The organism is Rhodopseudomonas sp. NSM (assembly GCF_052445935.1).
Lineage (GTDB): Bacteria > Pseudomonadota > Alphaproteobacteria > Rhizobiales > Xanthobacteraceae > Rhodopseudomonas.
In genome coordinates this window covers 1-56,328 of sequence record NZ_JBQTCH010000002.1, presented here as the reverse complement: position 1 = coordinate 56,328, position 56,328 = coordinate 1, and the positions used below count along the sequence as shown (strand labels likewise).

Genomic DNA, 56,328 nt, shown 5'->3' with positions numbered 1-56,328 from the left:
CTGCGCGCCGACGCGGGTGAACTGCTGCAGCACGGTCATGCCGCCGATGAAGGTATAATCGCCGATCTCGCAATGCCCGCCGAGCGTCGCCGCATTGGCGAAGATGACGTCGTTGCCGACGATGCAGTCGTGGCCGACATGGCTCGCGGCCATGAAGAAGCCGCGGTCGCCGACACGGGTGACGCCGCCGCCGCCGACCGTGCCGGTGTTCATCGTCACGTTCTCGCGGATGGTGCAGCCGCTGCCGATCAGGAGCTGCGTCGGCTCACCCTTGTAGCCGGTCGATTGCGGTGCGCCGCCGAGCGAGGCGAACGGGTGGATCGTGCAGCTCTCGCCGATCGCGGTGTGGCCGGTGAGGTTGACGTGGCCGATCAGCCGGGTGCCGGCGCCGATGCTGACATGCGGGCCGACGGTGCAGAACGGCCCGATCGTCACGTCGTCGCCGATCACGGCGCCGTCTTCAATTCGCGCGGTTGGGTCGATGCTGCTCATGAAATCCGGTTCAATCCGTCAGCATCGCGCCGACGTCGGCTTCCGCGACGGTCTGGCCGTCGACGATCGCATCGCCGTGGAACCACCACATCGTCTTGCGGCGGCCGATGCTCTTCATGTGATACTCGATCGTATCGCCCGGCAATACCGGCTTGCGGAACTTGCACTTGTCGATGGTGAGGAAATACACCGCGCGCGGCTTCTCGGTGCCGGTCACCGACATGATCCCGATGACGCCGGCGGTCTGCGCCATGCCCTCGATCATCAGCACGCCGGGAAACACCGGCCGCTCAGGGAAATGCCCCTGAAACGCCGGCTCGTTGAAGGTCACGTTCTTGACGCCGATGCCGCTGTGGTCCTCGCGGATGTTCTTGACGCGATCGATCAGCAGGAAGGGAAAGCGGTGCGGCAGGGTCTTGAGGATGGTGTTGATGTCCACATTCTCGAAACGTATCGGCGATTCCATCAGCCCCGGTCCTCATCTTTTCCATCGTCGGACTTCGGCGCCGCGCCCGCTCCGCCCCGCATCAGTCGCTCGACCGCGATGATCTCCCGGAACCAGTGCTTGGTCGGCTTCGCGAAGAACCCGCCCCAGCGCTCGCCGGCGGGGACACTGTCCTTGACCGCGCTCATCGCGGTGATCTGCGCACCGTCGCCGATCGTGACGTGATTGTTGACGCCGACCTTGGCGCCCAGCGCGACGTTGTCGCCCAGCGTCAGGCTGCCGGCAAGGCCGCATTGCGCCGCGATCACACAATGTCGACCAATTGTTACGTTGTGGCCGACCTGCACCTGATTGTCGATCTTGGTGCCTTCGCCGATCACCGTATCGCGCAGGCCGCCCCGATCGACGGTGGTGCCGGAGCCGATCTCGACGTCGTTCTGGATGATCACCCGCCCGACCTGCGGCACCTTCTGATGGGTTTGGGCGAAGATGAAGCGGAAGCCGTCCTGCCCGATGTGACAACCGGGGTGGATCAGAACGTTGTTGCCGATCAGCGCGAACTGGATGGTGGTGTTGGCGCCGACATTGCAGTCGCGCCCGATCTTGACGCCGCTCGCGATCACGGACCCCGCCCCGATCACGCTGCCCGCGCCGATCTCGACATCAGGCCCGATGACAGCCAGCGGATCGACGATCACGCCGTCCTCGAGCCGGGCGGTGGGATGGATGACGGCCGATGGAGCGATGCCTGTGCTGCCGAAACCCGACAGCGGCCGCATCGCGTCTTCATGGATGTGCCGCGCATAGGTCACGAACGCCCGGATCGGGCTCTTCACCCGCAGCACGGCCACGTGTGACGGCACCCGGCTCTCATAACGCTCCATCACCAGGCAGGCCCCGGCGTGGGTCTGCTCCAGTTCGGCGACGTATTTGAGGTTCTCGAAAAAGCCGAGATGCATCGGACCCGCCTCGTCGAGCGAGGCGATGCCGGTGATGACGCGGTCGCCCTGGGAGGGGTCGACCAGCTCAGCCTTCGTCAACGCGGCAATTTCAGCCAACGTCGACGAAGGACGCGGTTTGAAGAACAAAGTCGAGGTCATCCTGCGGTCGCAGTCCCGACCGCGGGACTTAGAACGAAGTCCCGCCGCCGAATTTGAATTCCTGGACGCGGTCGTACTTGCCCTTGGTGATCGGGATTGCGTAGTCGAACCGCAGCGGACCGAACGGCGAGGCCCAGATCAGGCCGACACCGACGGAGGTGCGGACCAGATTGGTGTCGTCGTAGTTGAGGCCGGCGCAGGTGCCGATCGAGGTCTGGCTCGCCGGCGTACAGCCGGGCGTGTTGACTTCGTTGGTGAGCGTCCACGACGTCGGGCCCTTGTAGTCGAACAGCGAACCGGCGTCGGCATAGACGGCGCCCTTGAGCCCGACTTCCTTCGGCAGGAACCAGAACGGCATCTGCAACTCGACCGATGCGCCCCAGTAGTTGGTGCCGCCGAGCGCGTCGCCGCCGTAGCCGTAGAAGGCATACTGGCCGATGTCGCGCGGACCGATACCGTTCGGCGCGAAGCCGCGGACCAGGTTCGGACCCATCTGGAAGTGGTCGAGCATGCGCAGCTGGTTGCCACCATACGTGCTGAGATTGCCGGCCTGGAGGTGGACGATGCCGACCAGATCCGAAACCAGCGGCGTGTAGTACTTGGCATCGAACGCCGACTTCAGGAACTTCACGTCGCCACCGACGCCGGCGAAGTCCTGGCGGAAGTCGACCAGCAGACCGTTGGTCGGGTTCCGGGTGTTGTCCAGCGTGTTGTAGGTCAGGGTGTAGCCGACCGAAGAGGTCCAGTAGGCGCCGTTGGACAGGCCGATGCGGACCGGCAGCGAGGCTTCGCCGTCGCCGTAGCAGCCGAGCGCGCCGTAGCCGGTGTTGTTCGGGTTGCCGGCAGCGATGAACTGCGGAGTCGGGAAGTAATTCGCGTTACCAATATTGTTGTTACAGTTGTTCAGGTACGACGGCAGCGTGATTTCCTGCCGGTACAGCGAATAGCGCAGCTGCAGGGTCAGGTCTTCACGCAGGGCGAAGCCGAGCCGCGGGCTGATGCCGAGCGTCTTGGTGCCGTACGAGATGTAGCTGTTGGCGAGCTGTTCGCGCTGATACAGGTCGAGGCCGAGCGCGACGCGGTAGTCGAGCAGATAGGGCTCGACCAGCGACAGCGAATAGCCGCGGGCGTACTGGCCGTATTGCACGGTCGCCTTGGCGAACAGGCCGCGACCGAGGAAGTTGCGCTCCGAGACGCTGACTTCGCCCATCGCACCGTTGCTGGTGGAATAGCCGCCCGAGACCGAGAAGTCGCCGGTCGATTTCTCTTCGAGATTGACCACCAGGATGACGCGGTCACTCGACGAGCCGGGCTCGGTCGAGATCTTCACGGACTTGAAGAAATCGAGGTTCTTCAGCCGGCGCTCGGCACGATCGACCAGCGCGCGGTTGTAGGCATCGCCTTCGGCGATATCGAACTCACGCCGGATGACGTAATCGCGGGTCCGGGTGTTGCCGACCACATTGATCCGCTCGATGTAGACGCGGGCGCCCTCCTCGATCGAAAACACGATCGAGACGGTATGGGAGTCGAAATTACGGTCGCCACGCGGTCGCACGACGGCAAACGCATAGCCGCGACGCGACATCTCGATCTGCATTTCCTCGACGGACTTCTCGAGCGCCTCGGCGTTATACAGCGAACCGACATTCACCCGCGAAAAGCTGCTCAGCGAATTGGCATCGAAATTCGGAATGGTGGATTCGAAATTCACCGACCCGACGCGATATTGCTGACCTTCCTCGATCTTGAAGGAGACCAGGAAGCCCTTCCGCTCCGGATCGTATTCGGTCAGCGCGGCCACCACCTGCACGTCGGCATAACCGTTCTTCAGATAGAAGCGCCGGATCAGATCGCGGTCGGCCTCGACCCGATCCGGATCGTAGACGTCGCCCGAGCCGAGGAAGCTCAGCAGGTTGGACTCGCGGGTCTTGATGACGTCCTTCAGGCGGTAGGAGGAGAACGCCTGGTTTCCGATGAACTCGATCGATTTGACGCCGGTCTTGGCGCCTTCGTTGACGACGAACACCAGATCGACGCGATTGTTCGGCTGTTCGATGATCTGAGGATCGACGCGAACGTCGTAACGGCCGGACCGGCGATAGATTTCCGCGATCCGCAGCGCGTCGGACTGAACCATCGGGCGCGACAGCGTACCACGCGGCTTCGACTGGATTTCAGCCGAGAGTTGCTCGTCCTTGATCTTCTTGTTGCCCTCGAAAGCGAGCCGGCCGATTACCGGGTTTTCCACGACGCTGACGACGAGGCGTCCGCCGCCGCCCTGATTGATCCGGACGTCCTGGAACAGCCCCGTTTCGATCAGCGCCTTGAGGCCGTCGTCGATGCTGCCCTGGTCGAGCCGGCCGCCTGGGCCCGGCTTGAAGTAGGAGCGAATGGTATCGGCTTCGACCCGGCGGTTGCCCTCGACCTGGATCGAGGAGGCAGACTGCGCGGCCGCAGGCGACGCCGTCAATACAGCGGTCGCCGTCGTGGCGACCGGTACGGCGAAAAACACCAGGGTGGCAGCAAGAAGTCCCCCCCGCAACAATCGCATTCCAGCATTCATGCGCAACGCGCCCTTGTCATTCCAGTGCCGACGCGCAGCCCCCGCGGCGGCAGAATCCCCAACTTGCCTTGCTTGTAGACAATTTTGCCGAGCCGGCAAACGTCCATTCGCAGTGCGATTTCAATTTCGTTCCAATACGTTGCCCATCGGCCACGTTCAGGTTCCGCGCTACGATGAGGCCAGGTGCAGGATATCGTTGTAGGTCGCGAAAACCATCAACATCAGCACCAGTCCCAGCCCTATCCGGAAGCCCACTTCCTGCGCCCGCTCCGACAACGGACGGCCGCGGACGGCTTCGATGGCATAGAACATCAGGTGGCCGCCATCGAGCAGAGGGACCGGAAACAGGTTGAGCAACCCGATCGAAATCGACAGCACCGCCGCCAGATGGAGCAGCGGGGTGAAGCCGATGGTCGCGACCTGTCCAGAGATCTGCGCGATTCGCAACGGACCGCCGAGTTGGTCGGCCGCCTCGCGGCCGGCAAACAGGCCGCCGATATAGGAGAAGGTCCGGTCGACGACGAACCAGGTCTCCTTGATCCCCATCCAGAAGGCCGCCGGCGGATTCAACCGCTCGGTGGTGACCTCATTGGCAGCGGTCGAGCGGCTGATGCCCAGAATGCCGAGGCGCTGGGCATTGCCGAACCGGTCCTTGATCTCGCGAAGCTCAGGCGTCGCCTTCAGCTCGACGATTTCGGAACCACGCTTGACCGTGAAATTCAACTCGCGCCCGGCCTCGATACTGACGGTGCGCTGCATCTCCTGAAAGTTCTGAATCGCGCTTCCGTCGATGGCCACCACGACGTCGCCCGGCTTGAACCCGGCCGCCTCGGCCGCGCTACCCGGCTGGATGTTGTCGACCCGGGCCGACGTGCTCGGGACGCCGAACACCGAAAACAGGAAGGTGAACAGCACCACCGCCAGGATGAAATTGGCCAGGGGCCCGGCGACGACGATCGCCGCGCGCGGCCCCACCTTCTTATGGTGGAAGCTGACCGAGCGCTCCGCCTCGCTCATCTTCGACAGCGATTCACTGGAAGGCGTGCTGGCCTCGCTCTCATCGCCGAAGAACTTCACATAGCCGCCGAGCGGGATCGCAGACAGTTTCCAGCGGGTTCCGTGACGGTCATTGAATCCGGCGATCTCCGGACCGAAACCCAGCGAGAAAGTCAGTACCCTGACACCATTCCAGCGTGCGACCAAAAAATGGCCGAGCTCGTGGAAGAACACAACGATCGTCAACACAAACAGAAAGGGTACCACGTAACCCACGATTCCGTGGCTCAACGTGTTGAACCCATTCATAAAAAGATCGGCCATCCCATTCCTCTCAAGCAGAACCGACGGCCCTGTTCCCCAATGCTCTAGGATGCCTTTGCGGCAATTTGAGGCAATAGGGTGGCAGCCATTTTTCGCGCGTTATGGTCAACGGCGATGGCATCGTCGGCGCTGCTGAGCGGCGCCAGATTGCCGGCGCGGATCCACCCGTTGAGGGTGTCCTCGACCAGCCGGGCGATCGCCCCGAACCTGATCTTCTGGGCGATGAAGGCGGCGACCGCGATCTCGTTGGCCGCGTTGTACACGGTGGTCGCGCCGTTGCCGGCGCGCAGCGCATCATAGGCCAGCCGCAGGCCCGGGAACCGCTCGAAATCCGGGGCCTCGAACGTCAACTGGCCGATCTTGGCGAGGTCCAGCCGCGCGGCGCGACCGACGATCCGGTCCGGCCAGCCAAGGCAATGCGCAATCGGGATCCGCATGTCGGGAGCGCCGAGCTGCGCCACCACCGAATGGTCGGCGAATTCGACCATGCCGTGAACGATCGACTGCGGATGCACCAGCACGTCGATCTCATCCGGAGACAGCGCGAACAGGTAGGACGCCTCAATCACCTCGAGGCCCTTGTTCATCATCGAGGCCGAATCGATGGTGATCTTCTGGCCCATGCTCCAGTTCGGATGCTTCAGCGCCTGTGCCAGCGTCGCCTGCTCGATGTCGGCGGCGGACCAGGTCCGGAACGGCCCGCCCGAGGCGGTGATGATCACGCGGGTCAGCTCATGGCGGTTGCCCGAGGCCAGGGCCTGGAACAGCGCATTGTGCTCGGAATCGGCCGGCAGAATACACGCTCCCGAGGCGACCGCCCGGCTCATGAAGAAATCCCCGGCGCAGACCAGGCACTCCTTGTTGGCCAGCGCCACCGTGGCGCCGCGATCGACCGCCGCCAAAGCAGGCTTCAACCCGGCCGCACCGCTGATCGCGGCCATCACCCAGTCGGCGGGCCGCGATGCGGCCTCGATTACCGCGCTCTCGCCTGCCCCATAGGCAATGTCGGTTCCGGCCAGCGCGGCGCGCAATTCCCCGAGCCGGGCCGGATCGGCCACCGCGACGAATCTGGCGTTGAACTCCTTCGCCAGCTTGGCGAGACCCGCCACGTTGGCGTTGCCGGTTAGAGCCTCGACCCGATATTTCTCCGGGGCGGCGCGCAGCAGGTCCATCGTGCTGTCGCCGATTGAACCGGTCGCGCCGAGGACGGTGATGCCGCGCACGCCATCATGGGCGGCGTCGGTATTTTTCAAAGGGACTGCACTCATCGGATCACCACACCATAAGACCGCGGCCAATACCATCCAGCGATCCACGCGACAGCCCGATGACAGCGGCCAGCGCCACCGCCGCGACATAGCCGTCGAGCCGGTCGAGCAGCCCGCCATGGCCAGGGATGATGTGGCTGGAATCCTTGACGCCGAACCGTCGCTTGACCGCGGATTCGAACAGGTCGCCGAGTTGAGAAACTGCTGAAAGAACCGCCGCCATGATCAGCAACGGAAAGATCTTTCCAAACCCTGACAGCGCGAAACCAAGCCCGACCAGGAGACTCAGGACCATGCCGCCGATGGCACCCGCCCAGGTCTTTTTCGGGCTGACGCGCGGCCACAGCTTCGGGCCTCCGATGCTGCGGCCAGCAAAATAGCCGCCGATGTCGGTGCCCCAGACGATCAGGAAAATCAGGATCAGCGCAGGAAACCCGTAGTCCGGGTCGAGTCGCACCAGGATCGATGCGATTAGCGCGATTGCCGCGTAGCCGAGCCCGGTGGTGGTCCAGCGCCGAGGCTGATCGCCCAGCACTGCCAAACCGCCGACGCCGAGCACGGCCGCCAGTATCGCCGGCCCCGGTTTGCCGAACATCAGCCCGATTCCGCAAACCAGCAGCGTCAGACAGCCGATCACCAGCACCCGAAAATCACGCGCGGCGCCCACGATCGACAGCCATTCGAGGAAAAGGCCGATGGCGACGGCGGTGGCGAGCACAACCCATGCCCAGCCGCCGAAATAAGCGATTGCGATCGCGGCCGGCGCCAGCACGAGGGCCGCGGCGACGCGCAACAGGAAATTCCGGGAGCCCTGCTCGGCTGCCGGTGCCGCGTTGTCCTGGCTCACGCGCGTCACGATCCTGTTTTCGCGGCCAAGCCGCCAAAGCGGCGCTCGCGCCGGGCAAATTCGGCGATCGCGCCTTCCAGCGCGGCCTTGTCGAAGTCCGGCCAGTGGATCGGCACGAACACAAGTTCACTGTAAGCCGCCTGCCACATCAGGAAATTCGACAATCGTTGCTCTCCGCTGGTGCGGATGATCAGGTCGGGATCGGGAATGTCGGGGGCGTCGAGATAGCGGCCGAGCGTCTCGATATCGATCGTCGCCGGATCGCGCTTGCCCTCGGCGACCTCGCGCGCCAGCCGCTGGGCGGCGTTGGCGATCTCCTGCCGGGAGCCGTAATTGAAGGCGACCACCAGATTGAGCTTGGTATTGTCGCGCGTGAGTTCCTGGGCCTCGTCGAGCATCGCGCACAGATCGCGATCGAGCCGGTCGCGTTCGCCGATCACCCGGACGCGCACGCCGTCGCGGTGCAGGGACGCCAGATCGTTCCGGATGAAGCGCCGCAGCAGGCCGAACAGATCGCCGATCTCGCTCTTCGGCCGGGCCCAGTTTTCCGAACTGAACGAGAAGATGGTCAGGTACCGGATGCCGATCTCGTTCGCCGCCCGGACGACGCGGCGGAGCGCCTCGACGCCGCGGCGATGTCCCTCGGCCCGCGGCAGGCCGCGCGCGGCGGCCCAGCGGCCGTTGCCGTCCATGATGATGGCGACATGGGCCGGGATGACGGGAGGATCCGACCGGTCAGTCGCGGTGGCGGCAGCTTTCGACATAGGCCAATTCCCGAAGCGTCATCCCGCGAAGACGTACCCGTTCGCTGCCAGAAATATTTCCAGATCAATAAGTTATGATAGCTTCGATCACAAGTCTGGATACCGCCATCGTCGTACTAGGCCTGATTCTCTCACCGCCGCGAATGCATTTTGCCCGACTGTGATCCGGCTGAAGCCGCCCCCGGCGCGCTAGGCGGCGCCGAAGCGGGAAATCTAGACGGTCAGGATTTCCTTTTCCTTGCTCGCGAGCAACTGATCGATTTCGGAAATCGCGCTGTCGGTCGCCTTCTGCACTTCCTGATCCAGCCGTTTCTGATCGTCCTCAGAGATCTCGTGAGCCTTTTCCAGCTTCTTGATCGTATCGAGGCCGTCGCGGCGGACGTGGCGGACCGCGACGCGCGCCGCTTCGGCGTATTTGTGCGCGACCTTCACGAGTTCCTTGCGGCGGTCCTGATTGAGCTCGGGAATCCGCAGCCGCAACACCTGGCCCTCGGTGGCCGGGCTGAGCCCCAGATTGGAGTCGACGATCGCTTTTTCGACCGCTCTGACCATCGACTTGTCCCACACCTGCACCGACAGCAGTCGCGGCTCCGGCACCGTGACGGTGGCGAGCTGATTGAGCGGCATGTGGGTGCCATAGGCGTCGACCTGGACCGGCTCCAGCATCGAGGCCGCAGCGCGGCCAGTGCGCAGGCCGCCGAGCTCGTGCTGCAAAGCTTGCGACGCGCCCTGCATCCGGCGCTTCAAATCATTGATGTCGAACTTCTCGGACTGCATGCCAGTCACTCCTTCTAGAACTCTGAATGCTCATTGCCGAGCGCATCGCGGCGCCCAAATATCAACCGGCCACGACGGTGGCCCTGCCCGCTCCGCCCAACACGGCGCCGATCGATCCCGGCTCGGCGATGGAGAACACGATGATAGGTAGCGAAGTCTCGCGAGCAAGCGCGAAAGCCGTCGCGTCCATGACCTTGTAACCGCCGGCGAGCGCTTCAGAGTGCGTCAGCCGCTCGAACCGCTTCGCGTTCGGATCGCGCTTCGGGTCCGCGGTGTAAACGCCATCGACATTCGTCGCCTTCAGCACCGCTCCCGCGCCGATCTCGGCAGCGCGCAGAACGGCGGTGGTGTCGGTGGTGAAAAACGGGTTGCCGGTGCCGCCGGCGAGCAGCGCGATGCCGCCATCGTCAAGCGTCTGCTGCGCCGCCGAGCGGGTATAGAGGTCACAGACTTCGGGCATCAGCAGCGCGGAGAATGTTCGGGCGGCCTGGCCGTGGCGACGCAGCGCTTCGGCGAGCGCAAGACAGTTCATCACCGTCGCCAGCATACCCATGGTGTCGCCGGTCGGGCGCGACACGCCGCGCGCAGAGACTTCGACGCCGCGGAAGATGTTGCCGCCGCCGACCACGACGGCGATCTCGACGCCGAGACCGCGAGCCGCGATCAGGTCGCCGGCGACGCGATCGATGGTGGGCTGATCGATGCCGTAATGCTGAGGGCCGGCGAAATACTCGCCCGATAGCTTGACCACCACACGACGATAGATCGGCTCACCCATGATGCGGTCGCGTCCCCGGTGGGTTCGCTCCCGGCCGGAACGGCCGGGAGTCCGTCTCGTGAAAAGCGATTACTTCTGGCCCAATTACTTCTGACCGGAGACCGCGGCGACTTCGGCCGCGAAGTCCGAGGTCTGCTTCTCGATGCCTTCGCCGAGCGCGTAGCGGACGAAGCCCGTGATCTTGATCGGCGCGCCGACCTTGCCCTCGGCTTCCTTGACCGCCTGACCGACGGCCTTGCCCTTCTCGTCGTGGATGTAGGCCTGCTCGAGCAGGCAGACTTCCTTGTAGTAGGTCTTCAGGCCGTTCTCGACGATCTTCTCGATCATGTTCTCCGGCTTGCCCTGCTGGCGATACTTGTCGGCCATCACCTCGCGCTCGCGGCGGACGACGTCCGGGTCGAGCCCGGCCGGATCCAGCGCCTGCGGATTGGCGGCGGCGACATGCATCGCGAGCTGGCGGCCGAGCGCGGCCAGTTCATCAGCCTTGCCGGCGGATTCCAGCGCGACGATCACACCCATCTTGCCGGCGCCGTCGATCACCGCGCCGTGGACGTAGCTCGCGACCACGCCCTGCGACACTTCCAGCGCGGCGGCGCGACGCAGCGTCATGTTCTCGCCGATGGTGGCGATCGCGTCGGAGATCGCGCCCGCAACGGTCGAGGAGCCGACCGGCGCGGCGTTGATCGCGTCGACGTCGGCGCCGACCTTGAGCGCGACCTGGGCGATCATCTTGACCAGGCCCTGGAACTGCTCGTTGCGCGCGACGAAATCGGTCTCGGAATTGACTTCGATGACGACGCCCTTGACGCCGTCGGTCAGGGCGCCGATCAGGCCCTCGGCGGCGACGCGGCCGGCCTTCTTGGCGGCCTTCGACAGGCCCTTCTTGCGCAGCCAGTCGACCGCGGCGTCCATGTTGCCGTCGTTCTCGGCGAGCGCCTGCTTGCAGTCCATCATGCCGACGCCGGTGGTCTCGCGCAGCTCCTTGACCATCGCTGCAGTAATCGTTGCCATGCTCGTAGTCCTTTGCCTGTCAGGGCGTGTCGCGCGGCTGGAGCCCGCGGCACGCGATCAGGAATTTCATTGCAGATTCTGACGACGGAAGAACGTTGCGGCCGGATATCCCGGCCGCAACGTCTCGCATTACTCCGCCTCGGCGATCAGCCCCTTGGCCTGGGTGACCCAGCCGTCGGCGCGGCCCGGCAGTCCGACTTCTTCGCCGATCTGGTGGGCGGTGCTCTGGTCGAGCTCGGCCAGCTGCCAGAAATGGAAGATGCCGAGGTCGTTGAACTTCTTCTCGATGTCGCCGGACACGCCGGCGAGCTTCTTGAGGTCGTCCGGCGTGCCGCGCGGACCCGAGAGCCCCTGGAAGCCGGTGGTGGCCTGCGTCACCGCCGGCAGGTCTTCGCGCAGCGGACGGGACGCCGCGCCGATGTCCATGCCGGAATCGCCCTGGGCGCGCGAGATGCCGTCGATCACCGCGCGCGCGATGAGGTCGCAATACAGCGTGATGGCGCGGCCGGCGTCGTCATTGCCGGGCACCAGGTAGGTGATGCCCTTCGGATCGCAATTGGTATCGACGATCGCTGCGACCGGGATGCCGAGCCGTTGGGCCTCCTGGATCGCGATGTCTTCCTTGTTGGTGTCGATCACGAAGATCAGGTCCGGCAGGCCGCCCATGTCCTTGATGCCGCCGAGCGAGCGGTCGAGCTTGTCGCGCTCGCGCTGCAGCGTCAGCCGCTCCTTCTTGGTGTAGGCATTGGCGTCGCCCGAGTTCAGCACGTCGTCGAGGTGACGCAGCCGCTTGATCGAACCGGAGATCGTCTTCCAGTTGGTCAGCGTGCCGCCGAGCCAGCGCGAATTGACGAAGTACTGCGCCGAACGCTTGGCGGCGTCGGCGACGGCATCCTGCGCCTGCCGCTTGGTGCCGACGAACAGTACGCGACCGCCCTTGGCGACGGTGTCGCTGATCGCCTGCAGCGCGCGGTGCATCAACGGCACGGTCTGCGCGAGATCGATGATGTGAATGTTGTTGCGGGCGCCGAAAATGTACTCGGCCATTTTCGGGTTCCAGCGGTGCGACTGGTGACCAAAGTGCACGCCAGCTTCGAGCAGCTGACGCATCGTGAATTCAGGAATCGCCATAGGTTTATTCTCCGGTTGTTCCTCCGGAAGCGTGTGAGCAAGGGGCGTTTGGACAGGACAATCCTGCCTTGCGGCCCGGTGCCACCGGACGGCGTTTAAGCCATGCTTCCGTGTGAGATGGCGCGGGTTATAGCCGGATTCCCCGATAACGCAAGGCGTCGCGCCTCGACTGTCGCCCCTCGCACCTCCCGCACGGCCGGCGTGCTTGAACCTTTGCCCGGTGCCGACGTCTCATCTTCAATGCGTGACCTGTCTCACGCTGGGAAGCTTCGTCCGGGTGCAGACTGGCATGAGCTCCACGCGAGTCCAGGAGGAAGTCATGAAGAGGTTCATCGCGCTGATGGCGCTGATGGTGACGAGCACCGTGGCCCAGGCCGGCGACACCTATTCGTTCGACATCGGCGGCCGCACGATCCGGATCGAAAAGCCGCGGGATTGCGATGATGCGTCCTGCGTCTCCGTCTCGATCCCCGGCGTTTACGAATCCGGACCGAAGCGCGCCAAGCGTTCACGGGCCGAACGGGAGGACGCGGGCGACGACATCCACAACGACCGGAAGCCGGCGCAGGAGACCCGCAAGCCGCTCGGCCAGCCCGAACTCGCGCCGAAGGGCACCGCCGCCGCCCGGGAACCGACCGGCACGCCTTCCCAAGTCTCGGCTCCCCAAGTCTCGGCACCCCAAGTCTCGGCTCCCCAGGTCTCGCCGCCTCCCCCGCCCGTTCCCGCAACGACCGCAAGCCGCCCGGCGGAAGCCGCCCCAGAGACGAAGCCGGCTGCCGCCGCAGCCGAGCCGCAGAACGAGAGTCCAGCGACGAAGGCGCCAGCCCCGGTGGTCGCAGCCGTGCCGCCGTCAGTGCCGGCGCAGAACCAGACTGCGCCTTCGCTCGACAAGGTGTCGCCCCTTGGCGTCTGGCTGACGGAAGAAAAAGAGGGCAAGATTCGGATCGAGCCGTGCGGTGCGCATCTTTGCGGCTACTCGGTCAACGCCAAGTCGAACCAGAACGGCGAGAAGATCCTGATCAACATGAAGCCGGGCGGCGACAACAAATGGAGCGGTCGGATCTACGATCCGAAAAGCGGAAGCAGGTATGACTCCACGATCGCCCTGAGGGGGGCAGATCGACTGAAGGTACAGGGTTGCGCCTTCGGCGGCATGTTCTGCGGAGGCCAGGTCTGGAGTCGCGTCGAATGACCGACGGTCGGCGCACCATCCTGATCTGAAGGCCTAGCTGTTCTAAAGGCTTAGCCTGTCAGGACGTCACGAGCATTTGCACGTTGGTTCAGCGGTTTCCATTAAGCCGATGGCATTTCTGCATAATCCGCATCGGTCACGTGTTCCATCCAGGTCGCGAAGCTGCCATCGAGCGCTTCCTGCATCGCGATGTGGGTCATGCCGTTGGTCGGCGACGCCCCGTGCCAATGCTTCTCGCCCGGCGGTATCCAGACGACGTCGCCGGCCCGTATTTCCCGGACCGGCCCGCCCTCGGTCTGAATCCGGCCGACGCCGGTGACGACATACAGCGTCTGGCCGAGCGGATGGGTGTGCCAGGCCGTCCGCGCGCCGGGTTCGAACGCCACCCGGGTTGCCGCGAGCCGCGCCGGTGCCGGCGCGGAGACGATCGGGTCCTGCCAGACAGTCCCGGAAAAATACTCTTTCGGCGCCCGCTGGGTCGGCCGCGAACCGGCTGCGAAGATATCCATGTCTGCCCCTCTGCGGTTTGGTTATGCCTTGCCGGCCTTCTCCTTGAACGCGGCATAGCGGGCCTTGGTTTCGGCGTTCATCGGATACAGCCCCGGCAGCACCGCGCCGTTGTTGACCTCCTCGACGATCCACCCTTCCATCCGCTCCTGCTCCGGGCCTTCGGCCAGCACGTGGTCGAGCAGCGCCTGCGGGATCAGCACCACGCCGTCCTGATCGACGACGATGATGTCCTTCGGGAACACGGCGACCCCGCCGCAGGCGATCGGCTCGCCCCAGCCGACGAAGGTGAGACCGGCGACGGACGGCGGCGCCGCAGCGCCGTTGCACCACACCGGCAGCCCGGTGCCGAGCACGCCTTCGAGATCGCGCACCACGCCATCGGTCACCAGCGCCGTCATGCCGCGCTTCACCATCCGCGCGCACAGAATGTCGCCGAACACGCCGGCGTCGCTGACGCCCATCGCATCGATCACCGCGATGCAGCCTTCCGGCATCGCCTCGATCGCCGCGCGCGTCGAGATCGGCGAGGCCCAGGATTCGGGCGTGGCGAGGTCTTCGCGCGCCGGCACGAAGCGCAGCGTGAACGCCTCGCCGACCAGCCGCGGCTGACCCGGCCGCAGCGGCCGCGCGCCGCGCAGCCAGACATTGCGCAGACCCTTCTTCAGCAACACCGTGGTGATGGTCGCGGTCGACACGCGCGCGAGGGTGGCAATGGCGTCGGGGGTCAGGGACATGGACACGCAGCTCCTTGAGAGATTTGCGCCGCATCTTGCTGGCGCGACCTCCGCCGTCAAGCCGCATGCCGCGCGCGGCAGCCCTTCGCGAACGACTGATCATTACACCTTATCGCCCGTCCCGACAGATTGTTATCGCCAACACAATGAGTAGGAAGTGATTTTCACGCGCGCGCAAAACAGGCTATGGCTGAGTTCGCACTGATGAGATCTCAGGGATATGGCGCTCACCCCTCCACGCATGCTGCCGAGCGGCGACGCCGCGATCACCGTCGATTTCGGTCGCGAGATCAGCACGCAGGCCAATCAGCGCGTGCTTGCACTCGACGCCATTCTGGCACGTCACGCGATCGCCGGCGTGCGGGAGACGGTGCCGACCTATCGGTCACTACTGGTCCACTACGACCCGGAGCAGATCGGCTTTACCGCCCTCGCTGAGCAGTTATCCGCGCTGGCGCTGTCGTATGTGGAAACGGAAACCACCGCGAAGCGGCGCTGGCGAATTCCAGTTTGCTATGGCGGCGAAAACGGGATCGATCTCGAGGACGCCGCGACTGCGCTGCAGATCACACCGGACGATCTCGTCGCACGCCACGCCGGGGGCACGTACCGCGTCGCGATGATCGGCTTTACGCCGGGCTGGTCGTATCTGTCCGGCCTCGATCCGGCACTCGCCATTCCGCGGCGGCAGGCGCCCCGCCTGCTGACACCCGCGGGCACGATCTCGATCGGCGGGGTGCAGACCGGCGTGCAATGCCTGCCGGGCCCGAGCGGCTGGCATCTGCTGGGGCGCACGCCGGTACGGACTTATCAGTTGCATCGCGATCCGGTCTTCCTGCTCGAGCCTGGAGACGCGATCAGCTTCTTCAGTATCGACACCAGGGAATTCGCCGAACAAAATCGCGCCGCCGAAGACGGCGAAATCGTCGCCGAGTTGTCTGCGTCATGAGTAAGCTCGCGATCGACAGCGTCGGCCCGGCCACCTCCGTGCAGGACGCCGGACGCCACGGCGCGCAGCGCTACGGTCTCACGCCGAGCGGAGCGATGGATCGTTTGTCGCTGGCCGCCGCGAATGTGCTGGTCGGCAACGACGCGTTCGCCGCCGCGATCGAATTGGGGCCGCTCGGCGCATCATTCACCGCGCGCGACGGCGCGGTACGGCTGGCCCTGGCCGGCGCGGAACGCTCCGCCACGATCGGCGACCGCGCGATCGCACTCAACGAATCCTTCCTGCTCGCCGACAGCGAGACATTGACGGTCGGAATCGCACGCAGCCAGGTGTTCAGCTATCTGGCGATCGCAGGCGGCATCGATGGCGAACCGATGTTCGGCAGCCTCGCGGTCAACGCCCGCGCCGGCCTCGGCAGTCCCTACCCGCGGCCGCTGCAATCCGGCGACGTGATCCCGGCCAGGCCAGCAATGCCTGCGCCCGAACGCCGCCTCGATCTGCCGAAGCCGCCCGATGGCCCGATCCGCGTCGTGCTCGGGCCGCAGGACGACGAATTCGGCGACGCCGTCGCGGCGTTCCTCGACGGCGAATGGAAGGTTTCGGCGACCAGCGATCGGATGGGCTACCGTCTCGAAGGTCCCGAGATCCGCCATCTGCACGGCCACAACATCGTCTCCGACGGCACCGTCGACGGAAGCATTCAGGTTCCCGGCAATGGCCAGCCGATCGTGCTGATGCCCGATCGCGGCACCAGCGGCGGCTATCCCAAGATCGCAACCGTAATCACGGCTGATCTCGGACGGCTTGCGCAGCTTCAGCCCGGGCGGCCGTTCCACTTCATCGGGGTGGGGATGGACGAGGCCCAGGCCGCGTATCGCGCGATGGCTGGGCTGATCCGTGCCCTGCCCGACCGGATCGTGGACGCGCAGCATATGGCGCTCGACCTCGACGCGCTGCTCACTGCCAACGTGGCAGGCGCGGTCACCAACGCGCTCGACGCCTGAGATCGTTTCAAGAGGATGTGAGATGAAGATCGATCTGAACTGCGACCTCGGCGAAGGCTTCGGCGCGTGGAGCATGGGCGACGATGCGGCGATGATGCGCATCGCCACCAGCGTCAACGTCGCCTGCGGCTTTCACGCCGGCGATCCGGACATCATGCACAAGACGGTTGCGATGGCGAAGACGCATGGGGTTGCGATCGGCGCCCATCCGGGCTTTCGCGACCTGCACGGCTTCGGCCGCCGCCCGGTGCCTGGCATCACCGCGGCCGAGATCGAAAACCTCGTCGCCTATCAGATCGGCGCGCTGCAGGCGGTCGCATCGCTGGCGGGACACAAGGTCACCCATGTCAAGGCGCACGGCGCGCTGTCGAACGTCGCCTGCGAGGACGACATGACCGCGCGCGCCATCGCTGCTGCGATCAAGGCGGTCGATCCGAAACTGATTTTCGTGGTGCTGGCGAATTCGAAGCTCGTCGATGCCGGCGAAGTGGCCGGCCTGGCGATGGCGCACGAAGTGTTCGCCGATCGCGCCTATGAGGATGACGGCAATCTCGTCTCGCGTCGCAAACCCGGCGCGGTGCTGCACGATCCGGCCGTCATCGCCGAACGGGTGTTGCGGATGGCGCAGGACGGCGCCGTGGTGTCGGTGACCGGCAAGGTGATCAAAATGCGCACCGACACCGTTTGCATTCACGGAGACACCACGGGCGCCGTCGAGATCGCCCGCGGCGTCAGGACGGCGCTCGAGGACAACGGCATCACCGTCGCGCCATTCGCCCGGCAGTGAGCCGATACACGGCTAGAGCAACCGCAGATGCGGCGTACCGAAGGCGACGGCTGCGATCAGACCTATAGCCGCGCCGAGCGCGATCAGGTCGGCATCGAGCAGGAGGTTCGCCCACGTCCGGGCGTGGCTGGTGGTGATCGCCGGATTCTGCTGTCGCATCGTTTGACTCCCAAGCTCGCCCTGGAACAAGAAAGCCTGATCTCGCCGACGCGCAAGACGGCCAGCCAAATAACAACGCCGATGCCGTCCGGGTCCCGGAACCGGGAAAGATTCCCTCTTCTGGAACCGGCCGGAGCGACATCGTTCTCGGCATCTCACAGGAACCGCCTTGTCAGCGCCGCCGAAGGGGTTTAGCTCGGGGCCTCAATCAGGCAGTTTCAAACCGATGCAGCAGGCGGCCGCGCCAAAGATCAGTTTTGTCTCGCTGGGATGCCCCAAGGCGCTGGTGGATTCCGAGCGGATCATCACCCGGCTGCGCGCCGAGGGCTACGAACTCGCGCGCCAGCACGACGGCGCCGATCTCGTCATCGTCAACACCTGCGGCTTCCTCGACAGCGCCAAGCAGGAATCGCTCGCCGCGATCGGCGAGGCGATGGCGGCCAACGGCAAGGTGATCGTCACCGGCTGCATGGGCGCCGAGCCGGAGCAGATCGAGGCCGCCTACCCCGGCGTATTGTCGATCACCGGCCCGCAGCAATATGAGAGCGTGCTCGACGCGGTGCACCGCGCCAAGCCGGCGCTGCACAATCCGCATCTCGACCTGGTGCCGGAGCAAGGCATCCGGCTGACGCCGCGGCACTACGCTTACTTGAAGATTTCCGAAGGCTGCAACAACCGCTGCAGCTTCTGCATCATCCCGAAGCTGCGCGGCGATCTCGCCTCGCGCTCGGCCGCCGACGTGCTGCGCGAGGCCGAGAAGCTGGTCGCCGCCGGCGTCAAGGAGCTGCTGGTGATCTCGCAGGACACCTCGGCCTATGGCGTCGATCTGAAATACGCCGAGAGCCCGTGGAAGGACCGCAGCGTCCGCGCCAAGTTCATCGACCTCGCCCGCGAGCTCGGCGAGCTCGGCGCCTGGGTGCGGCTGCACTACGTCTACCCCTATCCGCATGTCGACGAAGTCATCGGGCTGATGACCGAGGGCAAGGTGCTGCCCTATCTCGACATCCCGTTCCAGCACGCCAGCCCCGACGTTTTGAAGCTGATGAAGCGTCCCGCCGCGCAGGACAAGACGCTCGACCGCATCAAGCGGTGGCGCGCGCAGTGCCCGGATCTCGCGCTGCGCTCGACCTTCATCGTCGGCTTCCCCGGCGAGACCGAGCGCGATTTCGAGTTCCTGCTGGACTGGCTCGATGAAGCCGAGATCGATCGCTTGGGCGCGTTCAAATACGAGCCGGTCGCCGGCGCGCCGTCGAATGCGCTCGAAGGTCAGGTGCCGGACGAGATCAAGCAGGAGCGCTGGAACCGGCTGATGGCGCGGCAGCAGGCGATCTCGGCGCGTCGGCTGAAGCGCAAGGTCGGCACCCGTCAGCAGATCATCATCGATGAAATCGGCCCGACCGTCGCCAAGGGCCGCTCCAAGGCCGACGCGCCGGAGATCGACGGCAGCGTCTATCTGACCAGCCGCCGCCCGCTCCGCGTCGGCGAAATCGTCACCGCGAAGATCGACCGCGCCGACGCGTATGATCTGCACGGGACGGTGGCGGGGTTCTGAGCGTCTCGGCCTCAACGTAATTCGCGTCATCCTGAGGCGCCGTCGCGCAGCGACGGCCTCGAAGGATGGGCCGCACGTGCTTTTACCAGCATCCTTCGAGGCTCGCCCTGCGGGCGAGCGCCTCAGGATGACGGCGCCGCGTAGCGACTACGGCTTCAGGATCGACGCCCCGGTCGTCACGCGGCCTTCCAGATCGATATGCGCCTTGGCGGCGTCCTTCAGGGCGTAGGCGCGGTTGATCGGGACGTGCAGCTTGCCCTCGATCACCGCCGAGAACAGCGTGTCGGCGCCTTCGATCAGTTCCTTGCGGGTGCCGACATAGTCGTTCAGCTTCGGCCGCGTCGCGAACAGCGAGCCGTGGTTGTTGAGTTCGGCCAGCGCGAATGGCGGCACCGGACCGGAAGCGTTGCCGAACGAGACGAACAGCCCGCGCGGCTTGATGCAGGACAGCGATCCCGGAAACGTCGTCTTGCCGACGCCGTCATAGACCACGTCGCAGAGTTCGTTGCGGCTGATCTGTTTGACCCGCGCGACGAAGTCCTCCTCGGTATAGAGAATGACGTGATCGCAACCGTTGGCCAGCGCGAGATCGGCCTTGGCCTTCGAGCCGACGGTGCCGATCACATTCGCGCCCAGCGCCCGCGCCCATTGGCAGGCGAGCAGACCGATGCCGCCGGCGGCGGCGTGGATCAGCACGCGATGGCCCGGCTCGACCTTGAAGGTCTTGTGCAGCAGGTACCACACCGTCAGCCCCTTGAGCATCAGCACCGCGCCCTGCTCGTAGGTGATGTGGTCGGGCAGCTTCACGAGCTTCGCGGCTTCGATGTTGCGCTCGGTGGCGTAACCACCCAGATTCGAGTAGTACGCGACGCGATCGCCCGGATGGAAATTGGTGACGTGCGGGCCGACCGCCACCACCTCCCCCGCCGCCTCGTTGCCGGCGATGAACGGCATCGTCGGCGCCTTGTACAGGCCGGTGCGGAAGTACACGTCGATGAAGTTGAGGCCGACGGCGTGCTGACGGATGCGGACCTCGCCGTCTCCGGGCGGTGCCAGCTCGATGGCCTCGTAGACCAACGCCTCCGGACCGCCAACCCGATGGACCCGCACAGCTTTCGTCATCATCGTCCCCTTAGGAATTTACGCAACGCGCAACCGAAGGCCATCCTCGCGGCGTTGTCAACCGACCTCGCCGCGGCGAATGCAAGCATCGACGCTACGTCACTGCGGCCGGATTCGTCGGATCAAGCGAATGGCTGCATCAGCGGCCCCGATATAGATCGCGATCGCGCAAAGGGTCACCGTGACCGGGGCCGGGACTTCGAAGTGTCGCTTGATGACGTAGATCGCCAGCACCGCCCAGATCGCGATCAGGGTCAGGTTGAATTTCCGAAACCGCGCGACCCGAACAGGATGCAGCACGTTGATCGGCACGAAGGTGAGCACGATCAGCGCGGCGATGCCGATACTGGCCACGATCGGCGGGGGGTGCAGCAGAAACAGGTAGAACGCCGCCGCATTCCACAATGCCGGGAAGCCACGGAAATGATTGTCGGCCGTCTTCATCTTGCGGTCGGCGAAGTACAGCGCCGAACTGATCACGATGCCGACGCCGAGAATGGGAGCAGCGATCGGCATCAGCAGGCCGCTCGCGGTGATCGCATAGGCCGGGACGAACACGTAAGTGACGAAATCGACCACCAGATCGAGCACGTCGCCGTCCCAATCGGGCTGCAGCCGCCGCACCTCGAATCGCCGCGCCAATGGCCCGTCGATGCCGTCGATCACCAGCGCGAGGCCGAGCCAGCCGAACATCGCCGCCCAATGCTCCCGGACGGCTTCCAGCATCGACAGCAGCGCGATGCCGACGCCGGCGGCGGTCAGAAGGTGCACCGAGAATGCGGCCATGCGCTTGGCGCGCGGCGCCGGCGGCGGTTGCGGCGGGTCCAGCGGGGTCATCAGACTTTGCATATCAGGTCTCGGCCCCATTTGCATCGGAGCAAGCGGCGCCCGTCGCGCAACTCCCAGGGTCGTTATTGTTCAATGCGGGCTTGAAATCGGCGCGGCGACTGACGATTGTCTTGCCATGACACAGAGCCTGCTCGAGCCCAACAGTTACGACGTCATCGTGGTCGGCGGCGGCCCCGCCGGCCTCGCCGCCGCGATTGCGGTCGCCGAAACCGGGGCACTCACCGCCCTGATCGCCCGCAAGGTGCCCTATGCGGACAACCGCACAACGGCGCTGCTCGGCGATTCCATCGACCTGCTGGAAAAACTCGACGTCTGGCGTCGCTGCGCCGGCAAGGCGGCTGCGCTGCGGACGATGCGGCTGGTCGACGACACCAACCGGCTGATCCGGGCGCCGGAGGTGCGGTTCGCGTCCAACGAGATCGGCATGGATGCGTTCGGCTACAATATCGAGAACCGCAATCTGATGCTCGCGCTGGAAGAGCGCGCCGCGGAGGTCGCCAATCTCGACCGGTTCGACGACGTGGCCGAATCGGTGGCCCCCGGCGATGAGGCCGCGGTGGTCCGCACCCGCCAGGGCCAGACCTTGTCGGCCGCGCTCGTGATCGGCGCCGATGGCCGTACCTCGCAATGCCGGCAGGCCGCCGGAATCACGGTCAGCAGCCGCGCGCTCAACCAGTCGGCGCTGACCTTCAACGTCGGGACGGCGCGGCCGCACCACAACGTCTCGACCGAATTCCACACCCCCGAGGGCCCCTGCGTCTTCGTGCCCCTGCCCGGCCGCCGGATGAGCGTCGTCTGGGTCGCCGCGCCGAAGGAGGCGCAGCGGCTGATGGCGCTCGGCGACGACGAACTCTCCGCGGCCGCGGAAAAGCAGTCGCACTCGATCGTCGGCCGCCTCAGCGTCGAGCCCGGCCGCAACCTGTTTCCGCTCGCCATTGAAAAGCCCAGCGCCTACGGCCGGCGGCGGATCGTGCTGGTCGGCGAAGCCGCGCACGTGGTGCCGCCGATCGGCGCTCAGGGACTCAATATGGGGCTGCGCGACGCCGGCGACATCGCCGAGATCGTCCAGGATGCGATGGCGCGCGACCAGGATCCGGGCGGCGATGCGGTGATCGCGCGGTTCGGCCGCGCCCGCGGCGCCGACGTCGCCAGCCGCACCTTCGCAATCGACATCGCCAACCGCACATTGCTGAGCAATCTGTTGCCGGCACAGGCGGCGCGTGCGGTCGGGATGCAGTTGATCAGCTCGGTCGGGCCGCTGCGGCGCCTGGCGATGCGCGAAGGCATGTCGCCGTTCTGGCGCTCGCTGTAGAGCATGATCCCGAAAAGTGGCGACCGGTTTTCGGATCAGATCATGCTCAGGAAGTATATGTTCACTATAACGGCAACTGCCCGGTCCTGATCAGCCACATCACCGTCGTCAGCGTCACCACCGAGACGAAGGTGCCGATCAGGACGGCGACCGACGCGGGCTCGACCCAGGTGTCGTACTGCCGGGCGATCACGAACACGTTCAGCGCCGGCGGCAGCGACGCCATCAGCACCGCGGTGGCGGCCCATTCCAGCGTGAAGGGCCCGAACGCCAGCATCAGGCCGAACACGATCAGCGGGTGCAGCAGCAGCTTCACCGCGACGATGCCGGGGATCTCCCACGGCACCCGTCCGAACGGACGCAGCGCCACCGTCACACCGAGCGTGAACAGCGCCACCGGCGCCGCCGCGTTCTGCAGAAACTGCAGGGTGTTATCGACCGCGACCGGCACTTGCACGTGGAACGCCGCGGCGGCGGCGCCGCAATAGGCCGCCACGATCAACGGGTGCAGCACGATCTCGCGCACCACATGGATGATCGTCGGCAGCAGCGGCCGCCGCTCGCCGGCGGTCAGCGCCATCGCCAGCGGCACGATCGAGAACAGGAAGATGCTGTCGAAGCAGAAGATCAGCGCGACGGGAACCGCGGCTTTGGTTCCCAGCACCGCAAGGGCAAGCCCCGGGCCCATATAGCCGATATTGCCGTAGCCGCCGGCGAGGCTCGCCATCGTCGCTTCGCGCAGCGACAGGCCGCCGACGGTGCGGCCGATGAAGCCGGAAATGAAGAACGCGCAGGCCGTGCCGAACGTGGTCGCCAGCACGAACGGCAGGTTGTTGAGTTCCTCGAACGGCGTCTTCGACATGATCCGGAAGAACAGCGCCGGCAAAGACACGTAGAGCAGGAAAAAATTCATCCAGGCGAGGCCGTTTTCAGGCAGCCGCTTCAGCCGGCCGCAGGCGAAGCCGACGAAGATCAGCCCGAAATACGGAAGCGCGAGGTTCAGAATGTCGATCATGCGGGACTGCTGGGGGAAACCGGCTGAGGGGATGATCGACCGGTAACAGGGTTAGGGACCCAGCGCCACGGGGAGCGGAATGCCCGGTTTCGCACTAGCATCGGCCGCAATCCTGGTCTATGCGACTCGGATGATCAAGACGAGAACCGCCAAGTTCCAGATCGGGCAGATCGTCCGCCACCGGATTTTTTCGTTCCGCGGGGTAGTGTTCGACATCGATCCGGAATTCAACAACACCGAAGAATGGTGGCTGTCGATCCCGGAAGAGGTGCGGCCGCACAAGGACCAGCCGTTCTATCATCTGCTCGCCGAGAACGCCGAGTCGGAATACGTCGCTTATGTCTCGGAACAGAACCTGCTGCCGGACGATTCCGGCGAACCGATCCGGCATTCGCAGGTCGCCGAAATCTTCGTCAAGGACAAGGCCGGCGGCTACCGGCCGCGCAATCCGTCGTTGAATTAGTCCGGCAGAATTTCTGCGCCGGCCATCCCCGAGTCGGGAGCGTCAGTACAGACGGCCGATAGACAAAGGGCGCCCACCGGGCGCCCTTTTCGTTTCGCGGAATATCAGGTGTTACTTTGCGGCCGGATTGGCGCCCGCCGGGGCCTGCGCCTCGAGCTTCTTGCGCTGTTCTTCGGCGCGCTTCTGCAGCTCTTCCTGCAGCTTCTTCTGGGTCTCTTCGAACTGCTTCGGGTCGGTCGGCGGGCCGTCATAGGCCTTGGCGAATTCCGCCAGCGGCAGCGGCAGCGTCAGCGGTGCGCCGTTCGAATTGATCGCCTGCACGACGAGATTCTGGCCCTTCTTCATGCTGGCCAGCAGTTCCGGGGTCGCTTCGTAGTCGGACATGCAGCCGTTGGCGAAGCAGATCACATACGGGCTCTGCTGCGGCGCGTTGCTGTCGACGATAATGCGGGTGCCGTGAACGAGCTGCATGCCGAGCGGCAGGGTCACGCGGAGGATCTTCTTCGGCTCGCCTTCCGGCTCGATGATCACCGCCGCGATCACCGGCTGGCCGGACTCGATGCGGCCGTCCTTGCCGGTGAAGCAGACCTGCTTGGCGTTCGCGTCCTGGCCCTTGAGGCAGAACTTGGTCCACGGCGCATAGATCAGCTGAACCTGCTGCTGCTCTTGTTGCGGCGCAGCGGCAGGCGCCTGGGCGGCGGGACCGCCCTTCGGCGCCGCCTTCGGGGGAGCCTTCGGCGCCGGGGCCGCCTTCGGAGCGGCCGGCTGCTGCGGGGCCTGCGCTTGCGCTGCGGAAGCGACGGTCAGGGCGGCAACGGCCGCCGCCGTGAGCAGAACGAATGCCCGCCCGCGCGGCCCGGCCGTCGCGACCAAGTTGCAAGACTTCATTGCGGAAAACCCTTTCTGAAACGGTCGCACACCCCACCGCGACGCGCGGAGCTGACATCTGGCCGTTTGGCCGGTCTCTCGGTGCCAATTGAGGCAGTTACGTGACGGGCCGGTCAGGCGTCGTCGAGTGATCGCCTTCAATACATCGGCGCACGAAAAGATCAATGGCGACAATCATCCGCGGCCCGTTTCCTCACTCGCTTGTGGTAAATTGCCGTGGTGGACAGCACCGAATCAGATGGCCGATTCGCGCCCTGCGCAAGCCTGCTGGCAGGGGTGATGGCGAGGGCCGCCGTCATCGGCTTTGTGGTTTCGTTCAGTCAGTCGGCTCTGGCCGGACCAGAGTCGGCGGCGAAGCCGTCCTATGCGCTCGCAATGCACGGCGACCCCGCCCTGCCCGCCGACTTCACGGCAATGCCCTATGCCAATCCCGACGCGCCGAAAGGTGGCCGGCTGGTGGAAGGTTTGCTCGGCACCTTCGACAGTCTCAATCCGTTCATCGTCAAGGGCATCGCGGTGCAGCGGATACGCGGTTATGTCGTCGAGAGCCTGATGGCGCGCGGCAACGACGAGCCGTTCACTTTGTATGGCCTGCTGGCGCAATCGGTGGAAACCGATGACGCGCGCAGCTACGTCACGTTCCGGATCGACCCGCGGGCGCGGTTCTCCGACGGCAAACCGGTGCTGGCCGAGGACGTGCTGTTTTCCTGGCAATTGCTGCGCGACAAGGGGCGCCCCAATCATCGGCTGTACTACGCCAAGGTAGTGCGCGCCGAGACGCCGGATCCCCTCACCATACGCTTCGATTTCGGCGATGTGCAGGATCGCGAACTGCCGCTGATCCTCGGCCTGATGCCGATCTTTCCCAAGCACGCCGTCAATGCCGACACCTTCGAGGAGACGTCGCTGTCGCCGCCGATCGGATCGGGGCCCTATCGCGTCAGCGCGGTGAAGGCCGGCGCCAGCGTCACCCTGACACGAAACCCGGATTATTGGGGGCGCGATCTCCCGGTCAATCGCGGGCTGTGGAACTTCGACGAGATCCGGATCGAATATTTCCGTGAGGCGAACTCACACTTTGAAGCCTTCAAGCGGGGACTGTACGACTATCGGGTCGAATCCGAACCGCTGCGCTGGCACGACGGCTACGACTTCCCCGCCGCCCGCGACGGCGCGGTCATTCGCGACGCCATCAAGACCGGCCTGCCGCAACCGACCGAAGTGCTGGTGTTCAACACGCGACGCCCGGTGTTCGCCGATATCCGCGTCCGCGAGGCGCTGCTGCAATTGTTCGATTTCGCCTGGATCAACCACAACTACTTCTTCGATCTGTACACGCGCGCGGCGGGATTCTTCGCCGGCTCCGAACTCTCTGCGTATGCGCGCCCCGCCGATTCCGGCGAGTTGAAGCTGCTGAAGCCTTATCTGTCGCGGCTGCGGCCCGATTTCATCGACGGCAGCTATCGCCTTCCCGCGAGCGACGCCTCCGGCCGCGACCGTGTCGCGATGCGCCGCGCATTGTCGCTGCTGGCGGAGGCCGGCTACGAGCTCGACGGCACGGTCATGCGCCGACGCGACGACCACCAGCCGCTCGCTTTCGAAATCCTGGTGACCACACGGGATCAGGAGCGCATCGCGCTGGCCTTCGCCCGCGACGTCAAACGGGTGGGCATTCAGGCGTCGGTCCGCGCGGTCGACGCGGTGCAGTTCGACCAGCGGCGGATCTCGTTCGATTTCGACATGATCCCGAACCGCTGGGACCAGTCGCTGTCGCCCGGCAACGAGCAGTACTTCTATTGGGGCGCGGAAGCCGCCGACACCCAGGGCACCCGCAACTACATGGGCGTGAAGGATCCGGCAGTCGACGCCATGATCGCGGCGATGGTCGCCGCGCGGGAGCATCCGGAGTTCGTCGATGCGGTGCGCGCGCTCGACCGCGTTCTCGCTTCGGGCTTCTACGTGATCCCGCTCTACAACATCCAGGAACAATGGATCGCGCGATGGAATCGGATAGAACGGCCGACAGCGAATGCCCTGACCGGCTACCTGCCCGAGACGTGGTGGGCGAGGCCATCGACACAAAGGTGATCAAGTGAGCCAGCCCAATGCATCACCGACGCTCGACGGATTGTTCCGCCGCACTCTGGCGCGACAGCCCGATGCGGTCGCGCTGATCGACCCCGCCGACAAACCGCGCATCACCGGACAGGCTCCCTCCCGCCTCACCTACGCGCAGGCCGACAAGGCGATCTCGGCGCTGGCCGCTCACTTCACCGCAGCCGGACTGCCGGCGAATTCGGTGATCGCGCTGCAACTGCCAAATACCATCGAGTTTCCGCTGACGATCCTGGCTGCGCAGCGGGCGGGTCTGGTGGTCGCGTTGCTGCCGCAACTCTGGCGGCAGGCCGACATCACCACGGCGCTGAACCGCACCGGGGCGCGCGCCATCGTCTCGACCCGCTGGATCGACGGCGTCAGCCACGCCGATTTGGCGATGAACGCCGCGGCCGAGGCGTTCTCGATCCGCTATGTCGGCGGCTTCGGCGAGGATCTGCCGGAAGGCATGGCGTCGCTCGACGTCGCGATGACCGATGACCTATCGGCAATCGCGCCCGCTGCCCAGGACGCCCGCCGCGCTGCGATCATTTCGTTCGACACCACGCCGGACGGCGTGCGGGCGATACCGCGGACACATCTCCACATGATCGCTGGCGGCCTCGCAATCTTCCTCGAAGGCCGCATCCCGCAAGGCGCGATGCTGCTGTCGGCGCAGGCGCCGTCCTCGTTCGCAGGGCTCGCCTCATCGATGGTGACATGGCTTCTGAGCGGCGGAACGCTGGCGCTGCACCATCCGTTCGACGAGGCGGTGCTGCAATCCCAGATCCGCGATCTCGGCTGCGACACCCTGGTGGCGCCGGCGCCGCTGGCATTGCGGCTGGGCGAAAGCGCCCTCGACGGGATGCCGACGCTGCGCAATGTCATCGGGCTCTGGCGCGCGCCGGAACAAGTCGCAGCGAGCCCGGCCTGGATCGCTGCACCCGCGACCTTCACCGATGTCTATCTGTTCGGCGAGGCAGGGCTGTTCGGTGCGCGGCGCATTGAGGATGGAATGCCGGCGACGATCATGCCGGGGCCTCACACCGCGCCACACAACCAGGCCGGGTCGTCGGCGGCCGGCGAAATCCTGATCACGCCGAAAGGCACGCTCGGGCTGCGCGGTCCAATGGTCACGCTCGCCGCCTACGCGCCGTTGCCACCGCTCGGCAGCCCGACAGCCGCGCCGCCTCCCGACCATGTCGACACCGGGTTCGCCGCCCGGCTCGACCGCACCAGCGGTGCCGTCTGTATCACCGCGCCTCCAACCGGGGTGATGGCGGTCGGCGGCTATCGCTTCCTTGCGCAGGATCTCCAGGAGTGGGCGAAGCGGCTCGGCCAGGGCGCCTTGCTCACCGCATTGCCCGATCGCTGGAGCGGATATCGCCTCGCGGGCCGCGCGCAGGACAATGCACGGGCTCGTGAAGCACTTTCAGAATTGGGCCTAAACCCTTTGATGGTCGAAGCCTTTCGAGATGGACCGCCGCGCGGCCAGGAATCTGCGGGTCAGCATTGACCTCGCATTAAGGGTGACGAACTAGGGTCGAACGCTGTCGACAGCGGAGAATCGGCTCTCAGAGATGTCGTATCACGCGCCCATCCTCGTCGTTTCAGGAGACGACCATTCGCCGATTCTGCCGGCCCTCTCGGCAGCTCGTTTATCTCCCGCGGTGGCGACCGGCTGGTTCGAGGCCGGTGCCTCCATCGCACGGCTGCAGCCTTCGGCGGTGATCGCGACCGGCGGGACAGACACCTCGCTCGGAATACTGGCCAAGCAGATCGAAGCGATTCAACCCTATGTGCCGCTGATCGTGCTCGACCCGCGTGGCCCTCTCCCTGAGAATGCGATCGGCTTCGAGGGCGGCGATTTTGCGCGTCTTGCTGCCCGGCTCCGCGCAGCGCTTCGCGTCCGCACCCTGCACGCGACCACGCTACGGCGGCAGATCGACGATGGCGACTTGCCTCGCACCCCCGACAGCGATCCGATCCAGGACGCGACCGTGCTGCTGATTGGTCGTGGCGCGGCCTATCCGGCCTTGTCGGTGGCGCTCGGCGAACGCGTGGGCGTGGTCGGCGCGCTGTCGATCGAAGCGGCGGCGAAACACCTCAACGCCCGCGACATCGACGGCATCATCCTCGCCGAAGGGTTCAGCCCGCGCGTGGTCGATGCATTCCTGACCGTGCTGGCCGAGGACACCCGCTTCCGCAATCTCCCAGTGGTGGTCACAGTGCCTGCGCCCGACCACCACGTCGACCTGCCCAATCTCGATTTCGCCCAGGGCGATCCGGCTCGCATCGTGGCCGACGCGCTTCCGCTGGTTCGACAGCATGCTTTCGAGGCGCGGCTCGGCCGCACGCTGCGATCGCTCGACGCCGGGGGTCTGATCGACCCGCGCAGCGGCCTGCTGACACCGACCGCGTTCGAACGCGATTTCGCCACGGCCGTATACCACGCGCAGGCGCGTGGCGACGGGCTGTCGGTGGCGAAGTTCACGTTCTGCCGGGCGGACCAGCGCGTGCTGTTCGACACCGCGCGGATCGTCAGCCGGTTGATGCGGAAGATGGATTTTGGCGTGCTGCAGGCCGACGGCAGCATCCTCGTGGTGTTCGCAGAAGCCGATCTTCGCGGCGCTCAGGCGATCGCCCGGCGCCTCACCGCGGTGATGAAACAGACCTCGCACTCGAGCCGGCGCGAGGGCCGGATCGATCCTGACGTTCAGCTCGCGACGTTGATGCCGGACGATTCCGTCCGCGCGATCCTGTCCCGCCTGACCAAGCTCGACACAAGACGCGCGGCCTCCTGACGGCTGCGCCGGCGGCGGCCATCAGGCCGCCTTCCTGGCATCGGCGAGCTCGGCGAGCTGACGCATGATCTCGGTGGTGCCGGCGAGCCGCTCCTCCGGAGTTTTCCAGACCTGGAAGAACACCACCTTCATGTCCGGGCGGACCTTGGCGGCGTCGCCGTGGCGCTTGATGAAGGTCACCAGCCGGTCCGGATGCGCGAACGCGTTGTCGCGGAAGGTGATGACGACGCCCTTCGGGCCGGCATCGACCTTCTCGACATTGGCGTGCCGGCAATACGCCTTGATCGCCGCGACCTTGAACAGATAGCGCACCTCGTCCGGCAGCGGCCCGAACCGGTCGCGCAGCTCGGCGGCGAAGTTCTCGATCTCGTCGTCACTGTCGAGATCGGCGAGTCTTCGATATAGCGACAGCCGCACCGACAGGTCGTTGACGAAATCCTCCGGGATCAGCACCGGCATGCCGATGGTGATCTGCGGCGACCAGCGATCGGCGACCGGCTCGACGACGCCGGCCTTGAGGTTGGTGATCGCCTCCTCCAGCATCTGCTGATACAGCTCGAAGCCGACCTCCTTGATGTGGCCGGACTGTTCTTCGCCCAGCAGATTGCCGGCGCCGCGGATGTCGAGGTCGTGCGAGGCGAGCTGAAAGCCGGCGCCCAGCGTCTCCAGGGATTGCAGCACCTTCAGCCGCCGCTCCGCCTGCGCCGTGATGTTGTGTTGCGGCAGCGTAAACAGCGCATAGGCGCGCAGCTTCGAGCGGCCGACGCGGCCGCGGAGCTGATACAATTGCGCCAGCCCGAACATGTCGGCGCGGTGCACGATCAGCGTATTGGCGTTCGGAATGTCGAGGCCGGATTCGACGATCGTGGTCGACAGCAGGATGTCGTATTTGCCGTCGTAGAACGCCGACATGATGTCCTCGATCACCGTCGGCGGCATCTGGCCGTGAGCGACCGCGACCTTCATTTCCGGCACGTGCTTGTCGAGGAAGTCCTTGACCTCGGCGAGGTCGTCGATCCGCGGCACGACGTAGAACGCCTGCCCGCCGCGATAGCGCTCGCGCAGCAGCGCCTCGCGGATCATCAAGGGATCGTGCGGGGCGACGAAGGTGCGCACCGCGAGGCGATCGACCGGCGGCGACGCGATGATCGACAGGTCGCGCACGCCGGTCATGGCGAGCTGCAGCGTGCGCGGGATCGGTGTCGCGCTCAGCGTCAGCACGTGTACTTCGGCGCGCAACTGCTTCAGCTTCTCCTTGTGGGTGACGCCGAAATGCTGTTCCTCGTCGACCACGACGAGGCCGAGATCCTTGAACCTGATCGCCTTGCCGAGCAGCGCGTGGGTGCCGACGACGATGTCGATCTGGCCTTCGGCCAGACCCTTCTTGACCAGCGTCAGTTCCTTCGGCGACACCAGCCGCGAGGCCTGACCGACATTCACCGGAAAGCCGCGAAACCGCTCGGTGAAGGTCTTGGCGTGCTGCCGCGCCAGCAGCGTGGTCGGCACCACCACCGCGACCTGCTTGCCGTCGAGCGCCACCGCGAAGGCCGCGCGCAGTGCCACCTCGGTCTTGCCGAAGCCGACGTCGCCGCAGACGAGGCGATCCATCGGCATGCCGCGCTCGAGATCGCCGAGCGCCGCGTTGATCGCGGCGAGCTGGTCCTCGGTCTCCTCATAGGGAAAGCGCGCGCAGAATTCGTCGTAGAGATGCGGCTCGACGTGGAGTTTCGGCGCCTCGCGCAGATGCCGCTCGGCCGCGACCTTGATCAGTTCGCCGGCGATCTGGCGGATGCGGTTCTTGAGCTTGGCCTTGCGCGCCTGCCAGCCCGAGCCGCCGAGCCTGTCGAGTTCGACTGTGGTGCCGTCGGAGCCGTAGCGCGACAGCAGTTCGATGTTCTCGACGGGAAGAAACAGCTTGGTGTCGTTGGCGTAGTGCAGTTCGACGCAGTCGTGCGGCGCGCCGCCGACCTCCAGCGTCTGCAGCCCGATGAAGCGGCCGATGCCGTGCTCGACATGGACGACGATGTCGCCGGTGGCGAGACTGGTGACCTCGGAGATGAAGTTGTCGAGCTTCTTGGCCGACTTGCGCTGCCGCACCAGGCGGTCGCCGAGCACATCCTGTTCGGTGATCACCGCGAACGCATCGGTCTCGAAGCCGGATTCGAGGCCGACCACCGCCAGCATCGCCTCGTTGCGCGGCGTCGCCTGCACCGTGCGCCACGAATTGACGCTGGTGAGGTGGACGAGCTTGTGGTCCTTCAGCATGCTCGCCATGCGGTCGCGCGAGCCTTCGCTCCACAGCGCGATCACCACCTTCTTGCGCGCCGCCTGCAGCGACTGCACATGCGCGACCAGCCGTTCGAAGACGTTGACGCTGGTGTCGGCGCGCTCCGGCGCGAAGCTGCGCCCGGCGCGCGCGCCGGCGTCGATCACCGAGCCACCGGCATCGTCCGGCACGGCGAACGGCGTCAGCCGCGCCAGCGACGCGCCTTCCAGCCGCGCGGCCCATTCCTTGTCGGTGAGATAGAGCCGATCCGGCGGCAGCGGCTTGTAGATCGCGCCGGAGCCGGGCTGCTCCATCGCCTCGCGCCGCGCCTCGTAGTAATCGGCGATCTGCTCGAAGCGCTCGCGAACGGCGTCCTCGCTCTGCGGTTCGATCGCCACCGGCGCGCCGGGAAGATAGTCGAACAGCGTGTCCATCCGCTCCTGGAACAGCGGCAACCAGTGCTCCATGCCGGGATGGCGGCGGCCTTCGCTGATCGCCGTGTAGAGCTGGTCGTCGCGATCCGGCGCGCCGAAGGCTGCAACGTAGCCCATCCGGAAGCGGCGGATGGTCTCGGTGATGAGCTGGAATTCCGACACCGGCACCAGATCGAGCGCGCGCATGCTGTGCTGGGTGCGCTGGGTCTCGGCGTCGAAAGTGCGGATCGATTCGAGCTGGTCGCCGAAGAAGTCGAACCGCACCGGCATTTCCAGCCCGGCCGGAAACAGATCGAGGATGCCGCCGCGCACCGCGTATTCGCCGGGCTCGCGCACCGTCGAGGCGCGGCTGTAGCCATTGTGCTCGAGCCAGGCGGCGACGGAGTCCATCGGCACCACATTGCCCGGCGCGACCGAGAGCGCCTGCGCGGCGATCACTTCGCGCGCCGGCACCCGCTGCACCGCGGCGTTGACGGTGGTCAGCACGATCAGCGGCTTGTCGGAGCCCGCCAACCGCGATAACCGCGCCAGCGCCGTGACGCGCTGCGCGAGAATGCCGGCATGCGGCGAGACGCGGTCATAGGGCTGGCAATCCCACGCCGGAAACTGCATCACGCCGACGTCGGGCGCGAAGAATTCCAGGCTGCGCGCCAGCGCCTGCATCCGCGGCCCGTCGCGGCAGATCACCACGAGGCTCACCGCCGGCGGCTTCGGCCTCGCCGCCACCGCGCGCGCCAAGTCCGAGATGATCAGCCCCTCGGCGCCCTCGGCGACATTGGCGAAGGTCAGCGCACGGCCGGGCGCCAGCAATTCCGCGGGCGATCGTGATGGCGCCTTCATGCCGGGTCGCCCTGATGGCCGTAGGTCTTGATCCGGTCGAACAGCCCGTTTTTGAACTCGGCGGGCAGCGTGTCCGCGCCCGCCACCGCGTTATACAGGTCGTGGTCGTTGAGCTCGATCAGCCCTTCGAGCTCGTCCAGTTCGGCGTCGGTCAGCGTCCCGATCTCGGCGTCGGCGAACTGGCCGAGAATCAGGTCCATCTCGCGGGTGCCGCGGTGCCAGCAGCGGAACAGGAGCCGCTTGCGGCGGTCGTCGAGGCCACCGCTCGATCGTGTCGTACCGGTCATCGTTGGAAACCTTGCTGAACGCGGAAAGCCCGGACGTGCCGGGCGGGGTTGATATAGCGGTCGGCGCAGCGGATGTCAGCCCGCCCTGGCGCATTGCAATCGACGCGAAATGCATTCAAGCCTGCCGCAAATGTCCGCCCAACCGAGCCGGTTCGATGCGCCCTGCTCTGCTCAATCCCCTGTTCGCCCCGGTCACCGGCCTCACCGGCGTCGGCCCGAAGCAGGACAAGCTGTTCCGCTACCTGCTCGACCGCGACGACACTCCGCGGCTGGTCGATCTGCTGCTGCATCTGCCGGTCAGCGTGATCGACCGCCGCTCCCGGCCGAAGATCCGCGACGCCCAACCCGGCACCGTGGTCACGCTGGAAGTCACCGTCGACCGCCATCGGCCGCCGCCGCCCGGCCGCTCACGCGCGCCCTATCTGGTCTATGCCAGCGACGACACCGGCGACGTGATCCTGACGTTCTTCCGCGCCAAGCCGGAATTCGTCGAGAAGCTGCTGCCGGTCGGCCAAAAGCGCTACGTCTCCGGCACCGGCCAGCTCTACGACGGCACGCTGCAGATCGTGCATCCGGACCGCGTCGTCGACGAGGAAGGCTTCGCGAAGCTGCCCAAGATCGATCCGGTGTATCCGCTGACCGAAGGGCTGGCGATCGGCTCGCTGCGCCGCGCAGTGGCGCAGGCGCTGACCAGACTGCCGGCGCTGCCGGAATGGATCAGCCCCGAGGTGTTGCGGCGCTGCAAGTTTCCCTCCTTCGCGGAGTCCCTGCAGCGCGTCCATGTTCCGAATGAGCCGACCGACATCCTCCCCGACGGCCCGTTCTGGTCGCGGCTCGCCTATGATGAACTGCTCGCCGGACAGCTGGCGTTGGCGCTGGTGCGCGCGCAGCTCCGTCGCCCGGCCGGCGCGCGCAATGCCGGCGATGGCCGGCTGCGTCACAAGATCATCGACGCGCTGCCCTATGCGCTGACGACGTCGCAGCAGGAAGCGGCGGCCGCAATCGCCGGGGATCTCACCCAGCCGGTGCGGATGCTGCGCTTTCTGCAAGGCGACGTCGGCTCCGGCAAGACCGTGGTGGCGCTGCTCGCCGCCGCCGCCGTGGCCGAGGCGGGCAAGCAGGCCGCGCTGATGGCGCCGACCGAAATCCTCGCCCGCCAGCACATCAAGACCATCGCGCCTTTGGCCGAGCGCGCCGGCATGCAGGTTGCGATCCTGACCGGCCGCGAGAAAGGCAAGGAGCGCCGCGAATTGTTGGCACGGCTCGAAAGCGGCGAGATCGATTTCCTGGTCGGCACCCACGCGCTGATCCAGGACGACGTGATCTACAAATCGCTGGCGCTGGCGGTGGTCGACGAGCAGCATCGCTTCGGCGTCCGCGAGCGGCTGGCGCTGACCTCGAAGGGCGATGCCGTCGATGTCCTGGTGCTGAGTGCCACGCCGATTCCGCGCACGCTGGTACTGACCTATTTCGGCGACATGGACGTCTCCGAACTACGCGAGAAGCCGGCCGGCCGGCAACCGATCGACACCCGCGCACTCACCGACAGTCGGCTGCCCGAAGTAATCGACGGGATCGGTCGCGCCATCGCCGCCGGCAAGCGCGTGTACTGGATCTGCCCGCTGGTCGAGGAATCCGAAAACGTCAAACTGACCGACGCCGAACAGCGCTTCGAGTCGTTGCGCCAACGCTTCGGCGACGATCAGGTCGGCCTGGTCCATGGCCGGATGAAGGGCGCCGACAAGGACCGCGTGATGGCGCAATTCGCGAGCGGCGAGATCAGCGTGCTGGTGGCGACCACCGTCGTCGAGGTCGGCGTCGATGTGCCACAAGCCAGCATCATGGTGATCGAGAACGCCGAGCGCTTTGGGCTGGCGCAGCTGCACCAATTGCGCGGCCGGATCGGCCGCGGCAGCGAGGCCTCGACCTGCCTGCTGCTGTACAAGGAGCCGCTCGGCGAGATGTCGGCGGCGCGGCTGCGGGTGATCCGCGAAACCACCGACGGCTTTCGAATCGCCGAGGAAGATCTCAAGCTGCGCGGCGAAGGCGATGTGCTCGGCACCCGCCAGAGCGGCCTACCCGGCTACCGGATCGCGCGCTCCGAGGTGCACGGCCAGTTGATCACGCAGGCCCGCGACGAAGCGCTGCGGATTCTGAAGGACAATCCGAAGTTGCAAGGTGAGTCAGGCGAGGCGCTGCGCTGTCTGCTGTATCTCTACGAGCGCGACGAGGCGATCCCGCTGCTCGGCGCCGGATGAGGCGTTCGCTCCGGCGCTGCGTAACGTTGACGCAATGTACGCCGGATAAACCGAATCCCGACGAGATCGGAAGGGTTCTGCTGTGCGTGTGTTGCTGGTGGAGGATGAACCCGAGATGGCGTCAGCGCTGGCCGCCGCGCTGCGCAACCACGACATGGTGGTCGATCGGGTCGCGACGCTGGGTCTGGCCGATGAGGCCCTGACCGGCAACCGCTACTGCGCGATCCTGCTGGACCGGCAACTGCCCGACGGCGATGGGCTCTCGCTCATCCCCACGCTGAGAGCAAAGGGCCTGATGACCCCCATCATCGTGCTGACGGCGCGCGGCGACCTCGCCGAGCGCGTTGCGGGACTGGATAGCGGAGCCGACGATTATCTGGGCAAGCCATTTGCAATCGCCGAGTTGCTGGCCCGGCTGCGCGCGGTGCTGCGCCGGCCAAGCGGCCTGTCGGAGGAGATCCTCAAGCTGGGCCGCCTTTGCTTCGACGGCGCCCATCGCCAGGCGAGCGTCGCCGGCGTCAATCTCAACCTGCCGCGACGCGAACTGCTGGTGCTCGAAGCGCTGCTGCGACGATCCGGCCGAACCGTCGCACGCGCCGCGCTGGACCACGCGGTCTATGGCTTCGACGACGAAATCCAGTCGAACGCACTGGACACCCATATCTCGCGGCTGCGCCGGAAGTTGATCGACGCCGATGCCGGCGTCGAGATCCACACCGTTCGCGGCATCGGCTATCTGATCAACCGGTCGCCATGACGACGGCTCCGCGCACCTCGTTGCGATGGCTATTGGTCCGCCGCCTAGTCGCGCTGCAGGCGATGATTCTCGCGACCCTGACGGTCGTGTGGATCGGCGCGGTGTGGGCGGGCGGCTTTGTGGTGCCGCCCGAGGCTGAAGATCAAACCATCAATGCGATCAGGGATGCGGTCGCGCGCGATGAGTCGGGCGGGCTGACCCTCCGGCAGACGCCGATGCTGGCAAGACAATTAGCTGCGCTGCCCGAGCCTTGGTTTCTGGTCAGAGACAAATCCGGGCATTCGGTCTCGCGCGGCGAGGTGCCGGCCGAATTTGCCCGGATCGGCGATGCCCTCGACGCGGTCGGACAGGCCCGCCTCGGCTGGACTGGCGGCGAGGCGCCACGCGGCACGGCACGGATGCGCTGGGTCGACGCGCCCGGCGGCAAGCTCCAGATTCTGGCCGGCGCCGGCGGCACGGTGCCCTTTCATCGGTTTGCCGGCGTTGTCGCCGCGTTGCTGGCCAGCATCGTTCTTCCGGTCACCATCGTGATGGCGCTGGCGACGCTGATCGCGACCCCGATGGTCGTGCGTCGCTCGCTGGCCGGACTCGCGACCGCCGCGGCGGAGGCCGAGGCGATCGACATCGACCGGCGGGGCACGCAGCTTTCCCTTGATCTGGTGCCTAGCGAGATCGTGCCATTGGTGCGCGCCGTCAACGATGCGTTGCGGCGCCTCGACGAAGGATTGGAGCGTCGCGAGTTGTTCCTGGCGAACGCCGCCCATGAAGTGCGAACGCCGATTGCTATCCTGCAGACCCGTATCGAGTCGCTGGAGCCCGGACCGCAAACCGACCGGTTGCTGGAGGATGTCAAACGGCTATCGACCTTGGCCGACCAACTTCTGGATGTCGAACGTATCAAGCAAACGGCGGCGCCATCGACGGCGGTCGATCTGGTCGATATCGCAAGGCGCGTGACGGCCGATCTCGCACCGCTGGCCATCGCAGCCGGCTACGAAATCGGATTCGACAACACCGTCGGCCACGTCACGATGCCGGGCGACGAAGGCGCGCTGGAGCGAGCGATCGCCAATCTGATCCAGAACGCGATCCAATATGGCGGCCGGCGCGGACGAATCCTGGTTCGTGTGAGCCCGACGGAACTATCGGTGAGCGATGAGGGCCCCGGCGTGCCCCCAGCGGATCGCGAGCGCGTGTTCGAGCCGTTCTATCGGTCAAGCTCCGGCACACGCGGCGCCGGACTCGGCCTCAACCTGGTCCGTGAGATCGCGCGATTGCACGGCGGTCGCGTTGAAATCAAGGACAGTCCGACCGGCGCAGATGTCTCGATAATGTTCGGCGCGCGCTCACGCCTGCGGCAGGCATGAGCCTCTCTCGCATCGGCTGATTTTGCCGGCTGGATTCTGCGAGCGAAAGCCTCGCAGGCAATGTTCGCATAATCTCGCCTACAAAGGAGTAGCGCATCACCGGCGATCGCGGCCGAGACGACGTCATGATCGCCGCCGGCCGACCTACGCTTCGATGAAGATGTCCGGGATTCGATTGAAGGACTGACGCGGTCAGTCGACCTTGTCCGGCGCCTTCACCCGTCGGCGCGAAAACGCCGATTCCGGCTCGCCGGCCGCTTTCTTGGCGGCGAGTGCGGTGGCGGCCAGCGCCGCGATCTTGCGCTGCGGATCGGAGCCGGGCTGCACCACGCCGGCCGACATGATCAGCGTCGCGGCCTCTTCGGCGCTCATGTCGACACTGATGACCTTGCTCTTCGGCACGTAGAAAAAGAAGCCCGTGGTCGGGTTCGGGGCGCACGGCAGAAACACCGAGATGTGCTCGTCGTGGCTTGGAATCCGCGAAGCGACCTCCGGATTCGGCGGCAACGAAATCAGCACGATCGACCACATTCCCGGCGAGGGAAATTCGACGAGGCCGACCTTTCGCAGGCTCGAGCCGTTGCCCGCGAACAGCGTCTCGAACACCTGTTTCAGGCCGCGATAGATCGCGCGCACCACCGGCATCCGGCCGAGCAACCGTTCGCCGAGATCCACCAGGGTCCGCCCGATCAGATTGGCGGTGAGGAAGCCGAGCAACGTCAGCGCCACGAAGGCAACGACCAGCCCTGAGCCCGGGATCGCGAACGGCAGATAAGTCTCGGGACGATAATCCGGCGGCACCAGCGGACGGACGAAGCCGTCGACCCAGTTCACGAACCACCAGGTCAGATAAAAGGTAATCGCAACCGGGCCTGCGACGACCAGACCGGTCAGGAAATAGTTCCGCAGGCGCCCCATGAACCCACGCGGCGGGTCCGGGACGTTCTCACCGAGATCCAGGCTTGGTTGATCGTTCATCAGGCTTCCAGGTCGAATACATCCAAATTCGCAGCAAAGCCACGATGCGCACGTCCAGCCTAGCAGACAATGACCGGCCCGTATGGACCGATCGGTGTGCTGTGCCTGAAGCAGGCCGAGCGCCCGCGCCGGATGGTTCCGATATAGGGGTTTCGTGCCGTCTCAACAACAGCCGGGGTGTGGATAGAACGGCCGCCTACGCCTATTCGACGGTCACCGACTTCGCCAGATTGCGGGGCTGGTCGACGTCGGTCCCCATCACGACGGCCGTATGGTAGGCGAGCAGTTGCACCGGGATCGCATACACCAGCGGCGTGAAAGCCGCCGGCATGTCCGGCATCACGATGGTCACCAGCGACTCCACCGTCGCCTCCTCGGCACCCTTGGCGTCGGTGATCAGGATGATCCGGCCGCCGCGGGCCGCGACCTCCTGCATGTTCGACACGGTCTTTTCGAACACGCGGTCGTAGGGCGCGATCACCACCACCGGCATTTTCTCGTCGATCAGCGCGATCGGGCCGTGCTTGAGTTCGCCGGCGGCGTAGCCTTCGGCGTGAATGTAGGAGATTTCCTTGAGCTTCAACGCACCTTCCAGCGCCAGCGGATAGCTGGTGCCGCGGCCGAGATAGAGCACGTCCTGGGACTTCGCGATGTCCCGCGCCAGCCGCTCGACCTGATGCTCGGTCGCGAGCGCCGCCGCCATCAGTCGCGGCAACTCGATCAGGCCGTGAACCAGCTTGGTTTCGTCCTGCGCAGACAATTCGCCGCGGGCCCGGCCCGCCGCTACTGCCAGCGCGGCGAGTACCGTGAGTTGGCAGGTGAACGCCTTGGTCGAGGCCACGCCGATTTCCGGGCCGGCCAGCGTCGGCATCACGGTTTCGCTGTCGCGGGCGATCGTCGAGGTCGGCACGTTGACCACCGACAGCGTGTGCAGCCCCTGCTCCTTGGCGTAGCGCAGCGCCGCCAGCGTGTCGGCGGTCTCACCGGATTGCGAGATGAAGATCGCCAGATCGCCCTTGCGCAGCGGCGCCTCGCGATAGCGGAACTCGGAGGCGATATCGATTTCGACCGGCAGCCGCGCGAACCGCTCGAACCAGTATTTGCCGATATAGCCCGCGTAATTCGCGGTGCCGCAGGCGGTGATCGAGATCCGCTGGATATCCTTGAAGTCGAACGGCAGCTTCGTCGGCAGCGACACCCGCTCGGTCGCCATGTCGAGATAACGCGCCAGCGTATGGCCGACGACTTCCGGCTGCTCGTGAATTTCCTTCGCCATGAAGTGGCGATAGTTCGCCTTGTCGACGACGAAAGACGACGCGCCGGACTTCATCACGCCGCGCTCCACGATGTCACCCTTGGCATCGTGGACTTCCGCGCCGCTCCGGGTCAGCACCACCCAGTCGTCGTCTTCGAGATAGCTGATATCGTCGGTCAGCGGCGCCAGCGCGATCGCGTCGGAGCCGAGATACATCTCGCCGTCGCCATAACCGATCGCGAGCGGCGAGCCCTTGCGCGCGCCGATCATCAGATCGTCGTGGTCCTCGAACAGGAACGCCAGCGCGAACGCGCCGCGCAGCCGCGGCAGCGCCGCCTTCACAGCATCCGCCGGGGACGCGCCGTTGCGGATGTAGGCGCTCACCAGATGCGCGACGACTTCGGTATCGGTCTCGCTCGCGAAATCTGCGCCGCCGGCCTGGAGTTCGGTACGCAGTTCGCGGAAATTCTCGATGATGCCGTTGTGAACCACGGCGACGCCGGCAGCGGCGTGCGGATGCGCATTGGTCTCGTTCGGCTTGCCGTGCGTCGCCCAACGCGTGTGGCCGATGCCGGCATGACCGCTCAGCGGCTCGCGTTTGAGCCGCGCCTCGAGGTTTTTCAGCTTGCCTTCGGCACGGCGGCGTTCGAGATGCATTCCCTCCAGCGTAGCCACGCCGGCGGAATCATAGCCGCGATATTCGAGCCGTTTCAATGAGTCGACCAGTTGCTCCGCAACCGGTCCGCGCCCCAGAATGCCGATGATGCCGCACATGCGGTTGAATACCCCCGAATGCCGGCACGGTCCGGCGTCACCTGATATGTAGCGAGTTCGCCAAAACCACAGGTAGTCAATATTTATTGCGAATTGCGACAGGGTTAAGCGACGGGGCGTTAACCAATCGCATCAGCCGGATGTCAACTCTCTTTGGGCTTCTTCACGCGCGCCTTGGCTTCACGAAACCGCTTCGCCCAGCCCTCGCGCACGCTCAGGTCGTTACGCTCGACCGCGAGCGCATCGTCCGGCACGTTTCTGGTGATGACCGATCCCGAACCGATATAAGCGCCCACACCGATCGTGATCGGCGCGACCAACGAAGAATTCGATCCGACGAAGGCGCCGGCGCCGATCTCGGTGCGATGCTTGTTGTAGCCGTCATAATTGCAGGTGATCGTGCCCGCGCCGATATTGGCGCCGGCGCCGATATGCGCGTCGCCGATATAGGTGAGATGATTGACCTTGGCGCCGGCGTCGATCTGCGCCGCCTTGGTCTCGACGAAGTTGCCGATCTTGGCGCCGTCGCCGAGCGAGGTGCCCGGACGCAGCCGCGCATAGGGACCGATCGAGGTTTTCTTGCCGAGCGACGTTTCGACGATGTGCGAGAACGAATGGACCACCGCGCCGTCGCCGATGCTGACGCCGGGGCCGATCACCACGAACGGCTCGATCGTGACGTCCTTGCCGAATGTCGTGTCAGCCGCGAGATGAATCGTCTCCGGCGATATCAACGTCACGCCGGCGGCCATCGCCGCCTGGCGCAGCCGCGTCTGCATCACCGCTTCGGCTTCGGCGAGTTGCGCCTTGGTGTTGATGCCGCGGACTTCGTCTTCGTCGGTCTCGATCACGCTCGCAGTCAGTCCGAGCTTTCGCACGATGCCGACTGCGTCGGTCAGGTAGTACTCGCCCTTCTTGTTGGCGTTGTCGATCTGCTCGAGCACCTCGAGCGCGATGCGGCCGTCGATCGCCATCACGCCGGCATTGCACAGCGTGATCGCCAGTTCGGCCGGGCCGGCGTCGGCCTGCTCGCGGATCGCGGCCAACTGGCCGGCCTCGACCACCAGCCGGCCGTAGCCGGTCGGATCGACTGCGCGGAAGCCCAGCACCACCAGCGCCGAACCGTTCCGCAGCGGCTCGCGCAAGCGGGCGAAAGTCTCCGACGAAATCAGCGGGGTGTCACCGAAGGCGATCAGCAGATCGTCGGCGCCGCGCGCAATCGCGTCCTTCGCCGCGAGCACCGCATGCGCCGTGCCGAGACGCTCCGCCTGCACATAGGTCTCCGCATCCGGGCGGAGCCGACTGGTCTCGTCGGCCACCGCCTGGTGATCGGGCCCGACCACCACGGCGAGTTTGTCGCCTTCGCCGTGCGGTGCGGCGGCCAGAACGTGGGCGAGCAGCGGCCGCCCGGCCACCGGGTGAAGCACCTTGGGTAGCGACGACCGCATCCGCGTGCCCTCTCCGGCCGCAAGCACGATCGTCAGGCTGGTTCTCGTCGTCATCTCAAATCCCGTGCCGTCGATGTGCAGCTCTCATAAAGGGTTTTCGGCCCAAGGGGAAACCGCCTCGGGGACCGAAAATGCCCGGCCGGCTGCATCAAGCCGACGTTCCCTGTTATTGTTGGTGGCATGATTCGCTGGGGCGACAGGGGCTTCGAACGTTCGGATGGCGAGGAACAGCGATGATCTGGCGGACAGTTTTGCCGCCGACGAATCGGGCGGATGGCTGACGCGCTTCCTGGCGGATGAGGAAGACCTCGACACCCGCGCCAAATGGCGGCTGGCATCATGGGCGGCCGGTTCGATCGGCGCGCTGGTGATCGCGATCCTGGCCAGCCAGACCGCGATCGACCGCAAGCGCGACCAGGTCGCCGCCGTCGATCTGGCACGGCAATCGCAGCAGATTCAGCGGCTGGCCAGGGAGAGCCAGAGCGAGGCCAGCCGGCTTGCCGCAGCCATTGAGACGCTCAACAGCGATCGCGACCGTCTTTATTCGCGGCTCGGCTCGCTCGAGCAGGGACTCGAATCGGTGACGGGTTCGATCGCGCGGGTGCAGGCCTCCACCAAGCCGACGTCGGGTCACGACAAGGCAGCCGCGGCGGCGCTCCCGGAGATTCCGGTCAAGGAGCCGTCGGGGCCGCGGATCGCAGCGGTCGATTCCAAATCAAGCGCGCAGGCACCCCCGTCAGTGCCGCCATCGGCTGCGGCCGCGCAGTCACCCCCCTCTCCATCCAAACGCGCCACCGCCGCGGCAGCCTCTGAAACGGCTTCGCCGTCTCCCAAGATCGATCAGCCTGAATCGCCGGCCCCGATCGTCGCCGCAGCGGCATCTCCCGTTACGTCGCCCTCCGTTGTTCCGGCCTCGCCACCCGCCCCGGAGGCGGAAGCCAAACGCCTCGACAAGACCGCCCTGGCCGCGATCGTGCCAGCGCCCCCCTTGATGGCGTCCCGTTCGATGCTGGCGCCGCCGGATTCCGCCGCGGGCAAGCTCCTGCAGCCCCTGGGGCCCGGCAATCCGCAGAGCGAGCCGGAGGCCGACTCACCCGATGAGACGCCGGTCGTCGTTCCCCGCACCGAGTTCGGTGCCGAACTGGGCGGAGCGAATTCGGTCGAGGGGCTGCGCAATCTTTGGCGCCGGATGTCGAAGGCTCACACGGAGCTGAAGGACATGCGGCCGATCATTATGGTCAAGGAAAACGCCAGCGGCGGTCAGCTCCGGTTGGTCGTCGGTCCGCTCAACGACGCCGCGGCGGCGGCCAGGCTTTGCGCCACGCTCGGCGCCGCCGATCGCGCCTGCGAGACATCGGTGTTCGACGGTCAGCGCCTGCCGCTGACCTCGACCGCACCGCCGCCCCGGATGCCGCGCAAGCGCCCCCCCAAAGTCACCGCCGCCCCCGAGCCGCCGCCGCCCCCACCGGAGCCGCAGCCGGCGCCGAAGCCGGCGTCGCTGTCGACGTTTCTCGGCATCCGCTGAGGTCCGACTGAGCCCGACCACCGCAGCGGGTTGTTCGCAGCCGCGAACCGCTGCATAATCTCAGAATGAAAAAACGCCCCTTCCGCCTCACCCCGTATCAGGTGCAGTGGCTCCTGATCGTCGGCTTTCTCACCGTGGGCTATGCGCTGTATCTGCGCTATCTCGCGATCGAACTCTCGACCGTGGCGCTCGCCTGCGACGCCGGTCTGCAATCGATGCTGTGCAAGACGCGGCTGCTGATGACCTACCTGTTCCGCAATTCCGTGTTCGGAATCGCCGCGGTGGTGATCGCCGTGCTGCACTTCATCCGGCCGTCGATCGTGCTGCTGACCGCGGGTCTGGTGGCCGCCGGCTTCGGCATCGTGCTCTACAACATCGCCCTGTCGGGGATCGCGATCGGCTTGCTTATCTTGGGATTTGCACGGCCCGCGCCCGCCACAGCGTGAGCGCCAGCATAAAATAGACCGCGCAGGTCCACAGCGACTGCCAGTTCTTCGGCCCTTCGTTGAACACCGTGTAGAGCGCGCAGACCGCGAACACCCCGGCGAACACCGCCTCGGCGATCGGCCGCACGCCCTGTTGCGGCCGGTTCAGCAGCATCAGCAGGAACAGCGGCAGCACCGCCATCGTCAGCGAGGCGAACGGAAAATCGCGATAGCGCGGATCGAAGGTGAAGCCGAGCGCCGTCTGCGCGCCGATCAGCGTGGTCACCACAACCGACAATCCCAGCGCGTAGGTCAGGAACGATCTGCTGCGATCCTCCCGAGGGCCGAACAGTTCGAGGAACGTCGGGACCGCCCGGCCGACCATCAGCGCATGCGCCGCCAGTATTGGCGTCAGCACGCCGCTGGCCAGCAGCAATCCCCATTGCAGCCAGCGGCCCCAGCCGTAGCTCTCCACCAGCATCTTGTCGACGGCGATGCCGAGCAGCACGCCGCCCGCAGTCGCCGACACGCCCACGGCAAGCCATGAGGCCAGCCGTGGCGACCAGGGTCTGCGGCGCAACGTCAGCATCGCGGTCGCAAAGATCACCACGCTGAGCCCCATGCCGGCGGCCATCGACAGCTTCCACTTCGGGAAATTGCTGATCGGCACGCCAGCCGGATATTTCAGTTCGCGATTGTCCGCGTCGATCAGGCCCCAGTAACCGCCGACCGTGCCCTCGAGATCGCGCTTCCATGGCTGGTCGTAGGCCTCGATCAGATTGACACGGAAATTCTCCGCCTTGGCGAGACCGAGAATTTCCGAAACGACGCGCGCCTGATTGGTGCGAGACGGCAGCGCGCCCTCGCGCATCCGCCCAGCGCTCGGCCAGCCGGTCTCGCCGATCAGGATTTCCTTGGCCGGGAATGCGACCGCGACGCGCTTGCGGATCTGATCGACATGCGCCGCGGCATTGCGCGCACGGATCGGCAGGTCCTCCCAATACGGCAGGATGTGGATCGTGACGAAATCCACCGCCTCGTAAATCTCGCGATTGCGCAGCCAGTATTCCCAGACGTCGGCGTAGGTGACCGGCGTCTTCACCTGCGACTTGACCAGACGAATCGTCGCAGCGAGATCGCCCGCCGTCATCTCGCCGCGTAGCAACACTTCGTTGCCCACGACCAGCGCGCTGATGACGTCCGGATAGTCCTTGGCCAGGCCGACCGCGATGGCGATCTGCGCCAGGTTCTTGGCGCGCTCGTTGCCGAGCCAGATTCCCTGCAGCACCTTGAGGCCGACCTTGGCCGCGATCGCCGGCAATTGCTCGAGGCCGTTGTCGACCGAATAGGTCCGGACGCATTTCGAGATCTTGGCGAGTTGCGCCAGATCCTGCTCGATCTGATCGGCGCCGATCCGTGTTGTCGGATCGAGCGGCGTCTGCGCACCGCGGAACGGCGCATACGACACGCATTCGAGCTTGGCGTTCGGATCGATCGGCGCGCGCGCGAGATTGACCGGCGTGGCGATCCACCACCAGACGCCGAAGATGATGCCGAGAGAAATCGGGAGAAGCGCCAGCGGCGTGCGAAAAGTAATGGGTTCCGTCCTCCAGAATGACCGTCGATTACCCGCTCACAGGCGATCTGCCAAGGGCATAAGCTGACGCAACCTCCGGAGCGCCGACATGAACGCGCGTTAAGCAACATGAATTCGTCGACATCTCGTCGGCGATCAGTTGTCATTGCTGGACAAATCCCGGAATGTCCGCCATGGGAATCGTGCAGGGGTCACGCCGCATCGGCGACGATTTCAGGTGGCATCGGGCGATGGGGACCGAGGCCGTCATGGCCCGGCCAACAGATCGGGGACGCTATGCGACGAGTAATCCTTGAGTTCCGGAACGCGCTGTGGCGCGGTCTGGCCGCGACCGGACTTGCGCTGCTGATCGGGATCGGCGGCGCGATCGCCCAGAGCGGCGATCTGCGCGCCCAGGATCAGAACAACAAGCCCGCAGCCAACGCCAATCAGCCGGCGCAGGCGCCTGCCGACGCACTCAAGGAAAGCCAGCGCAAGACCGACGAATTCGTCGAAGCCGCGCAGGCGATCAACGGACCCGCCGGCAATCCGGAATGCGTCTGGCTCGGCCGCCGCGTCGTGGTGCTGATGTGGCGCGACGACCTCGACACCGCGTTCCGCCATCTCGACCTGTACGACCGCTTCGGCTGCCCGACCGGCCACATCCAGGCCGCGTTCCGCTGCCTGGTCCGCTCCGGTCCGATCGATCCGAAGGTGCCGGAAGGCCTCAGCGGGCGCGTCCACGCCTGCTGGATCAATCCGACCGCACAGCCACAGCCTGCAGCGGCAACCGCGGCTCCGGCGGCACCTGCGGGCAAGCCGGCGGCGAATCCGCAGCCCGCCGCTCCGGCGACGCCAGCGCAAAATCCTGCTGCCAATCCTGCGCCGGCGAAATAGGCCGGCGCAGTTCGGAACGTTCGGAAATTTTTGCGGTTGGCGTGTGTCCGCCCTTAAATCGCCACGGCGGCGTATGAATTGATCGCCAACGGGGCCGAGCGCTATGCTTGAATTGCTACCGCCTTGGTCGGACCTCGGGGACGGGTCCGCTGACCAGCCATCTGGCCCCCGTATGGTTTAGTCGCGATGCGCGCCGTCGTCGCTGTTCTGCTTTTCGTCACCGCCGCTCACGCCGGTCTCTGGGGCATCCTCAGGGACAAACAGAAAGCCCCCGACTTTTCCGGCATTCTGCCGAGCGTGTCCTACGCGCCATTTGATGGCTCTGCTCACCCCGACGTCGACAATATTCCGAGCGCCGAGCGGATCCGCAGCGACCTGAAAACGCTGGCTCCGATGACCCGGGCGATTCGACTTTACTCGTCGACCGGCGGCGTCGAGCTGGTGCCTCCGATTGCCAATGAAGTCGGGCTGAAGGTCACGGTCGGCGCCTGGATCGACAAGTTCACCGACCGCAACGAGCGCGAAATGCAGGCGGCCATCGAGCTCGCCAAGCGCAACAGCAACGTCAACGGCATCGTCGTCGGCAACGAAACCATCTACCGCGCCGACCAGAAGGTCGAGGACCTGATCAAGCTGATCCAGCGCGTGAAGAGCCAGGTCAACGTCCCGGTCACCACCGGCGAGATCTGGAACATCTGGATCGAGAATCCCGAACTGGCATCCTCGGTCGACTTCATCGCCGCGCACATCCTGCCCTATTGGGAAGGGTTTTCGGACAAGCAGGCGGTCGATCAGGCGCTGATTATCTACCAGAAACTGCGTGACGCCTTCCCCGGCAAGCGCATCGTGATTGCCGAATTCGGCTGGCCGAGCGCCGGCTACAATCTCAAATCGGCGATCCCCGGCCCGTTCGAACAGGCGGTGACGCTGCGCAATTTCGTCAGCCGCGCCGAAGCCATCGGGATGGAATACAACATCGTCGAGGCGATCGATCAGCCCTGGAAGTTCTTCGAGGGCGGCGTCGGTCCGTACTGGGGCATTCTCAACGCGTCCCGTGAGCCGAAATTCGCCTGGACCGGCCCGGTGGTCGATCCGGACTATTGGAAGCTCGCCGGCATCGCGCTGCTGGTCGGCATCCTGCTGTCGCTGCCGATCCTGCAGCTTGCCGCCCCCACGGCGATGCAGACGCTGCTGTTGTCGTCGGCCGCGCATGGCGTCGGCGCCTGGGTCGCCACCGTGTTCGCCTATTGGGCCGGGCATTACTTCCTGTTCGGCTCCGCCTTTGCACTGACGCTCGGCATGATTCTGCTGGTCCCGCTGGTCGCGATCGCGCTGGCGCGGATCGAGGAAATCGCGGTGGTCGCGTTCGGGCGCAAGCCGCGGCGATTGATCACCCGCGCGATGACCGAAGCCCAGGAGAAGACGCAGGCCGCGGCGCTGGCCAAGGGCGAGCCGGTGCACTTCCCCAAGGTGTCGATCCACGTCCCGGCCTATTTCGAGCCGCCGGAGATGCTGAAGCAGACGCTCGATGCGGTGGCCAAGCTCGACTATCCGAACTTCGAATGCGTGGTGATCATCAACAACACGCCGGACCCGGCCTTCACCCAGCCGATCCAGGACCATTGCCGCGAACTCGGCGAGCGCTTCAAGTTCATCAATGCCGAGAAGGTGCAGGGATTCAAGGCCGGCGCGTTGCGTATCGCAATGGAGCGCACCGCCGCCGATGCCGAGATCATCGGCATCATCGATGCCGACTATGTGGTGACGCCGGACTGGCTGAAAGACCTCGTGCCGGCGTTCGACGATCCGCGGGTCGGCCTCGTCCAGGCCCCGCAGGAGCATCGCGACGGCGATCGTTCGCTGATGCACTACATCATGAACGGCGAATATGCCGGCTTCTTCGACATCGGCATGGTCCAGCGCAACGAGGTCAACGGCATCATCGTGCACGGCACGATGTGCCTGATCCGCCGCGCCGCGATGGACATGGCCGGTGGCTGGTCGAGCGACACGATCTGCGAGGATTCGGACCTCGGCCTCGAGATCATGGAGCACGGCTGGCTTACCCACTACACCAACACCCGCTACGGCTACGGCCTACTGCCGGACACCTACGAGGCGTTCAAGAAGCAGCGCCACCGCTGGGCCTATGGCGGCTTCCAGATCATCAAGAAGCACTGGCGCCGGTTCCTGCCGGGCAACAGCCGGCTGTCACAGGATCAGAAACGCGAATTCGGCCTCGGCTGGCTGAACTGGCTCGGCGCCGAAAGCCTCGGCGTGGTGGTGGCGATCCTCAATCTGGTCTGGGTGCCGATCGTCGCCTTCGCCGACATCGCGATTCCCGACAAGATCCTGACACTGCCGATCATCGCGTCTTTCATCGTGACCCTGGCCCACTTCCTCGTGCTGTACCGGCTGCGGGTGAAGATCAACACGCCGCGGATGCTGGGCGCCATGATCGCCGCGATGTCGGTGCAGTGGACGGTGTCGCGCGCCGTCGCCCAGGGGCTGATCACCGAGCACCTCGCTTTCGCCCGCACATCCAAGGGTGGCCTGACCCTGATGTCGGTCGAATTCCAGGCGTTCTGGGAAGCCGTGATCGGCGTGCTGCTACTGATCGGCGCCGGCGTCCTGATCGCCTCGAACTCCTTCCGCCAGATTCACGAGATCTACATCTTCGCCGGCGTGCTGGTGTTGCAGAGTCTGCCGTTCCTCGCCGCGGTGGCCATCGCGATCCTCGAGAACTCACGAATCAATTCGTTCCAGTGGTGGACCGACACCCGCGTCCGCACTGCCGAGTTGATCGGATTGAGGCCGGTGACGCTGCCGCCGGCGATCCCGGCGCGGCAGAAGGTCGTCCAGGAGATCCACCACGACGCCGCGTGAGCCTTTTTCAGCCGCACCGGCGGCTGATTGGTTGGACGAGAAGCTGGCCGTAAATATCTGTGTGTTCGGACCAATTCGTCACACGCGGGGAACATTCACCCCGCCCACAGCTATTGACCGGCGCGCCCCCGCCCCCTACACAGCCCGGCACGTGAGCGCGTAGCTCAGCCGGTAGAGCACGTGACTTTTAATCATGGGGTCGAGGGTTCGAGTCCCTCCGCGCTCACCACATTCGCCGTGTCCTGCCGTTGTCTTGCCTTGAGACCGGGTGACGGATCGCATCTGAGACATGGGTGACAATCCGTGCCGAGCGGATTGTCGATCTCACGCGGGCCTCAGAGGCCAGAACACAGCCCCCTTTCCCAGAGGATCTCCCCTTGCGCATCACCCTCGTCGGCTCGCGACATTTCGGCGTGGCCACTTTGGAGATGCTGCGCAGCCGTGGCGTCTCGGTGCCGCGCGTGGTGGTGGCTGACGGCGGCGACCGTCTGGCTCTGGCGGCCGAGGCGGCCGGGATTGCGGTGACGGTGCAGGCCAGCCCCAAGCTCGTCACCGCTGCGGAGATCGCGCCCGACACCGACCTGATCGTCGCCGCGCACTGCCATGCCCGGGTCGGCCGCGACGCGCTGGCGGCGTCCCGGCTCGGCGGCATCGGCTATCACCCGTCGCTGCTGCCGCGGCACCGCGGCATCGCCGCGGTGGAATGGACCATCCGCGAGGGCGACCCGATCACCGGCGGCACGGTCTATCACCTCGCCGACCGGATGGATGCCGGCGCGATCGCGCTGCAGGAATGGTGCTTCGTGCAGAAGGGCGAGACCGCCCGGGAGCTATGGGAACGCGCGCTGGCGCCGCTCGGGATCAAGCTGCTGGCGGAGGTGATCGACCACGCCCGCGCCCATTCGGTGCTGCCGGCGCAGCCGCAAGACGAACGATTCGCGACCAACGCGCCCCGCGCGACAGCCTGACGCACTCGGATCGCTATCTATCTACCGATCAGCGCCGCATCTACGACTTTTGTACTCACGAAAAATTGTTCCTGCGCAATGTTGTCGATCACGGTCTCGATCACACTGCCCCCATCGAGCGCTGCTTTGCGGCCGTTCGATTCACAGAACAACTCGTTTGAGGTTTTCAAAATGGCTGAAAAGACGCTGACCGGCCTGTCGGTCGAGGAGTCGGAAGAGCTCCACAAGCACGTCATCGATGGCACCCGCATCTTCGGTGCGATCGCGATCGTCGCTCACTTCCTCGCCTACGTTTACTCGCCCTGGCTGCACTAAGGAGTATTGACCATGAATCAAGGTAGAATCTGGACTGTGGTCAGCCCGACCGTCGGCCTGCCCCTGCTGCTCGGCAGCGTCACCGTGATCGCGATCCTGGTGCACGCCGCTGTTCTCAGCAACACCACCTGGTTCCCGAAGTACTGGAACGGCAAGACCGCGGCGATCACCTCGACCGTCAACGTCGGCTGATTCGGCTCCTTCGAGCTGAGTTACAAGACCGGGCTCCCATGGAGCCCGGTCTTTGCTTTTGATACCGCGTTATCTGATACCGGTTATCCGACCGTGGAGTGCCGCAGCAGCCGCCGTTCACGCCTGCTGCTTCGATGCGGCCAGTTGCGTCGCGGTCCGCTTCATCGTCTTGGCGACGAGCAGCGCCTGATCCTTGGTCAGCGCGAAATCCTGAACGCCCTTCTGCGTGGTCAGCGACAGGATCATCACATCGGGCTGGTTCTCCGGCCAGCCGGTGGCGAAGGCGGTGACGAAATCCGCCGAGGTGGAACGCTGGGTCATCGATCGAACTCCTTGCAAGCTGGCGGCTTGTTGACCGAATCCCGCCGGCCTTGCAAGGGCGGTTCACGACTGTCGCACTACCTCGCCGGCACGAACGCCGTCACCTCGATCTCGACCTTGGCGCGCGGATCGACCAGCCCGGAAATGTAGAGCAAGGTCGAGGGCGGGAAGTGCCGCCCCAGCGTATCGCGCCACGCCGCGGCAATGCCGGGGCCTGCGGCGGCGTAGTCCTCGCGGCTGGTGAGATACCAGGTCAGCCGGACGATGTGCTCCGGGCCCGCGGCAGCCTCGGCGAGCAGTGTCACGATCCGCTTTAGAGCCGCGCCAACCTGTGCGGCCAGATCGTCCGATTCGTACTCGCCCTTGTCGTTGGTGCCGGTCTGGCCGGCCAGCACCAGCCATTGGCCCGGCCCGATGAAGGCAACGCCGTGCGAAAATCCGCGGGGCTTCGTCCAGTCGGCCGGCTGCAAGGTCCGCATCACTCATCCTCCCTTTGTCTGCGAGCCGGCTTGCGCGGCTCTTCTGCCCAGTCGGGCACAGGCGCCGCCGGAAATCAACCACGCCGATCTGCGTTCGCATGGGTTGCCAATCCTGGCACGGTCGCCGATAGAGCAAGCGGAAACGCTTGGCGATCAGAACAGCAGAACAATCCGCCGATGACCCGACAACCTTCGAAGAGCATGGCCGCGCTGTGGATGTCCGGCTGGCTCAGCCTGATGGTGATCATCGCGGTCGCCGGTCGCGAGACATTGCGCGAGCTGAACGTATTCCAGGTCATGGAACTGCGTTCGTTGATCGGCTTTGCGATGCTGTATCCGCTGGTGCGCGCCGCCGGCGGCTTTGCCACAATGGCGACGGCGCGGCCGCTGCCGCACCTCGCCCGCAATCTGGTGCACTATGCCGCGCAACTCGGCTGGTTCTTCGCGCTGACGCTGATCCCGATCGGCCAGGTCGTCGCGATCGAGTTCACCATGCCGATCTGGATCGCGATCCTCGCGGCGATCTTCCTGGGCGAGCGCCTGAACGTCTGGAAGATCACCGCCGTCGCGCTCGGGCTTGTCGGCGTCGTCGTGATCGTCCGCCCCACCGCGGGCGCAATCGAGCCAGGCCAGTTGATCGCGCTGGGCGCTGCGTTCGGCTTTGCCGTCACGATCACACTGGTCAAATCGCTGACGCGAACCGAGAGCACCCTGACGATCATCTTCTGGATGCTGATCATCCAGTCCGCGCTGGGCTTCCTTCCGGCGCTGTATGTCTGGCAGTGGCCTTCCGCCTACGGCTGGATCTGGATCGTGGTGATCGCGTTCTGCGGCACGTTCTCGCACTACTGCATGGCGCGGGCGCTGTCCTATGCCGACGCCACCGTGGTGGTGCCGATGGATTTCCTGCGCGTGCCGCTGAGCGCGACCGCCGGCTGGCTGCTCTACGGCGAACGGCTCGACGCCTACACCGTGCTCGGCGCGGCGCTGATCCTCGCCGGAAACCTTCTCAACCTGCGCACGGTGCGGTCGACGACCGCCGCACGCGCCAACACCTGACGCCTACAGTCCCGCCGCCTTGCGCAGCGCGGCGTTGATACGCTCCTGCCAGCCGGGACCGTCGGCCTGGAAGTGTTCGAGCACGTCCTGATCGATCCGCAGCGAGACCATTTCCTTGATGCCGGGAAGCGCGCGCTTCTGAACAACCGGCGCCTGGACGGGCTTGGTCGTCACTTTCTTGAAAGCGGCTTCAGCCTCGGTGCGGGCATCGTTCAATGTGCGCGGGCGGCGGGGCGGCTGAGACATGGTGTCCTCTTCGATGAGACTTGAGTCAGAACGAGCAACGAAACGACTACGAGATAAGCAGTACGACGAAGTTTTCGCGAAGACTTGACGCGACGTGGCAACGAACCGTTCACGATGCATTGCACGCGGCAGCTCCGAGGACATTGTACGCGGATAAGCCAGCAAAACCGGCAACAACTCGACACGCTTCCACTCTGCCGCAGTCGCGCTGCAATGCAGAATCGATTTTCTCAAAACGAACGCATTTGTGTTGCGACATCGTCAGAGTTCCTAGTGTATAGTTCGTGCAACGGAAAGCTAAGTCCACTGCTCAATCCACTGGATGTTGAGGAGGTCACGATGCCAGCGATCGCTGAAGTTCTGTCGACCACAGCCCCTCGTCCTGCACCGCGTGGAAACGATATGCCGACCTGCCCGGTCTGCGCAGATTCGATGGTCGCGGCGGAAGCCTCTGCGTTTCTGACGGAGAGCATGGTCAGCTATCTCTGGACCTGCGACACCTGTGGGTATGGCTTTGTAACCAAGCATTCGATGAAACGCTTCGCCTGTAACTGATCTCGGCGCTGCGTTCCTCGCGGTCATGCGGGGTCTCTTGATGCGATATCGCCCTGCTCCCAGCCGGCCCGGGTCTGCATCCGAAACGTCTCGAACGACCCGCGCGCGATCGCTTCACGCATATCGCGCATCAGCCGCTGATAGTATGCGATGTTGATCTCCGACAGCAGCATCGCGCCGAGCGTTTCGCCTGATTTCACAAGATGATGCAGATAGGCCCGCGAGCAGTTGCGGGTCGAGGGCCAGTCGCTCGCCTCGTCCAGCGGCCGCGGGTCGTCGGCGTGGCGGGCATTGCGCAGATTGACCGGTCCGAACCGTGTGAACGCGACGCCGTGGCGTCCGTTCCGGGTCGGCATCACGCAATCGAACATGTCGATGCCGCGCGCCACCGCTTCGAGCATGTCTTCGGGTGTGCCGACGCCCATCAGATAGCGCGGCCGGTCGGCCGGCAGGATCGGCGCCGCCTCCTCGATCATCGCCAGCATCACCTCCTGCGGCTCGCCGACGGCGAGGCCGCCGATCGCATAGCCGTGGAAGCCGAGTTCGATCAGCCCGCGCGCGCTGGCATGGCGCAGTTCCGGCACGTCGCCGCCCTGGACGATGCCGAACAGCATGTGGCCTTCGGGTGCCTGTTCGAACGCGCGCTTGCAGCGCTCGGCCCAGCGCAGCGACAGTTGCATCGCGCGCTCGATGTCGGCCCGCTCCGCCGGCAGCCGTACACATTCATCGAGCTGCATCGCGATGTCGCTGCCGAGCAGAAGCTGCACTTCAATTGCCCGCTCCGGCGAAAGCTCGATCGCGGCGCCGTCGATATGCGAGCGGAAGTTCACCGCCTTCTCGGAGACCTTGCGCAATTGCGCCAGCGACATCACCTGGAAGCCGCCGGAATCGGTCAGCATCGGGCCGTTCCAGGTGGTGAAGCGTTGCAGCCCGCCGAGCGCCGCGATCCGCTCCGCGCCCGGGCGCAGCATCAGATGATAGGTGTTGCCGAGCACGATATCGGCGCCGGCGTCGCGCACCTCGCGCCAGTGCAATCCCTTCATCGCGCCGGCGGTGCCGACCGGCATGAAGGCCGGCGTGCGCACCACGCCGTGCGGCGTGGTCAGCCGGCCGGTGCGGGCCGCGCCGTCGCGCCCGAGCAGGTCGAAATGATTCGGCACGCTCATGCGGGCTCCCGGAACAGCAGGCTGGCGTCGCCATAGGAATAGAACCGATAGCCGGATTCGATCGCGTGGCGGTAGGCCGCCTGCATCGTATCCAGCCCACAGAACGCCGACACCAGCATGAACAGCGTCGAGCGCGGCAGATGGAAATTGGTCATCAGGATGTCGACCGCGCGAAATTTGTAGCCCGGCGTGATGAAGATCGCGGTCTCGTCGGCGAATGGCTGGATCCGGCCGCTGTCGCTCGCGGCACTTTCCAGCAGCCGCAGCGAGGTGGTGCCGACCGCGACGATGCGGCCGCCCTGCGCGCGCGCGGCGTTCAGCGCCTCGGCGGTGTCACGGCTGATCGTGCCCCATTCGGCATGCATGCGATGCTCGGCGGTGTCGTCGGTCTTCACCGGCAGGAACGTTCCCGCCCCGACATGCAGCGTCACCCGGTGCAACGCCACGCCCCGCGCCGCGAGCGCCGCGTCGAGCTCCGGCGTGAAGTGCAGCCCCGCGGTCGGCGCAGCGACGGCGCCTTCGTTGGCCGCGAACATGGTCTGGTAGTCGGCCGCGTCCTGATCGTCCGGCGCGCGCTTGGAGGCGATGTAGGGCGGCAGCGGCGTCGCGCCGAGTTCGGCGATCGCCTGATCGAGCGCTGGCCCGTGAAATACAAAAGCCAGCGTCACTTCGCCGGCATCGCCCTTGGCCTCTACCGTGGCGTCGAGATGACCCAGCAGGCAGACCCGGCCGTCATGACCGAAGCGGACGACATCGCCCTCGGCGAGCTTCTTCGCCGGCTTGACCAGCGCTTGCCAGCGCGAGCCGTCGAGCCGCTTGATCAGCGTCGCCTCGATCCTCGGCTCGGTCGTGCGGCCGATCCGGCGGCCGGTGAGTTGGGCCGCGATCACGCGCGTATCATTGACAACGAGTTGGTCACCCGGCTGCAGCAAAGACGGCAGGTCGCGCACGATCCGGTCCTGCAGCGCCGCGCCGGGACGCACCACGAGCATCCGCGCGGCATCGCGCGGGCTCACCGGCCGCAGCGCGATGCTGCTCGCCGGCAGATCGAAATCGAACAGATCGGTGCGCATGGGTTTCTGCACGGCGCGCTCCCTCTCCCCGCCTGCGGGGAGAGGGTT

At 65.7% G+C, this 56,328-nt stretch carries 52 protein-coding genes and 1 tRNA gene (1 of these 53 only partly in view); 23 read left to right on the top strand and 30 right to left on the bottom strand.

Annotation, left to right across the window (positions count from 1 at the left end; translation table 11 throughout):
- From lpxA to ACTZWT_RS04435, 12 genes are all read right to left on the bottom strand, one after another.
- Positions 1 to 492, bottom strand: the 5' portion of a protein-coding gene (gene lpxA / locus ACTZWT_RS04490; RefSeq protein WP_444768522.1) for an acyl-ACP--UDP-N-acetylglucosamine O-acyltransferase. The gene continues 351 nt to the left of window position 1, outside the view; 492 of the gene's 843 nt are visible here — the first part of the coding sequence; the start codon lies at positions 490 to 492; its stop codon lies beyond the left edge, outside the window.
- 10 nt (positions 493 to 502) lie between these two features.
- The gene (gene fabZ, locus ACTZWT_RS04485) at positions 503 to 958 is read right to left on the bottom strand and encodes a 3-hydroxyacyl-ACP dehydratase FabZ (protein ID WP_444768521.1); all 456 of its coding nucleotides are present in this window, start codon (positions 956 to 958) and stop codon (positions 503 to 505) included.
- Positions 958 to 2,037: a UDP-3-O-(3-hydroxymyristoyl)glucosamine N-acyltransferase gene (gene lpxD, locus ACTZWT_RS04480; protein WP_444768520.1), complete on the bottom strand. Its 1,080-nt coding sequence runs from the start codon at positions 2,035 to 2,037 to the stop codon at positions 958 to 960. Before lpxD ends, fabZ begins: the two co-directional genes overlap by 1 nt.
- A gap of 28 nt (positions 2,038 to 2,065) precedes the next feature.
- Entirely contained in the window at positions 2,066 to 4,603 is a 2,538-nt protein-coding gene (gene bamA / locus ACTZWT_RS04475) for an outer membrane protein assembly factor BamA (protein WP_444768519.1), read from the bottom strand.
- Positions 4,604 to 4,771: 168 nt separating this feature from the next.
- Entirely contained in the window at positions 4,772 to 5,923 is a 1,152-nt protein-coding gene (gene rseP / locus ACTZWT_RS04470) for an RIP metalloprotease RseP (RefSeq protein WP_444768518.1), read from the bottom strand.
- A gap of 44 nt (positions 5,924 to 5,967) precedes the next feature.
- Entirely contained in the window at positions 5,968 to 7,191 is a 1,224-nt protein-coding gene (gene dxr, locus ACTZWT_RS04465; RefSeq protein ID WP_444769196.1) for a 1-deoxy-D-xylulose-5-phosphate reductoisomerase, read from the bottom strand.
- A gap of 4 nt (positions 7,192 to 7,195) precedes the next feature.
- On the bottom strand, positions 7,196 to 8,038 hold the full coding sequence (locus tag ACTZWT_RS04460; RefSeq protein WP_444768517.1) for a phosphatidate cytidylyltransferase: 843 nt from the start codon (positions 8,036 to 8,038) through the stop codon (positions 7,196 to 7,198).
- A 5-nt stretch (positions 8,039 to 8,043) separates the two neighbouring features.
- Entirely contained in the window at positions 8,044 to 8,802 is a 759-nt protein-coding gene (locus ACTZWT_RS04455) for an isoprenyl transferase (protein ID WP_444768516.1), read from the bottom strand.
- A gap of 213 nt (positions 8,803 to 9,015) precedes the next feature.
- The gene (gene frr, locus ACTZWT_RS04450; RefSeq protein WP_322517038.1) at positions 9,016 to 9,579 is read right to left on the bottom strand and encodes a ribosome recycling factor; all 564 of its coding nucleotides are present in this window, start codon (positions 9,577 to 9,579) and stop codon (positions 9,016 to 9,018) included.
- Positions 9,580 to 9,640: 61 nt separating this feature from the next.
- A complete protein-coding gene (gene pyrH / locus ACTZWT_RS04445; RefSeq protein WP_444768515.1) occupies positions 9,641 to 10,357 on the bottom strand; it encodes a UMP kinase in 717 nt (238 codons plus the stop codon).
- 84 nt (positions 10,358 to 10,441) lie between these two features.
- A complete protein-coding gene (gene tsf, locus ACTZWT_RS04440) occupies positions 10,442 to 11,368 on the bottom strand; it encodes a translation elongation factor Ts (RefSeq protein ID WP_444768514.1) in 927 nt (308 codons plus the stop codon).
- 129 nt (positions 11,369 to 11,497) lie between these two features.
- A complete protein-coding gene (locus ACTZWT_RS04435; protein WP_444768513.1) occupies positions 11,498 to 12,499 on the bottom strand; it encodes a 30S ribosomal protein S2 in 1,002 nt (333 codons plus the stop codon).
- A 319-nt stretch (positions 12,500 to 12,818) separates the two neighbouring features.
- Between ACTZWT_RS04435 and ACTZWT_RS04430 the strand changes: the two genes are divergently transcribed.
- The gene (locus ACTZWT_RS04430; RefSeq protein WP_444768512.1) at positions 12,819 to 13,691 is read left to right on the top strand and encodes a DUF2147 domain-containing protein; all 873 of its coding nucleotides are present in this window, start codon (positions 12,819 to 12,821) and stop codon (positions 13,689 to 13,691) included.
- A 101-nt stretch (positions 13,692 to 13,792) separates the two neighbouring features.
- Here ACTZWT_RS04430 and ACTZWT_RS04425 read toward each other — a convergent pair whose 3' ends face one another.
- Both ACTZWT_RS04425 and ACTZWT_RS04420 read right to left on the bottom strand, forming a co-directional pair.
- Positions 13,793 to 14,200 carry a (R)-mandelonitrile lyase gene (locus tag ACTZWT_RS04425; RefSeq protein WP_444768511.1) on the bottom strand — a complete coding sequence of 136 codons (408 nt, stop codon included), beginning with the start codon at positions 14,198 to 14,200 and terminating at the stop codon, positions 13,793 to 13,795.
- A gap of 21 nt (positions 14,201 to 14,221) precedes the next feature.
- A complete protein-coding gene (locus ACTZWT_RS04420) occupies positions 14,222 to 14,935 on the bottom strand; it encodes a ribonuclease activity regulator RraA (protein WP_444768510.1) in 714 nt (237 codons plus the stop codon).
- Between the two features lie 220 nt (positions 14,936 to 15,155).
- Between ACTZWT_RS04420 and pxpB the strand changes: the two genes are divergently transcribed.
- From pxpB to ACTZWT_RS04405, 3 genes are read left to right on the top strand one after another with little or no spacing between them, the layout of a single operon-like run.
- A complete protein-coding gene (gene pxpB, locus ACTZWT_RS04415; protein WP_444768509.1) occupies positions 15,156 to 15,884 on the top strand; it encodes a 5-oxoprolinase subunit PxpB in 729 nt (242 codons plus the stop codon).
- Entirely contained in the window at positions 15,881 to 16,888 is a 1,008-nt protein-coding gene (locus ACTZWT_RS04410; protein ID WP_444768508.1) for a biotin-dependent carboxyltransferase family protein, read from the top strand. Before pxpB ends, ACTZWT_RS04410 begins: the two co-directional genes overlap by 4 nt.
- A 22-nt stretch (positions 16,889 to 16,910) precedes the next feature.
- On the top strand, positions 16,911 to 17,675 hold the full coding sequence (locus tag ACTZWT_RS04405) for a LamB/YcsF family protein (RefSeq protein ID WP_444768507.1): 765 nt from the start codon (positions 16,911 to 16,913) through the stop codon (positions 17,673 to 17,675).
- 12 nt (positions 17,676 to 17,687) lie between these two features.
- Here ACTZWT_RS04405 and ACTZWT_RS04400 read toward each other — a convergent pair whose 3' ends face one another.
- Entirely contained in the window at positions 17,688 to 17,834 is a 147-nt protein-coding gene (locus ACTZWT_RS04400; RefSeq protein ID WP_444768506.1) for a hypothetical protein, read from the bottom strand.
- 226 nt (positions 17,835 to 18,060) lie between these two features.
- Here ACTZWT_RS04400 and rimO point away from each other — a divergent pair, with 226 nt between their 5' ends.
- Positions 18,061 to 19,386, top strand: coding sequence for a 30S ribosomal protein S12 methylthiotransferase RimO (gene rimO, locus ACTZWT_RS04395; RefSeq protein WP_444768505.1), 1,326 nt, complete (start codon positions 18,061 to 18,063; stop codon positions 19,384 to 19,386).
- 147 nt (positions 19,387 to 19,533) lie between these two features.
- Here the strand turns inward: rimO and ACTZWT_RS04390 are convergent, their stop codons facing one another.
- Positions 19,534 to 20,508, bottom strand: coding sequence for a quinone oxidoreductase family protein (locus ACTZWT_RS04390; protein WP_444768504.1), 975 nt, complete (start codon positions 20,506 to 20,508; stop codon positions 19,534 to 19,536).
- Positions 20,509 to 20,607: 99 nt separating this feature from the next.
- A complete protein-coding gene (pcsA, locus tag ACTZWT_RS04385) occupies positions 20,608 to 21,345 on the bottom strand; it encodes a phosphatidylcholine synthase (protein ID WP_444768503.1) in 738 nt (245 codons plus the stop codon).
- Between the two features lie 127 nt (positions 21,346 to 21,472).
- Between pcsA and ACTZWT_RS04380 the strand changes: the two genes are divergently transcribed.
- Positions 21,473 to 22,669 (top strand): UbiH/UbiF family hydroxylase, encoded by a 1,197-nt coding sequence (locus tag ACTZWT_RS04380; protein WP_444768502.1) that lies wholly within the window; start codon positions 21,473 to 21,475, stop codon positions 22,667 to 22,669.
- Positions 22,670 to 22,733: 64 nt separating this feature from the next.
- Here ACTZWT_RS04380 and ACTZWT_RS04375 read toward each other — a convergent pair whose 3' ends face one another.
- Positions 22,734 to 23,684: an AEC family transporter gene (locus ACTZWT_RS04375; RefSeq protein ID WP_444768501.1), complete on the bottom strand. Its 951-nt coding sequence runs from the start codon at positions 23,682 to 23,684 to the stop codon at positions 22,734 to 22,736.
- Positions 23,685 to 23,814: 130 nt separating this feature from the next.
- Here ACTZWT_RS04375 and hspQ point away from each other — a divergent pair, with 130 nt between their 5' ends.
- On the top strand, positions 23,815 to 24,147 hold the full coding sequence (gene hspQ / locus ACTZWT_RS04370) for a heat shock protein HspQ (protein WP_322517017.1): 333 nt from the start codon (positions 23,815 to 23,817) through the stop codon (positions 24,145 to 24,147).
- Between the two features lie 111 nt (positions 24,148 to 24,258).
- On the opposite strand, the gene ACTZWT_RS04365 is transcribed toward hspQ, so the two are convergent.
- Positions 24,259 to 25,035, bottom strand: a complete 777-nt coding sequence (locus ACTZWT_RS04365; protein ID WP_322517016.1) for an invasion associated locus B family protein — start codon at positions 25,033 to 25,035, stop codon at positions 24,259 to 24,261.
- A 279-nt stretch (positions 25,036 to 25,314) separates the two neighbouring features.
- On the opposite strand from ACTZWT_RS04365, the gene ACTZWT_RS04360 reads away from it, so the two are divergent.
- The 3 genes from ACTZWT_RS04360 to ACTZWT_RS04350 all read left to right on the top strand — a co-directional run bounded on the left by ACTZWT_RS04360 (position 25,315) and on the right by ACTZWT_RS04350 (position 29,933).
- Complete coding sequence (locus ACTZWT_RS04360; protein WP_444768500.1) at positions 25,315 to 27,123, top strand: extracellular solute-binding protein; 1,809 nt, start codon at positions 25,315 to 25,317, stop codon at positions 27,121 to 27,123.
- Positions 27,124 to 27,127: 4 nt separating this feature from the next.
- Entirely contained in the window at positions 27,128 to 28,645 is a 1,518-nt protein-coding gene (locus ACTZWT_RS04355; RefSeq protein WP_444768499.1) for an AMP-binding protein, read from the top strand.
- 64 nt (positions 28,646 to 28,709) lie between these two features.
- A complete protein-coding gene (locus ACTZWT_RS04350; protein ID WP_444768498.1) occupies positions 28,710 to 29,933 on the top strand; it encodes a GGDEF domain-containing protein in 1,224 nt (407 codons plus the stop codon).
- 21 nt (positions 29,934 to 29,954) lie between these two features.
- On the opposite strand, the gene mfd is transcribed toward ACTZWT_RS04350, so the two are convergent.
- Both mfd and ACTZWT_RS04340 read right to left on the bottom strand, forming a co-directional pair.
- Positions 29,955 to 33,473 carry a transcription-repair coupling factor gene (gene mfd / locus ACTZWT_RS04345; protein ID WP_444768497.1) on the bottom strand — a complete coding sequence of 1,173 codons (3,519 nt, stop codon included), beginning with the start codon at positions 33,471 to 33,473 and terminating at the stop codon, positions 29,955 to 29,957.
- Complete coding sequence (locus tag ACTZWT_RS04340) at positions 33,470 to 33,760, bottom strand: FAD assembly factor SdhE (protein WP_444768496.1); 291 nt, start codon at positions 33,758 to 33,760, stop codon at positions 33,470 to 33,472. Before ACTZWT_RS04340 ends, mfd begins: the two co-directional genes overlap by 4 nt.
- A 155-nt stretch (positions 33,761 to 33,915) precedes the next feature.
- Between ACTZWT_RS04340 and recG the strand changes: the two genes are divergently transcribed.
- From recG to ACTZWT_RS04325, 3 genes are all read left to right on the top strand, one after another.
- Positions 33,916 to 36,018 (top strand): ATP-dependent DNA helicase RecG, encoded by a 2,103-nt coding sequence (gene recG / locus ACTZWT_RS04335; RefSeq protein ID WP_444768495.1) that lies wholly within the window; start codon positions 33,916 to 33,918, stop codon positions 36,016 to 36,018.
- A gap of 82 nt (positions 36,019 to 36,100) precedes the next feature.
- Positions 36,101 to 36,775, top strand: coding sequence for a response regulator transcription factor (locus ACTZWT_RS04330; protein ID WP_444768494.1), 675 nt, complete (start codon positions 36,101 to 36,103; stop codon positions 36,773 to 36,775).
- Positions 36,772 to 38,142 carry a sensor histidine kinase gene (locus ACTZWT_RS04325; RefSeq protein ID WP_444768493.1) on the top strand — a complete coding sequence of 457 codons (1,371 nt, stop codon included), beginning with the start codon at positions 36,772 to 36,774 and terminating at the stop codon, positions 38,140 to 38,142. Before ACTZWT_RS04330 ends, ACTZWT_RS04325 begins: the two co-directional genes overlap by 4 nt.
- Positions 38,143 to 38,334: 192 nt before the next feature.
- Here the strand turns inward: ACTZWT_RS04325 and ACTZWT_RS04320 are convergent, their stop codons facing one another.
- The 3 genes from ACTZWT_RS04320 to glmU form a co-directional block, all read right to left on the bottom strand.
- Positions 38,335 to 39,120: a DUF502 domain-containing protein gene (locus ACTZWT_RS04320; RefSeq protein ID WP_444768492.1), complete on the bottom strand. Its 786-nt coding sequence runs from the start codon at positions 39,118 to 39,120 to the stop codon at positions 38,335 to 38,337.
- 202 nt (positions 39,121 to 39,322) lie between these two features.
- Positions 39,323 to 41,149 (bottom strand): glutamine--fructose-6-phosphate transaminase (isomerizing), encoded by a 1,827-nt coding sequence (gene glmS, locus ACTZWT_RS04315; RefSeq protein WP_444768491.1) that lies wholly within the window; start codon positions 41,147 to 41,149, stop codon positions 39,323 to 39,325.
- Positions 41,150 to 41,292: 143 nt separating this feature from the next.
- Entirely contained in the window at positions 41,293 to 42,651 is a 1,359-nt protein-coding gene (gene glmU / locus ACTZWT_RS04310; RefSeq protein ID WP_444768490.1) for a bifunctional UDP-N-acetylglucosamine diphosphorylase/glucosamine-1-phosphate N-acetyltransferase GlmU, read from the bottom strand.
- Between the two features lie 163 nt (positions 42,652 to 42,814).
- Between glmU and ACTZWT_RS04305 the strand changes: the two genes are divergently transcribed.
- Both ACTZWT_RS04305 and ACTZWT_RS04300 read left to right on the top strand, forming a co-directional pair.
- Positions 42,815 to 44,122: a hypothetical protein gene (locus ACTZWT_RS04305; RefSeq protein ID WP_444768489.1), complete on the top strand. Its 1,308-nt coding sequence runs from the start codon at positions 42,815 to 42,817 to the stop codon at positions 44,120 to 44,122.
- A 65-nt stretch (positions 44,123 to 44,187) separates the two neighbouring features.
- Complete coding sequence (locus ACTZWT_RS04300; protein WP_444768488.1) at positions 44,188 to 44,568, top strand: hypothetical protein; 381 nt, start codon at positions 44,188 to 44,190, stop codon at positions 44,566 to 44,568.
- Here the strand turns inward: ACTZWT_RS04300 and ACTZWT_RS04295 are convergent.
- Positions 44,528 to 46,144 (bottom strand): glycoside hydrolase family 17 protein, encoded by a 1,617-nt coding sequence (locus ACTZWT_RS04295; protein WP_444769195.1) that lies wholly within the window; start codon positions 46,142 to 46,144, stop codon positions 44,528 to 44,530. The two genes, ACTZWT_RS04300 and ACTZWT_RS04295, sit on opposite strands and share 41 nt — an antisense overlap.
- A 276-nt stretch (positions 46,145 to 46,420) precedes the next feature.
- Between ACTZWT_RS04295 and ACTZWT_RS04290 the strand changes: the two genes are divergently transcribed.
- The 6 genes from ACTZWT_RS04290 (at position 46,421) to ACTZWT_RS04265 (ending at position 51,381) form a co-directional block, all read left to right on the top strand.
- Positions 46,421 to 47,020, top strand: a complete 600-nt coding sequence (locus tag ACTZWT_RS04290) for a beta-1-3, beta-1-6-glucan biosynthesis protein (RefSeq protein WP_444768487.1) — start codon at positions 46,421 to 46,423, stop codon at positions 47,018 to 47,020.
- 186 nt (positions 47,021 to 47,206) lie between these two features.
- Positions 47,207 to 49,906 (top strand): glycosyltransferase, encoded by a 2,700-nt coding sequence (locus ACTZWT_RS04285; protein WP_444768486.1) that lies wholly within the window; start codon positions 47,207 to 47,209, stop codon positions 49,904 to 49,906.
- 153 nt (positions 49,907 to 50,059) lie between these two features.
- Positions 50,060 to 50,135 (top strand) — tRNA-Lys (locus ACTZWT_RS04280).
- A 148-nt stretch (positions 50,136 to 50,283) separates the two neighbouring features.
- Positions 50,284 to 50,874, top strand: coding sequence for a formyltransferase family protein (locus ACTZWT_RS04275; RefSeq protein ID WP_444768485.1), 591 nt, complete (start codon positions 50,284 to 50,286; stop codon positions 50,872 to 50,874).
- Positions 50,875 to 51,045: 171 nt separating this feature from the next.
- A complete protein-coding gene (gene pufB / locus ACTZWT_RS04270; protein ID WP_011441749.1) occupies positions 51,046 to 51,189 on the top strand; it encodes a light-harvesting antenna LH1, beta subunit in 144 nt (47 codons plus the stop codon).
- A 12-nt stretch (positions 51,190 to 51,201) separates the two neighbouring features.
- The gene (locus ACTZWT_RS04265; protein ID WP_011503017.1) at positions 51,202 to 51,381 is read left to right on the top strand and encodes a light-harvesting protein; all 180 of its coding nucleotides are present in this window, start codon (positions 51,202 to 51,204) and stop codon (positions 51,379 to 51,381) included.
- Between the two features lie 117 nt (positions 51,382 to 51,498).
- Here ACTZWT_RS04265 and ACTZWT_RS04260 read toward each other — a convergent pair whose 3' ends face one another.
- The gene (locus ACTZWT_RS04260) at positions 51,499 to 51,702 is read right to left on the bottom strand and encodes a hypothetical protein (RefSeq protein WP_444768484.1); all 204 of its coding nucleotides are present in this window, start codon (positions 51,700 to 51,702) and stop codon (positions 51,499 to 51,501) included.
- A 77-nt stretch (positions 51,703 to 51,779) separates the two neighbouring features.
- Positions 51,780 to 52,181, bottom strand: coding sequence for a RidA family protein (locus ACTZWT_RS04255; RefSeq protein WP_444768483.1), 402 nt, complete (start codon positions 52,179 to 52,181; stop codon positions 51,780 to 51,782).
- Positions 52,182 to 52,358: 177 nt separating this feature from the next.
- Here ACTZWT_RS04255 and ACTZWT_RS04250 point away from each other — a divergent pair, with 177 nt between their 5' ends.
- Entirely contained in the window at positions 52,359 to 53,240 is an 882-nt protein-coding gene (locus ACTZWT_RS04250) for a DMT family transporter (protein ID WP_444768482.1), read from the top strand.
- A 3-nt stretch (positions 53,241 to 53,243) separates the two neighbouring features.
- Here the strand turns inward: ACTZWT_RS04250 and ACTZWT_RS04245 are convergent, their stop codons facing one another.
- Positions 53,244 to 53,486, bottom strand: a complete 243-nt coding sequence (locus ACTZWT_RS04245; RefSeq protein WP_444768481.1) for a BrnA antitoxin family protein — start codon at positions 53,484 to 53,486, stop codon at positions 53,244 to 53,246.
- 339 nt (positions 53,487 to 53,825) lie between these two features.
- Here ACTZWT_RS04245 and ACTZWT_RS04240 point away from each other — a divergent pair, with 339 nt between their 5' ends.
- Positions 53,826 to 54,041, top strand: coding sequence for a hypothetical protein (locus ACTZWT_RS04240; protein ID WP_444768480.1), 216 nt, complete (start codon positions 53,826 to 53,828; stop codon positions 54,039 to 54,041).
- 23 nt (positions 54,042 to 54,064) lie between these two features.
- Here the strand turns inward: ACTZWT_RS04240 and tgt are convergent, their stop codons facing one another.
- Both tgt and queA read right to left on the bottom strand, forming a co-directional pair.
- Positions 54,065 to 55,207, bottom strand: coding sequence for a tRNA guanosine(34) transglycosylase Tgt (gene tgt, locus ACTZWT_RS04235; protein ID WP_444768479.1), 1,143 nt, complete (start codon positions 55,205 to 55,207; stop codon positions 54,065 to 54,067).
- Positions 55,204 to 56,280 (bottom strand): tRNA preQ1(34) S-adenosylmethionine ribosyltransferase-isomerase QueA, encoded by a 1,077-nt coding sequence (queA, locus tag ACTZWT_RS04230; protein ID WP_444769194.1) that lies wholly within the window; start codon positions 56,278 to 56,280, stop codon positions 55,204 to 55,206. The genes tgt and queA overlap by 4 nt, the downstream gene beginning before the upstream one ends.
- Positions 56,281 to 56,328: the final 48 nt, after the last annotated feature.

Bases quoted from the DNA above. Each gene is read 5' to 3' on its own strand.
- fabZ (WP_444768521.1), bottom strand. From the start codon at position 958: ATGGAATCGCCGATACGTTTCGAGAATGTGGACATCAACACCATCCTC.
- lpxD (WP_444768520.1), bottom strand. From the start codon at position 2,037: ATGACCTCGACTTTGTTCTTCAAACCGCGTCCTTCGTCGACGTTGGCT.
- bamA (WP_444768519.1), bottom strand. From the start codon at position 4,603: ATGAATGCTGGAATGCGATTGTTGCGGGGGGGACTTCTTGCTGCCACC.
- rseP (WP_444768518.1), bottom strand. From the start codon at position 5,923: ATGGCCGATCTTTTTATGAATGGGTTCAACACGTTGAGCCACGGAATC.
- dxr (WP_444769196.1), bottom strand. From the start codon at position 7,191: ATGAGTGCAGTCCCTTTGAAAAATACCGACGCCGCCCATGATGGCGTG.
- ACTZWT_RS04455 (WP_444768516.1), bottom strand. From the start codon at position 8,802: ATGTCGAAAGCTGCCGCCACCGCGACTGACCGGTCGGATCCTCCCGTC.
- frr (WP_322517038.1), bottom strand. From the start codon at position 9,579: ATGCAGTCCGAGAAGTTCGACATCAATGATTTGAAGCGCCGGATGCAG.
- pyrH (WP_444768515.1), bottom strand. From the start codon at position 10,357: ATGGGTGAGCCGATCTATCGTCGTGTGGTGGTCAAGCTATCGGGCGAG.
- tsf (WP_444768514.1), bottom strand. From the start codon at position 11,368: ATGGCAACGATTACTGCAGCGATGGTCAAGGAGCTGCGCGAGACCACC.
- ACTZWT_RS04435 (WP_444768513.1), bottom strand. From the start codon at position 12,499: ATGGCGATTCCTGAATTCACGATGCGTCAGCTGCTCGAAGCTGGCGTG.
- ACTZWT_RS04430 (WP_444768512.1), top strand. From the start codon at position 12,819: ATGAAGAGGTTCATCGCGCTGATGGCGCTGATGGTGACGAGCACCGTG.
- ACTZWT_RS04425 (WP_444768511.1), bottom strand. From the start codon at position 14,200: ATGGATATCTTCGCAGCCGGTTCGCGGCCGACCCAGCGGGCGCCGAAA.
- ACTZWT_RS04420 (WP_444768510.1), bottom strand. From the start codon at position 14,935: ATGTCCCTGACCCCCGACGCCATTGCCACCCTCGCGCGCGTGTCGACC.
- pxpB (WP_444768509.1), top strand. From the start codon at position 15,156: ATGGCGCTCACCCCTCCACGCATGCTGCCGAGCGGCGACGCCGCGATC.
- ACTZWT_RS04410 (WP_444768508.1), top strand. From the start codon at position 15,881: ATGAGTAAGCTCGCGATCGACAGCGTCGGCCCGGCCACCTCCGTGCAG.
- ACTZWT_RS04405 (WP_444768507.1), top strand. From the start codon at position 16,911: ATGAAGATCGATCTGAACTGCGACCTCGGCGAAGGCTTCGGCGCGTGG.
- ACTZWT_RS04400 (WP_444768506.1), bottom strand. From the start codon at position 17,834: ATGCGACAGCAGAATCCGGCGATCACCACCAGCCACGCCCGGACGTGG.
- rimO (WP_444768505.1), top strand. From the start codon at position 18,061: ATGCAGCAGGCGGCCGCGCCAAAGATCAGTTTTGTCTCGCTGGGATGC.
- ACTZWT_RS04390 (WP_444768504.1), bottom strand. From the start codon at position 20,508: ATGACGAAAGCTGTGCGGGTCCATCGGGTTGGCGGTCCGGAGGCGTTG.
- pcsA (WP_444768503.1), bottom strand. From the start codon at position 21,345: ATGACCCCGCTGGACCCGCCGCAACCGCCGCCGGCGCCGCGCGCCAAG.
- ACTZWT_RS04380 (WP_444768502.1), top strand. From the start codon at position 21,473: ATGACACAGAGCCTGCTCGAGCCCAACAGTTACGACGTCATCGTGGTC.
- ACTZWT_RS04375 (WP_444768501.1), bottom strand. From the start codon at position 23,684: ATGATCGACATTCTGAACCTCGCGCTTCCGTATTTCGGGCTGATCTTC.
- hspQ (WP_322517017.1), top strand. From the start codon at position 23,815: ATGATCAAGACGAGAACCGCCAAGTTCCAGATCGGGCAGATCGTCCGC.
- ACTZWT_RS04365 (WP_322517016.1), bottom strand. From the start codon at position 25,035: ATGAAGTCTTGCAACTTGGTCGCGACGGCCGGGCCGCGCGGGCGGGCA.
- ACTZWT_RS04360 (WP_444768500.1), top strand. From the start codon at position 25,315: ATGGCGAGGGCCGCCGTCATCGGCTTTGTGGTTTCGTTCAGTCAGTCG.
- ACTZWT_RS04350 (WP_444768498.1), top strand. From the start codon at position 28,710: ATGTCGTATCACGCGCCCATCCTCGTCGTTTCAGGAGACGACCATTCG.
- mfd (WP_444768497.1), bottom strand. From the start codon at position 33,473: ATGAAGGCGCCATCACGATCGCCCGCGGAATTGCTGGCGCCCGGCCGT.
- ACTZWT_RS04340 (WP_444768496.1), bottom strand. From the start codon at position 33,760: ATGACCGGTACGACACGATCGAGCGGTGGCCTCGACGACCGCCGCAAG.
- recG (WP_444768495.1), top strand. From the start codon at position 33,916: ATGCGCCCTGCTCTGCTCAATCCCCTGTTCGCCCCGGTCACCGGCCTC.
- ACTZWT_RS04325 (WP_444768493.1), top strand. From the start codon at position 36,772: ATGACGACGGCTCCGCGCACCTCGTTGCGATGGCTATTGGTCCGCCGC.
- ACTZWT_RS04320 (WP_444768492.1), bottom strand. From the start codon at position 39,120: ATGAACGATCAACCAAGCCTGGATCTCGGTGAGAACGTCCCGGACCCG.
- glmS (WP_444768491.1), bottom strand. From the start codon at position 41,149: ATGTGCGGCATCATCGGCATTCTGGGGCGCGGACCGGTTGCGGAGCAA.
- glmU (WP_444768490.1), bottom strand. From the start codon at position 42,651: ATGACGACGAGAACCAGCCTGACGATCGTGCTTGCGGCCGGAGAGGGC.
- ACTZWT_RS04305 (WP_444768489.1), top strand. From the start codon at position 42,815: ATGGCGAGGAACAGCGATGATCTGGCGGACAGTTTTGCCGCCGACGAA.
- ACTZWT_RS04300 (WP_444768488.1), top strand. From the start codon at position 44,188: ATGAAAAAACGCCCCTTCCGCCTCACCCCGTATCAGGTGCAGTGGCTC.
- ACTZWT_RS04290 (WP_444768487.1), top strand. From the start codon at position 46,421: ATGCGACGAGTAATCCTTGAGTTCCGGAACGCGCTGTGGCGCGGTCTG.
- ACTZWT_RS04285 (WP_444768486.1), top strand. From the start codon at position 47,207: ATGCGCGCCGTCGTCGCTGTTCTGCTTTTCGTCACCGCCGCTCACGCC.
- pufB (WP_011441749.1), top strand. From the start codon at position 51,046: ATGGCTGAAAAGACGCTGACCGGCCTGTCGGTCGAGGAGTCGGAAGAG.
- ACTZWT_RS04265 (WP_011503017.1), top strand. From the start codon at position 51,202: ATGAATCAAGGTAGAATCTGGACTGTGGTCAGCCCGACCGTCGGCCTG.
- ACTZWT_RS04260 (WP_444768484.1), bottom strand. From the start codon at position 51,702: ATGACCCAGCGTTCCACCTCGGCGGATTTCGTCACCGCCTTCGCCACC.
- ACTZWT_RS04255 (WP_444768483.1), bottom strand. From the start codon at position 52,181: ATGCGGACCTTGCAGCCGGCCGACTGGACGAAGCCCCGCGGATTTTCG.
- ACTZWT_RS04250 (WP_444768482.1), top strand. From the start codon at position 52,359: ATGACCCGACAACCTTCGAAGAGCATGGCCGCGCTGTGGATGTCCGGC.
- ACTZWT_RS04245 (WP_444768481.1), bottom strand. From the start codon at position 53,486: ATGTCTCAGCCGCCCCGCCGCCCGCGCACATTGAACGATGCCCGCACC.
- ACTZWT_RS04240 (WP_444768480.1), top strand. From the start codon at position 53,826: ATGCCAGCGATCGCTGAAGTTCTGTCGACCACAGCCCCTCGTCCTGCA.
- tgt (WP_444768479.1), bottom strand. From the start codon at position 55,207: ATGAGCGTGCCGAATCATTTCGACCTGCTCGGGCGCGACGGCGCGGCC.
- queA (WP_444769194.1), bottom strand. From the start codon at position 56,280: ATGCGCACCGATCTGTTCGATTTCGATCTGCCGGCGAGCAGCATCGCG.